Genomic DNA, 57671 nt, shown 5'->3' on the forward strand with positions numbered 1-57671 from the left:
GTTGATACCATTACCTTTGAAGCAGTGGCAGGCAAAGGTGCCAAGCAGATCAGCTTTGACAAAGTTGCCATTGATACTGCTGCCAACTATGCTTGTGAAGATGCTGATATTACATTTAGATTGTTTAGTATTTTTAATCAATATCTACAAGATGACACGACAGCCGCCAAATTACTGCACCAGCTTGAACTGCCCACCGCCAAGATTCTTACTCAGATGGAGCATGACGGCATCTTAATCGATCGTGATTTTTTGGGCAGATTGTCTGTGGAATTTGACAAGCAAATCATGGCTTTGGAGCATGATGCCGAGCGTATCGCAAAAGAGGCGTTTAACCTTGCCAGCCCCAAGCAGCTGGGCGAGATTTTATTTGAAAAACTGGGTATCAAAGGCGGCAAAAAAACCAAAACAGGGCAATATTCCACCTCTGAATCTGTGCTGGCAAATATTGACCACCCACTGGTTGATGTTGTGCTAAACCACCGCAGTTTGTCAAAGCTCAAAAGCACCTACACCGATGCTCTCGCCAAAGCCGCTGACAAAACAAACCGTGTGCATACCAGCTATCATCAGGCACTCACCAGCACAGGGCGACTGTCATCAAGCGACCCTAACCTGCAAAATATCCCGATTCGCACCGATACAGGGCGACTGATTCGCGAGGCGTTTATTGCTCCGCCTGACCGCCTCATCTTGGCGGCAGATTATTCACAAATCGAGCTGCGACTGATGGCACATTTTAGCGGTGATGACAGTCTGATTGATGCTTTTCGCCAAAATCTAGACATTCATACCGCAACCGCTGCCGAGATTATGGGCAAAGACATCAGCCAAGTAAGCAATCTGGAGCGGCGAGCTGCCAAGGCGGTGAATTTTGGGCTGTTATACGGCATGAGTGCTTTTGGGCTTGCCAAACAATTGGGTGTCGAAAGAGGCGTTGCCCAAGACTACATCAAGCGATATTTTGCCCGCTATCCTGCCATCAACGACTATATGCAAAACACCAAAGACATGGCAAAACAGCACGGCTATGTGCAGACAATTCTAGGACGCAAGCTATACTCGCCAGACATCAACAGCAGCAATCGCATGGTGCGTGATGCTGCCGAGCGTGCGGCGATTAATGCCCCTTTGCAAGGCTCAGCAGCCGAGATTATCAAACTTGCCATGATTGCTGTCGATAAAATCCTGCCAAAAGATGATGCCAAATTGCTCTTGCAAGTGCATGACGAGCTGGTGTTTGAGGTTGCCAAAGACAAAGCTGTCGTCATCGGTGAGATGATAAAGACCGCCATGCAAAATGTCCTGACCAGCACCGCCAAAGAGCTAGGCTGGCAGGTGGATTTTGCCGTGCCGTTATTGGTTGAGATTGGCATGGGCGATAATTGGGATCAGGCACATTAACCAAAGTCAGCTCATCTATAAGCCAAACAGCACTTTGGGCGATTTAGGCATCATGCCACTGATAATCAAACGCCTCGCCTGCCATGCGGTCAATATGGCTTGCCACCACGCTTTGTAATTTTGCCAAATCCATCGGCTCGCTGCCACCCTCAACAGGTCTAATTTCGACCTGCAAAGCATCAGCCGATGGCAGCAGAACCACTTCTGCACTGGGAAAATGCACCACAAACCCCGTATCGCCCAGCGATGATATCTGGAATTTATGTTGCCAATGATTTGTCAAACGCTTGGCGATTCTTAGCCCGTCAGTGGTAGTGATGATTGCTTGGCTCATGATTTGCTCCATAACTATTTTATCAAAAACCGTCAGCACTGCCAGTGAGAAACATCGCACGCATTGCTTGGGCGGTTTTGTTGCCTGTGTTATTTTAGCTTGTTATTATAAGAGCTGTATTGATTGATGGCAATCCAGAATTGATAAGATTGATGGTGAATAAACAGTTGATAAGTGTAAATAACAGGTGCAGATATCCAATCCCAAAAACAACAAAACCGCAAACTTAGTGCGGCTTTGTTGTTTTTACGACTGTAAAAATATCCATACTCTCTTCCTTGCTAGCATCTCATCCATGCTCCAATCCATTGGAGTTTTCCGTTGCTATGTGCATATTATGCACCAAAATCACAACGATAAACAGATGGCAAATGCGTCAATTGTTGTAAGAAATTGCTTACAATTGAATAAATGCTATTGCTTCACCCAAGCCCCCTGTCGCCATACCAGTGCAAAACGGGTGGCTTTGCCGTCTTTTTCAGAGCCGATATACTGCTCGGCATTTTTACGACTCCAACGCAAGATGGTCGGATTGCCTTCATCATCAACATCAGGAGCGTCAAACAAATAATGAAATTTTGGCTCAAGCTCATCTTTGATGGTACGCAATTCGCTCAATTTTGGCGGACGAGTTTCACGCACTTTGGGGAATTTTGATGCCGCCAAGAACAGACCTGCCGCCCCTTCACGCAGCACATAATGGTCATCAAACCGCCCAGAGCGTAAATGTGGCATGGCAATGGCTGTCATGCGTGGCGGTGCTGCTTGTCCATTTTTTAGCACTTTTCGCGTATTGTCGCATTTTTGGCAAGCAAAATACGCCCCAAAACGCCCAGTTTTTAGTTCCATTTGCCCATCGCATTTATCACAATCAATGGTTGGTGCGTCATTACTCGTGCCAGCAACCTCAAACACGCCCTGCTCTAACAAATGGCCTTCACAATCAGGATTGTTACCACAAATGTGCAATTTTAGCCCGCCATCGACGATATAGCCGTCCATTGCCGCATTGCACAGCTGGCAGCGTTTTTTCTCCAGCAAGGCATGAACCTCTGCCGACTCATCGTCCGCATCAAAGGCAAATGCCGATACTGGCATGAGATTTTTTGTGCCTTTACAGCGTTCTTTTGGTGGCAGATTGTAGCCTGTGCAGCCCAAAAATACGCCTGTCGAGCCTGTACGCACCTGCATGGGTCTGCCGCAGGCATCACAGCCAATCTCTGGCACATTGGTTGGGTTGTTTGGTCGCATACCATCTGATGATTTGGCGGTGTCTAATTTTTGTTTAAATTCATGATAAAAATTATTCAGCACCACTTTCCAATTCTCATCACCAACCGCCACTTCATCAAGTTTATCCTCAAGCCCTGCCGTGAACGCATAATCCATCAAATCAGGGAAACTCTCAATTAGGCGTTCGGTAACAATATCTCCCATTTTTTCGGCATACAGGCGTTTGTTCTCAAGTTTTACATAGCCACGCTCTTGAATGGTTGAGATAATTGAGGCATAGGTTGATGGGCGACCGATACCGCGACTTTCTAGCTCTTTGACCAGACTTGCCTCACTGTAGCGTGCTGGTGGTTTGGTAAAATGTTGGCTAGGCTCAATCGCCGTCAATGGCAATTTGTCGCCAACAGCAACCTTTGGCAGCAACACATCATCGCTTTTGGCTGGTGGCTGTATGCGAGTATAGCCATCAAAAATCAGCGTCCGTCCTTTGGCTTTTAGCTCAATGTCAGCCGCAGCCACCAACAAACTGACCGACTGATAGCGTGCTGGTGTCATTTGGCAAGCGACAAACTGCCGCCAAATCAGCTCATACAGACGCTGTGCATCTCGCTCCATCGCTGTCAATTGACTGGATTTTATGGCAACATTAGACGGACGAATCGCCTCGTGTGCCTCTTGAGCATTTTGTTTGTTGCCATAAAAATTGGGCTTTTCGGGCAGATAAGCACCGCCAAACTGCTCACCGATATAACCACGCACCGCCGTCAATGCGTCTTGGCTCAAGAAAGTTGAGTCAGTACGCATATAGGTGATATGACCAGCTTCGTACAATCGCTGTGCCAAAATCATGGTTTTTTTGACGCTAAAGCCCAAGCGAGTGCTGGCTGCCTGCTGCAGTGTCGAGGTGATAAATGGGGCAGAGGGACGAGACTGGGTGGGTTTTTCGTCAATGCTTGATACAACAAAATCAGCAGAACTTAGCACCGACACCACCGCATCTGCTGCCTGCTTATTATCCAGCTTTAGGCTCTTGCCGCCTTGCTTGACTGCCTCTAGGGTCAATATCTCACCTGCCGCGGTGTTTTTTGTGTGGATTTGCCAATATTCCACAGGCACAAAGGCACGGATTTCTCGCTCTCGCTCTACCACAAGGCGGGTTGCCACAGACTGGACACGCCCTGCCGACAGCCCACGAGCGATTTTTGCCCACAGCAGTGGTGAGACCATAAAACCCACCACACGATCTAAGAATCGGCGTGCTTGCTGGGCATTGACTCGGTCAATGTTGAGCTTATCAGGGCTTTTGAAGGCATTTTCGATGGCGGATTTGGTGATTTCGTTAAATACCACACGACTGTATTTGTCGTCATCGCCACCGATAACCTCTTTTAAGTGCCACGCAATCGCCTCTCCTTCTCTATCCAAGTCCGTTGCCAGATAGATTTTGTCGGCATCTTTTGCTAGAGCCTTTAATTCACGAATTACTTTGGTTTTGTTTGGCAAGATTTCATAAACAGCCGCCCAGTCATGCTCAGGGTCTACCCCCATGCGGCGAACCAATGCCCTCTGGGCTTTTTGCTCACGATTTAGCCCTGCCTCCTCGTCCTTGCTTGCTTTTGTGCCGCTGCCACCGACAGGCAAATCTCGCACATGGCCAATGCTTGAGCGGACGATATAGCCACTGCCCAGATATTTGTTGATGGTTTTGGCCTTGGCTGGCGACTCGACAATCACCAAAGCCTTACCCTTGGCATTTGCTGTGGTTTTGGTGGTGGTTTTTTTGCTGGTTGCCATATCTTGCCCTGTCATAAACAATTTAATAAATAGTAACTTTATATTTAAATATCTTAAAAAATACCCATCATCGCACAAATCATTTGGCGATTTATTGACGAATTATTGCATTTATAGGGTGAAAATTTGATTTTGTCAATCATTTTTCACAGTTTGTGGTGATTTTGCCCTGTTTTTTGTGCATTTATCCAGACAACCTTAGTGAATTTATCAGCCAATGTTGTCGCCTTCAGCGGGTTGTTGATTGACAACGCCCATGCTCAGCTTAACCACCGCCACCGTTTCTGCCCAGCCGATTAATGCCTTGTACATATCCACCAAATCTGCCGCTGCTTGATTTTTATCCAGCTTATACGCCTTATGGCTGTGCTGATATTTGTCATCAAGCCAATACAACGCCACCGCATTTGCCTTCATTGACAACCCCAAAGTGCGTGAGGCAATCGCATCAGGCAACAAAATCGGCACACCGTCCAATCGTGCCGCCTGCTGACGCATTTTGGCGGTATAAAAATCCTGTTCCACCAGTCGCCAGACACCTGCCACCGCTTTATACTGCACCATTGGCAGGGCAAGCTCATGAGCGGTCAGCGTATACTGGGCAATCTTGGCGGTAGCCTCGCTTGGATGACGATCGGCAGGCACAGGGCTGATGAGATTTTTTTGAGCCACAAGCCAATCAGGGCAAGCGATGAGCTTTGGGAAAATCTGATAAGATCTCGCCATCAGGCGAAAATCTGCCACCCGTACCGCTGCTGGACTTGGACGAGCCGCCATAAAATTGCCCAGCAAAAACCCTGCCACCACCAGCACCACGATAATGGCAATCGCTGTATTTGACAAATCCATCGGTACACCTATAACAACAACTGGCGTTTGCCACTATTATCCATCGCCGAAACCAAGCCTCTTTCTTGCATCTGATCAAGCAAGCGTGCTGCACGGTTGTAGCCAATGCTAAATTTGCGTTGCACTGACGAAATCGATGGCTTGCGTGTCTCTACCACATATGCCGCTGCCGCCTCGTATAATTGATCGCCATCGGCAACACTGCTGGTATCACCACTGCCCTCACCATCAAAAGTATAACTCTCTGACAGGTCGATATAGTCAGGACTGCCTCGCTCACGCCACGCATCACAGACACGGTTCACCTCATCATCATCAACATAAGCACCATGCACACGCTCGGCAGAGTTTTTGCCCGGAGCGATAAACATCATATCGCCATTACCCAGCATATCCTCGGCACCGCCCTCTTCGATGATGGTACGGCTATCCACTTTGGTATTAACCCTCAATGCCACACGAGATGGCACATTTGCCTTGATCAGTCCTGTAACCACATTGACTGTCGGTCGCTGGGTGGCAAGCAGCAAATGAATGCCAGCAGCACGAGCTTTTTGTGCCAGTCGTACGATTGGCTCTTCGGCAGTTTTGCCCAGCTGCATAATCATGTCAGCAAACTCATCTGCCACAATGACAATAATCGGCAGTGTCTTTAACTTTGGTGGTTTGGACTGACTGACGCTATCATTGGCTTGCCATAATGGATCATAAATTGACTCGCCACTTTGTTCAGCTTGGATAATTTTTTTGTTAAATTCGGCAATCTTGCGTACACGCAGCTTACTCATCAATCGATAGCGGCGTTCCATTTCATTCACGCACCAAGTCAATGCCGCCACCGCATCTTGCATATCAGTAATCACAGGGGTTAATAAGTGCGGTATGTCGTTATAATTCGCAAGCTCCAGTTGCTTGGGGTCAATCAGTACCAGCTTCAGCTCATCGGGGGTGTATTTTAGGAGCATGGATAACAAAAATGAGTTCACCAGCACCGATTTGCCCGAGCCTGTCGTACCTGCCACAAGCATATGCGGTGCTTTGGCAAGGTCGGCAATCACCACCTTACCGCTGATGTCCTTGCCGACAGCGATGGCGATTTGTTTGTCTGGGTCTTGGTAGTCGGCGGTGTCTAATAGCTCAATCAAGCGTACCATCTCTCGCTTGACATTTGGTACTTCTATGCCGATATAAGGCTTGCCAGCAATCACCTCAACCACACGCAATGATGCCTTGGACATTGAGCGTGCCAAATCCTGTGCCACGCGTGTAACACGGCTTGCCTTCACCCCTGCTGCCAAATCTACCTCAAAGCGTGTTACCACAGGGCCGACGGTCGCCGCCATCACCTGTGCTTGGATATTATACTCTTGCAGTTTAATCTCAAGCAATTCAGAGGCTTCTTTTATTTCGGCTTCACTAACCTTTGGCTTATTTTGATAATCTGGGGTGTCAAGCAGCGTAAGCTCAGGTATTGGCGATAAACTCATGCGATAGGCAAGCTTACCCATTGCGTATGACTTGGGCTGACCGCCAGCTTGACTTGGCTCATCCGCCCAAGCCGCTGTATCATTTGGCTCATCTGATAATCCATCAACCAGCTCTGGCATCGGCTCGTAAGGCTTGGCAGATACGGTTGTCTGTGGCTGATGATTGGCATCAACATCAGCAGAATCAATGCGTAATTTACCCAATTGATTATATCTATCCACTGTACTTGGTGCTGCCTCATCTGGCTGTATCTTTGGCTCATCAGTCAATGCCAGCGATACGCTCGCCTCATTGATGATATGCTCGTCTGCCACAGTACTGTATGGATTTGGCTCATCATCTGACTCATACTGCCAAGTCAGACTCTCATCATCGCTCGGCATCTGCTCGGACAAACTTATCGCTTGGGTCTGTAGGGCAATCTGCTCATCAAGCACCCTTTGGGCAGCGGCATCTTGCTCGGCTTGTCGCTTGGCAAGCAGCTCATCTCTTAGCCCAGAATGACACAAAAAACTCTCCAACGCCCCATGATGATTATGAGCCTGCACGACATCATCAATCGGCTCATCAACATCGTCAGCCACAGGCTGCTTTGGCACTTCTGCCACTGGCGTTTGTTCATTATCGGCTTTTGGGCGAGCCTGCCCCACCCAATCCATAATCATCGCCGCCACATTTGCCCAGCGAATCTCAAAACTTAGGGCAGCAATAATACCAATCAACGCAATCAGTGCCAATGCCGTAACGCTCGCCCCCAGATTGATGACTAGGTTTTTTTGTAGCTCAAAACCCATCGCACCGCCCAAGCTGGCTGCAAGCCCATTATCCCGAAAATCACCCATATAAGCCAGCAAAGCACTGATAAATGCCAACAACAAGGCATAAGCTGACACCCTTAGCACCCACAGCAATTTGGCGTGCGACCACCACAGTCGTGCCAACTCATACGCCAAAACCAGCACCAAAAACCATGCACCATAACCAAAAAAAGTATGCAAAATATCCGCCACCCACGCACCCATACGCCCAGCAACATTGGCAATCTCAGGATTGCTGCCGATATGCGACCATGCCGAATCCGTCTTGTCGTACGACAGTAATGCCAAGAACAAAAATACCAACAGCACCGTGCCAATGACAGTGAGTAGCAATTGCCCAAACAAGGACATTTTTTTTGGCGTGATGAATTGATTTAGCGATAAAGTTTTCATGGATACTCTAGCATAAGGGTTGGGTGGTTAAGGCTGTCGCACAAAGCCCAAAGCCAAGTGGCAACATAACCGCTTATTATAGCGAAATTTATGGCATTTTACCAAATATTCCACAACCATGCCGAATTCGGCGACCAAAGCCATCGCTTGATACAATTTGGCATGACTAATTTTGTCAAACGATGAAAAAATTAAGAAAATGTTTGCCTTTATTGGATTTTTCGGTAAAATTATAACAATTATTTTGGCTAATGACCGCTACCGATAACCAACGGTCTTTGCCATCTTGTTTTTTGTCATTACAATTTTAGGAATTTTCATGACTGATTTACGCCCAATTGCACTTGATTTGCAAGACATTCACAAAAGCTATGGCTCGCTTGAGGTGCTAAAAGGCGTTTCTTTGACTGCTCATGATGGCGATGTTATCAGCATTTTGGGTTCGTCAGGTTCTGGCAAATCCACGCTGTTGCGGTGCATTAATCTGCTCGAAAAACCAAGTCTTGGCAAGATTATTGTCGGTCAAGAGGAGCTAAAGCTCAAAGCCCACAAAGGCGAACTGGTTGCCGCTGACAAAAAACAACTGGAAAAACTGCGTTCAAAAATCGGCTTTGTTTTCCAAAATTTTAACCTCTGGCCGCACAAAACCATCTTACAAAACATCATCGAAGGCCCGACCCAAGTGCTGGGTCTATCAAAAGCAGAAGCCATCAGCGATGCCGAGCGACTGCTCACCAAAGTTGGTTTGCTGGACAAAAAAGATGCCTATCCTGACAATCTATCAGGCGGACAAAGACAGCGTGTGGCGATTGCCCGTTCGCTTGCCATGCGTCCACAGGTGCTGCTTTTTGACGAGCCGACATCTGCTCTTGACCCTGAATTGGTCAATGAGGTTTTGGCGGTGATGCGTGAGCTTGCTGCCGAAGGTCGCACCATGCTGATTGTAACCCACGAGATGCGTTTTGCTCGTGAAGTATCCAGCAAGGTGGTCTTTTTGCACCAAGGTCGTATCGAGGAAATCGGCACGCCTGAAGAAGTATTTGACAATCCAAAATCACCACGAGTGCGTGAATTTATGGCATCGCACCGCTGATTGGTATTGTGCCAGTTGGCTGAAGAATTTTTGTTTTATTAATGCAAGCTGGAATTTGTCTCTTTTACTGCCAAGAACCCAGCTTAAGGAAAAACCGTGATTAAACCATTTGCTACACTTGCCATCGCTTGCCTTGCACTGGTTGGCTGTTCACAATCAAAAGACGAAACCGCCACAAGCGAAAGCAAACAAACTGCCGAAACCACCGAACAACGCGAGCTGATTATCGCAACCGAAGCCGCCTACCCTCCATTTAATGACACCGACCCCAGTGGCAATATCGTTGGATTCGATGTTGATGTCATCAATGCCATCTGTGCCGAAATTCAGGCAAAATGCCAAATCGTTGCCCAAGATTGGGACGGCTTAATCCCAAGCCTATTGATGGGCAAATATGACGCAATCATCGCAGGTATGTCCATCACACCAGAGCGACAAGCTCAAGTGGATTTTAGCGAGCCATATTTTTCAAACACCATCGCATGGCTTGCCAAAAAAGACGGCAGCTTTGACCCCAATAACATCACCGACAAAGTGCTGGGCGGTCAGCGTTCCACCACAGGTGCTGCCTACATTAGCGAAAAATATGACGGCAAAGATGGCAACCGTGTGCAGTTGTATGACACCTACACCAACGCCTATCTTGACCTAAAAGCAGGTCGAAACCAAGCAGTCATGGCAGAAAAAGCCTCCGCATCAGATTGGCTAAAACAAGCAGGCAACGAAGAATTTGGTCTGGTTGGCGAAGAGATTAACAACAACGACAACCTAGGTATTGCCGTGCGTAAGGGCGATGCACTAAAAGCACAATTTGACGCAGCACTGGCAACCTTAAAACAAACAGGAAAATTGGCAGAAATTGAAAAAGCCCATTTTCAATAATACCTACCGCCACACGCCACGCCAATGACGGCAAGGCAACCTAAGCCCCAAGTGAATGCAGACTTGGTTGATGTTTAACAAGAGGAGTTTATCATGAAATTTATTATAAAATTAACAACCGCCGCCCTTGCCCTTGCCACACTTACCGCTTGCGGCACCAACAATGATAAGCCCGCTGATGCTACACGACAAATTCGCATCGCAACCGAGTCAAATTTTAAGCCCTTTAGCTATCTGGATACGCAGGGCAATGTGGTGGGTTTTGAGATTGACCTTGCCAATGCCCTGTGCGAGCAAATCAAAGCCCAGTGCAACATCATCAGCCAAGATTGGGACAGCTTAATTCCAAGCCTAAACGCCAATCAATCTGATGCGATTATGGCAGGTATGTCCATCACGCAAGAGCGTCAGCAAGTGGTGGATTTTAGCGAGCCGTATTTTGACAATGCGTTGGTACTGGTTGGTAAAAAAGGCGATGCCACTACCATCGATAGCATTGCTGGCAAAACGGTCGCCACACAGCAGGCGACACTGGCAGCTGATTACCTCAAACAAAACCATCCCGATGCCATCGTCAAGGCTTATGACAAACAAGACAATGCCTATCTTGATTTGTCAGCAGGGCGTGCTGATTTGATGCTGTCTGATGCTGTGCCAATCACCGACTGGCTAAGCACCGAGACAGGGGCAAATTTTGAGATCAAAGGTCAGCCCATTGACATCAATGACAAGGTTGCCATCGCTGTCCGCAAAGGCGACACTGCTCTAAAAGCGGATTTTGACAATGCACTTGCCGCCCTAAAGCAAAATGGCAAATATGACGAAATCGTCAGCAAGTATTTTGACAAACAAACTTTATTGCAAAAATAACACCGCCAAGATAGGCACCCATCAGTCAATCAAGGAGATGATGATGAAACTAAAAACCACCGCCCTATTTGCAACCATGCTTGGTGCATTGGCATTAACTGCCTGTGGCAACCAAAACAATACAGCCGACTCGGTGCTGCGTATCGCCACCGAAGGCTCTTATGCACCGTATAATTTTACCAATCCTGATGGCAGCTTGGCTGGGTTTGATATTGACATCGCCAATGCTCTGTGCGAAAAAATGCAAACACAATGCCAAATCACCGCTCAAGATTGGGACGGCATTATCCCTGCACTAAAAACAGGCAAATTTGATGCCATCGTTTCGGCAATGTCTGTAACCGCAGAGCGTAGCGAGCAGGTAGATTTTAGTAAGCCTTACTACATTAACTATTTGGTATTTTTGGCAAAAAACGATTCCAAATTTGACCCAAGTTCAAAAACCGACATCGAAAATGCCAAAATCACCGCCCAACGCTCAACCATCTCAAGCCAGTGGCTGACCCAGACTTACCCAAACAGCAAGCCACAGCTGTATGACACGCTGGACAATGCCTTTATTGATTTGGGCAATGGTCGTGCTGATGCCATGATTTCTGACAAATTACCTGCTTTGACTTGGCTGAAATCTGATTTGGGCAAAAATTTCACCATCAAAGGTTCTGATATTGACATCGATGACAAAGTCGCTGTCGCCGTTGATAAAGGCAACACAGAGTTGCTACAAAAAATCAACGATGCCCTAGATGCCATCAAGGCTGATGGCACTTATGAAAAAATCGTCATCAAGCATTTTGGTGCTGAAGGTATGCCAAAGGACTTGCAATAACACAAGCCTATCAGCACAGCTCCACCAAAGACGAGTTTATCAGGCTTGACCTAGGTCTCTAGGTCAGCGGTCTGTTTTGTGCTACAATAATCCATTGCACTCTTGGCTGGGCTAGACCTTGCCAGTGTGCGTTTATATTAACATCAAAAGTTGCTCAGGCAACGCACAAGGTATCAGCGTGTTTGACTTACAAGGCTACGGCCCAATTTTAATGCAAGGTACACTTTTGACCATCAAACTGGGTCTTGCCAGTTTGTTTTTTGGTTTGATTTTTGGGCTGTTGGGTGCGTGTGCCAAACTCTCAAACCTGTGGATTTTGCAAAAACTTGCCAATATCTACACAACTGTCGTGCGTGGCATTCCTGAACTGCTCATGGTGTTTTTTATCTTTTATGGCGGCAGTGTGATTTTTTTGGTCATCGCCAAACAGCTCGGCTATCAAGGTCGCATTAATATTTCTGAATTTTGGGCAGGGGTTGTGGCTCTGTCTGTCATGTTTGGAGCCTATGCCACCGAAGTTTTTCGCATGGCGATTCAAGACATTCCCAAGGGTCAGTTTGAGGCTGCCGAAAGTCTTGGCATGACACCTTTTCAGACTTGGACACGCATTATCCTACCCCAAATGTGGCTGGTTGCCCTGCCCGGACTTGGTAACTTGACACTGGTGCTGCTCAAAGACACCGCCCTAGTATCACTCATCGGGCTGAAGGATTTGATGTATTTTGCCCAGCGTGCTTCGCAAGCAACCCAAAAACCATTTACTTTTTATTTGGCAGCAGCACTGATTTATTTGGCTTTGACATCAATCATTACGCTGTTTGTTATGTGGTGCGAGGCTCGTGCCAACCCTGCTGCACGCTACGCTAAGATGTTACGCAAACAATCACGAGGTCAGGCATGAATTGGAATTGGCAAGCGATTATTAAGTATTTTCCTGACCTGTTGTCAGCGTCCATCACCACGCTTGAGCTGGTGATTGCCTCTTGTGCCTTGGGTCTTATCTTTGGTGTTTTGCTTGGCTTATGGCGGTTGTCGCCTGTGGTATGGCTGCGTGCAATCCCTGCAATGTATATTTTCTTTTTTCGTGGCACGCCGCTTTTGGTGCAGATTTTCTTAATCTATTATGGCTTGGGTCAATTTGATGCCATCAAGCAATCTGCCCTGTGGCAGCCTGTGCTAAGCCAAGCCTACTGGTGTGCCATCATTGCTTTTACACTCAATACCTCTGCCTACATTGCCGAGATTGTGCGTGGTGCCATACAAGCTGTGCCACAAGGCGAACTGGAAGCTGCCGATGCCATCGGTATGTCCAAGCTAAAAAAATTACGCCGCATCACCCTGCCTCGTGCCTTTGGTATCATGATTCCTGCCTATAGCAATGAGGTGATTTTTATGCTAAAAGGCAGTGCTTTGGCGGCATCAATCACTGTTGCTGAGCTGACCTATAAGGCTCGTGAAATCATGGCTGCAACCTACCTGAACCTTGAGATGTATTTTGCCGCTGGGGTGATTTATCTGCTCATCAGCTGGGTATTTTTGTTCGCATTTCGCCAGTTTGAGCATCGCATCAATCACCACAAATACTACACACCCACTCACCAATCCTAAGGAGCCATCATGACCCTGCATACCATCATCTTGGCCGCTGGCAAAGGCACACGCATGAAATCCACCAGACCAAAGGTGCTACAAACCTTGGCTGGCAAGCCTTTGGTGCGTCATGTGCTAGACACTTGTGCTGCCATCGGTGCAGACAGTACCGTGCTGATTTATGGCTTTGGTGGTCAGATGGTCAAACAAGCACTGGCAGGGTATGATATTATTTTTGCCGAACAAACCGAGCAACTTGGCACAGGCGACGCTGTCAAAGTCGCCCTGCCTCATCTACCCACCACAGGCAAAAGCCTGATTTTGTATGGTGATGTGCCACTTACCACCGAAAACACACTCAAGCAATTGGTCGCTGCCAACACAGCTGGCATTTCCATGCTGACCCTAGAGGTGGACAATCCATTTGGGCTGGGTCGCATTATTCGCAAAAACGAGCAAGTCATTGCCATCGTTGAACAAAAAGACGCCACCGATGCCCAAAAAGCCATCAAAGAAATCAACAGCGGCATTTATTGCGTGGACAACGCCCTATTGCACAAATACCTGCCTTGTCTCACCAATGATAACGCACAGGGTGAATATTACCTGACCGATATTGTCAAATTGGCGGTTGCTGATGGTGTGGAGATTGCGACCATTTCCCCAGAGTTTGATTTTGAAATCGAAGGGGTGAATGACCGCATTCAGTTGGCAAATCTAGAGCGCCACTATCAGGCTCATCAGATACGCACCTTACAACACGCTGGCGTGCAGTTTGCCGACCCTGATCGTGTAGATATTCGTGGGCGACTGCACTGTGGGCAAGATGTGTTTATTGATATCAACACCATATTTATCGGCGAGGTGTCGCTTGGTGATGGCGTGCAGATTGATGCAGGGACAATCATCACTGACAGCACCATTGGCAACGCCACTCATATCAAGCCTTATTGCGTCATCGATGGCAGCAATATCGGCTCTGATGCCAGCATTGGGCCTTTTGCTCATTTACGCCCCCAGACTCTGCTGGCTGACAATGTCAAAATCGGCAACTTTGTCGAAACCAAAAAAACCACGCTCGGACAAGGCAGCAAAATCAATCACCTAAGCTATGCTGGCGACAGCGAAATTGGTCGCGAGGTTAATATTGGTGCTGGCGTCATCACTTGCAACTATGATGGCGTGAACAAATCTCGCACAGTCATCGGCGATGGTGCTTTTGTGGGCAGTAATTCCAGCCTTGTCGCTCCTGTTAATATCGGCAACAACGCCACCATCGGGGCAGGATCAGTGATTACCAAAAATGCCGCCGATGACAAATTAACACTGGCACGCAGTCAGCAAGTTACCATTGACAACTGGCGTCGTCCCACGAAAAAAACCTAAAAATCACCGATCTTAACTCGGACAACTTCATCACTTGGTGCAGCCTTTTGCACCAAGCATTGCCCTGCCAAGCTTACACTTGTCTGTAGATTTGGCAATATCCCAAGTCTTGTCGCTATAGCCTTGTCGCCAATTTTTGGTTCAAACAAACGATGCTAACCGTGTTAATTTGCGACAAATCATCGTGGTTTTATCGCACTTTTGCCCCAAGCTGCAAGTTTATTCAACCGACAAACCCATCATTTTGCCACTTGGCTTTGCTGCCAAATAACCTTTGCAGCCTTAGGCATAAACATTTGCCAGCAGATAACTATCCGCCACCCACACAATTTTGCGATTGATTAAACATTGCCAACCGCCAAGCAGACACTTGCCAAGCCAAGTGTGTGCGTCCATATGGAACTGTACCCAAATTTTGATGGCATCGACTGCTATCTTAAAGCACTCAACCGTCAAGTTAAATCATCGCATTGGTGCATTTGCCAAAATATCAGTCAATAATCGCCAATAAGCCGCCACCGATTCGATATGCACCATCTCATCAGGCGAGTGAGCATTTTTGATGGTAGGCCCAATTGAGACAATATCAAGGTTGGGGTGGCTTTTTTTGATCAAACCGCATTCCAGCCCTGCATGAATGACCTTGATATCAGGCTTGCGGTTTAGGATTTTTTCGTACAAAGACACGGTCAGGGCTGTGATTGGAGAATTCTCATCAGGATTCCAGCCAACATAATCGCCGCTAAAACACACGCTTGCACCTGCTAGGCGTGCAATGCTTGACAAAACATCGCACACCGCCATCTTGCCAGATTCTACCAATGAGCGAATCAGCAACACGCACCGCAGACCTGACTCATCAAGTGCCAATTGCCCAAACGATAAAGAAGTCTCAACCGTATCTGCTGCCACATCGCTTTGGCGTACCACTCCATTTGGCAAAGCATGAATCAAATCCACCACTTGCATGCTGTCTTGTGGTGTCAAGCTGGTATCTGGCAGGGCAGTTTGTGCCACCGTACCAACAAAGTTCGGTTCCGCCTTGGCAATTTCGGCAGCTATCGTATCCAAAGTCAGCTCAATGCACTGCACAACTTGGGATTTGATGGTCTGTGGCAAACTGATGGTTGCGGTTGCCTCACGAGCGATGGCGTTTCGCAAAGTACCGCCATGCAGCCCAGAGATGGCAAATTGTCCAGAAAACTGTTGATTTAGCACCGCCAAAACTCGTGCCAATATCTTGATGGCACTGCTGCGGTTCTTATCAATATCCAGCCCAGAATGCCCACCACGCAAGCCCTTAATGTCGATGGTGATGGCGGTATCAAAGGCGGTTTTTTGCCACAGCACGGGCAATCTGACATCAGCATCAATGCCACCAGCACAGCCGATATACACCTCGCCGATTTCCTCGGTATCAGTATTAATCATCATCGTGGCGTTAAGCTCGCCTGATTGCAAACCAAACACCCCAACCATGCCAGTCTCCTCAGTCATGGTAAGCAGCACCTCAAGCTCTGGGTGAGCCAGCGTATCATCTGCCAATACCGCAAGGCAACTTGCCATGCCAATGCCATTATCCGCCCCCAAGGTCGTTCCTGTTGCCATCAGCCAAGCACCGTCATTGGGATTGATTCGCAGCCTGATGGGATCGGTGGCAAAATCATGCTCCACTTCAGCGTTGGCCTGTGGTACCATGTCCAAATGTGCCTGTAAAGCGATGGTGGCACGATTCTCATAGCCTGCCGAAGCGGGTTTTTTGATGATGACATTGCCCACCGCATCGCGGCGTACTGCCAGCCCTTGCGACTTTGCCCATGCGACAATATCAGTTGCCAGAGCCTCTTCATGATGGCTTGGGTGAGCAATTGCACTGATGCGTGCAAACCATTGCCATAACAGGCTCGGCTCAAATGCCTGAACCACCGCCAGATTTTTTTCATATGCCACAGCATGAAAACTCATACAACCTCCTAGTTATTTTTGCTATCTTGGTATCGCCTAAGTTTATTTCTTAATATGCCAATCATCACCCCAAGCAGTACAGCCACAGCAGGTCTGCAATGCCCCACATCGCCCTTTTGTCCGCCAATCTGTCAATATTAATCAGCAAAACGGCAAAATACTTGTCCAATTTATACGCCCATGCCGTTTATATTAGCGGCAAGCTATCCAAAATTATACCGCAAACACCTGATCTGCCGCCAATGCAAAGCGTGCCACCGTGCCATCAATATCGGTTAATTTATCAATGCCAAACAGTCCAATGCGAAAACTGCGATAATCTGCTGGCTCATCAAGTTGCAATGGCACGCCTGCAGCAATCTGCACGCCCACTTCGGCAAATGCCGCACCCTTATGCACCGCCTCGTTTGGTGCATGGCAAACAATCACCCCATACGCCTGCACCGCTCGATCGGCAACGCTGTTAATTCCTTTGGCATTTAATAAAGCCAAAATCCGCTCTCCAAGTGTGATTTGGGCATTTTTTAGCACATCATAGCCCTGTGCCTTTGCCTCAAGCAATGCCTGATACAACTGCACCAAGCCATCGGTTGGCATCGTGGCATGATAAGCATGACCGCCACTGTCGTATGCTGCCATCACATTGAGCCATGCTCGCAAATCAAGTGCAAAACTTGATGGCGTACTGCACGCCACTGCTTGCTTGGCGGCATCTGACAACATCACCAAACCAGCACAAGGTGTACTGGACAAGCCTTTTTGTGGTGCAGACAACAGCACATCTATGCCCAACTGTTTCATATCCAGCCACAAGCACCCCGAAGCAATACAATCAACCACCAACAGTCCACCAACTGCGTGTACCGCTTGTGCCAGAGCCTTGATATAATCATCAGGCAGCATAATGCCAGATGCTGTCTCAACATGGGGTGCGAACACCAACTGCGGACGCTGCTTGTGGATATAATCAACCACCTTGTCAATATCAGCTGGGACAAACTGTAATACGCCATCGTGCTGCTTGGCTTGTGCCTTGAACACCTGACAAGACTTCACCAAACCTGTTGCGTCCATAATCTGCGTCCAGCGATAACTGAACCAGCCATTACGAATCACCACACAGTCCTTGTCTTTTGCCAGCGTATGCACCACCGCCTCCATGCCAAATGTGCCAGAGCCAGGTACGATTGCCACCGCATCAGCCTGATATAGCTGCCGAAGCTCATAAGACAACCCTCGCATCACCGCCTGAAATTGCATGGACATATGATTAACCGCACGCTCGGTATATACCACCGAGTACTCAAGCAGTTGCTTAGAATCCAAATTTGTTGCCGACATAGACACTCCTTGTTGTTAATGGTAATTAAAAATAAATAATATATCAAATATCATTGCACAATATTGTGTGCCAATGCCACAGATACTACCACGCCCACCCGAAGGCTTGGCAAGCAAAAACACAAAAATAAACCCACAAACTACAGCCTGTGGGTTTTGGGATTATTGCTTGGCAGCATCACTTGCTTGCGACTGGCTGGCGGTGTCTGCTGACTCATCAGTTTTTTCAGCCGATTTGTCAGCTGCCGCCTCAACTGCCTTGTCCGCTGTGGCTGTGTCGGTTGTCGCAGCATCGGCTGGTTTTGCACCGCCCTTGGCAGCGGTTTCGGCGAAGGTTGGCTGACCATGGTCTTCAAAGATTATCTCTTCTGGCTTTGGTGCTTTTGCCACAGCTGCCTCTTGTGCCGCCTCAACACGATCAACAGCATAAACCTTCTCTTTCTTATCGCCGCAAGCACTGAGCATCATCGCCGCCGACAATGCCACAAAAATTGCCAAAGTTTTCATAATATTCTCCAAATAAAACGCCCAAATGCGTTACAAAACCCATTTTTCAAGCACAAATTCGATAACCAGCTTGGCAATAAAGCCAAAAAAGCCCATGCCCAAGGCAACAAAAATCCAAAAAGTTCCTGCCTTGCCTGCATCAGACTTTTTTGAAATATCCCACATGATAAAAATCAAAAACCCGATAAAAACTGGCAATAGGACATACAGCCCCAAAGTGGTTATTGTCTCGGCAGATACCATAAATTGTGTCGCCATCACAGACATCAAAAGCACCTTTGTGATAATTTATTACCACATTATAACAATAAAAATGGCAACTACCAACCTTCATACAAGAATTAAACACGATATTTTTGGAAAAATTTGCTAAAATATTGCCCAAAGCAACCTTTGGCAAATTTTTCGTTTATTTACACAGGATATATCATGACGCCAAAAAGCCACAACCAGCCTGCTGTTACCGCCATTTCTTCAGATGCAGAACCAAAGTTCAGCTGGAGTGGCATTACCATACTTGTCGGCTTGTTGCTGGCAGCAATTGCTGGCTGGCTGTTTTTTGGGTCATCATCAGCCCCAGCCCCACAGCCAGAGGCAGCGACCACTGCTGACGATAAGCAAGAACCGATGGTGTTTGAGTTTTATGAAGTTCTGCCCAATCAAAAGTTCCAAAGCATTCCTGAAGGTGTAAGCATTCAGCAGCATAAAGCAAGCTCTCTGCCTGCACCAACGACAGATTTGGTCATCGGCAGCACCGCCAAGTCCAGCGATGACACGGCCGCCAAATCAGACGATACGCCAGTCGGCACCACCCCAGACCAAGAGTCCGATCGTGGTATCGCACAAAACAAACCCTCGCAGGGCGATTATATCCTGCAAATCAAAAGCTACCGCAAAGCCGAAGAAGCCGATATCAAACGAGCCGAAGTGCTGATGGCTGGCGTAGATGCTGTGGTGATTCGCCGCACCGCCAAAGACGGTATAAGCATCTATCAGGTCATCTCCACGCCAATGAACGAAGCCGAAGCCAGTGCTGCCAGCGTTCGTCTACGCAATAACGGCATTGATTCACTGATTATCAAGCAATAAACACCAAAACCCATCACAATTGGCTTATTTATGAAATAAGCCACAACCTTCTTGCTTCTTGTGCCATGATGGGTAAAAATAACAGCCAAATAAAACCAAAATTCACCATTGGCGAAGTGGTTGCCATGCCATCTGACTGCATTGGTTGGTTATTTTTAAAATTACAGAAAACGCTACAGCACCACACAAAATCTTGGCATGGTTTTGTGCATGAGAGTGAATTGATAATACAAATCTACAAGTGAATACATGAGCATAAACGCCACAAACCGTCCGTGTCTGTCAGCGAATTTGTACAAATGGCACAACAGACAGCTGTGCCACGAAGGTTATTTTTTGATGAGTTTTTTGCCAAGTATAACACCTGCCAAAATCAACAAGCCTGCAATCAGCCCAACCACACCATTATACAGCGTCTCGGTCAAGCCACCGAACACGCCTGACAATGCCGACAGCGTCTGTGCTTGCTCGCTTAAGATTGCCACACCATGCACCAAAATACCGCCACCAACCAAAAACATCGCTACAGTTCCTGCGATTGACAAAAATCTCATCAGCTGTGGTGCAAAGGCAAGCAGCCCCCGACCCAGTGCTTGTGCGGCAGATGATGGCTTGTTCAGCAAATGCACGCCCATGTCATCAAGTTTGACAATCAGCCCAACCAAGCCATACACCCCCACCGTCATCAATATTGCAATCGCTGATAGTGCAGCTGCCTTGGTGGCAAGTGTCGCCGCCGTCATCACCCCAAGCGAGATAACGACAATCTCTGCCGATAGGATAAAATCGGTACGAATCGCACCACGGATTTTGTCTTTTTCGAGTGCAACCAAATCCACCTGCTCATCGGCATTGGCTTTTAGGCGTTGCTGATGGGCTGCATCGTCATCAGTATCATGTGGCAATAAACTTGGAGCGACTTTATGGACAACTTTTTCTGCCCCTTCATAGCACAAAAACGCCCCACCAATCATCAAAAGCGGCGTGATTAACCATGCTGCCACAGCACTGATAATCAAGGCTGCTGGCACCAAAATCAGCTTATTAACAAATGAGCCTTTTGCCACCGCCCAAACCACTGCCAATTCACGGTCGGCACGCACCCCTGTTACTTGCTGGGCATTGAGTGCCAAATCATCACCCAGCACCCCTGCGGTCTTTTTTGCCGCCAGCTTTGTCATTACCGAGACATCGTCCAAAATTGCTGCAATGTCATCAAGTAGCAGTAGTAAACTACCTCCTGCCATATTCTCACCTTTAGTTGTTGTTAAATTGCCAATTGGCACTGGCGGCTATTATAGCGATATTGTCTGACTTTTGTGTGGCAGATTTGTAGCCAATATCATCAAATCTCAAGGTCGCTTGCACACCATCACCGCACGCATGGGTCTGGGGTAGCCCTCTACGGTCTTGCTATTGTCATCACTGTCCAAAAAATCACCAAGCGAATGATAAGTCATCCAATCGGTTGCTCGCTGCTCATCGGTTGTGGTGATATTGACATCAACACAGCGAATATCCACAAATCCTGCTTTTTTGAGCCACACTGTCAGGGCTGCCACCGAAGGCAAAAAATACACATTGTTCATCATCGCATAGCGGTCTTGTGGTACCAGCACCGTATTTTCGTCCCCTGCCACCACCAAAGTCTCGAGCACCAGCTCGCCCCCATGTGCCAGCTGAGCTTTTAGCTGTGCCAAGCACTCAAACGGCGATGCCCGATGATACAACACCCCCATACAAAACACTGTATGAAACAACCCTGCCTGCCGTGTATCTTGGGGCAACTCCTCCAAACCCACAGGGATAAAGTGAATTGGCGATTGACCAAAACGATTGCCAAGCTCGCCCAAAAAATGCCGTATCGCCATAAATTGATGATAAAACAAACATGACGGATCAATCACCACCACCGTGCTGGCACCAGCACCAACCATACGAAAGCCATGATAACCAGAGCCGCCACCGACATCAAGCACTCGCCTGCCTGTCAAATCACTGATATGCGGCAGCACTCGCTCCCACTTTAGATCGCTACGCCACTCGGTGTCTATATGAATCGTCCTATCATCACGCCCAATGATAAAACCACCTTTTCGCCACGGCATCAGATTGGCAAGCAACGCCCTGCTGCGGCGATACTCACTGTCATCAAAAGCCACTTCGGCACGCACGCACGCCTCATCAAGATAGACAGCGGTTGGGGCAATTGGGGGCAGCTTATCGACCACCGACTGATAAAACGGTGCATGAGCATAGCGGTCTTTATTTTTGACGGCTGTCAGCCAATCAGGCAGTCGTTTTAGCCATTCATAGGCAATCGGATAATGCTGTGCCAGAGCAAACAATGTCTGATACAGTGCCTGCTCACTGCGTACAATACTTGTCATAATCTTAACTGTCAATCAACCAGCCGTTGGCTTGGCGTTATTTTAGGGTTTAAATGCCACAATTGAGGCAAAGTTTAGGAACATAAACCAAGTCAAGCACCGCTGAAAACCTGCTTGCTGTAGCCTGTCATAATGCGTCTGTAGCGTGTCGGTGATGAGGACATTTTCAAGGGCGTTGCGTTTGCCGCTGATTTCCATCTCGCTGTAGCCATTGGCTCTTTTAAAATCATAATACCGCTCAACACGCCAAGCATCATACTGCTCATCATCAAGATGGGTTTTTTCGGTCAAAATCAAAATACCCCCAGATGCCAACGCATGATAGCACTTGGTCAATAGCTCAAGTCGCCGATTCGGTGGCAAAAACTGCAAGGTCAAATTAATAATAATCAAATCGCACTCGGCAAATTCCACTTGACACACATCAGCACACTCAAAGCGGATATTGTGCTGCGGATAATGCTCGCTAAGCACTGTTTTTGCTTTATCAATCATCGGCTGCGAGATGTCAATGGCGACAATCTCAAGCTCATCTGCGGCAAATTTATCCGCCAAAGCAAAACTTGCCGCCCCAAGCGAAGTTCCCAAATCGTACACACGGCTAACCTTGTTGCCCTGTGCTGTCGTCTGGCGAAACAGACAATGCCTGCGTGCCAAAATCGGCAACATCGCCAGCATCTGCCCATAGCCTGGCACACTGCGGCGAATCATATCAGGAAAGCACGCCACCACTTCTTCATCAAAACTAAAGCGTGCGGATTTGTCCAAAGGCGTGGTAAATAAGGTATCGTGTTTGGCGTTTGGCATGGTTTGTGCTACACTAAAATGCGTCTATTATAGCATTGATTGGCACAAAAATTGCGATAAATAAACAAAATCCTTGGAGTGGTTATGAATAATACAACAACAATACTGCTGGGCGGTGGCTGTTTTTGGTGTACCGAATCGGTTTTTTGTTCTTTGTCAGGCGTGGTGTCGGTCGTCAGTGGCTATGCTGGCGGCACCGCCGAAACCGCCAATTATCCCGCCGTCTGCACAGGCAATACTGACCATGTTGAGGTGGTAGAGGTCAGCTATGACGAAACCATCATCAGCACGCATGATATTTTGTCGGTGTTTTTTGCCACACACGACCCCACCACCCTAAACCGCCAAGGCAACGACATTGGCACACAATATGCGTCAGTGATTTATTATTATAACGAAGCACAAGCCAAAACTGCCGAGCAGCTCATCACCGAGCTAAGCGATGATGGCATGAATATCGTTACCCGAGTGCAACCAGCTGTGAGCTTTTATCCAGCAGAAGCCTACCACCAAAACTACTATGCCAACAACCCCACGCAGGCTTATTGTGCGATGGTTATTCCGCCAAAACTTGCCAAATTGCGTGCCAGTTACGCACATTTGCTTCGCTCATAAACCACCCAAGCCAAATTATTTTGCGTGGTAATCTTACCGCTTTGTTGCTGATTTGGTTGATTTTGGCGAAATTGCCCAATTATTCACCGCCAAGATGATTTTTGTTTTGAATTTTTTGCCAAAATTGGCTAAGCTAGGCGTATTTGCCACAACTTAAGGATTCTTATGAAAATCTCCGCCTATCTAGCCCTTGTCTTGGCAGGCTTGGGTGCAGTTAGCACCGCATCTGCCAATGGCAATGACCTGCCCAATCTTAGCAACAGCGAGTTTCAGCAGTGCTTAAATACCCTAAAAAACACCGCTGCTTTTCGTGGCGTTTCTTCGGCAACCTTTGAGGCTTATCGCCCTGCACAGCCAGATCCGAGCGTGATTCGCTCACTGAATTATCAGCCCGAGTTTAAAAAAGATGTCTGGGATTATTTGGCATCGCTGGTTGATAGCGAACGCGTCGAAGATGGTATCCGTGCCAAGCGTGAGCAAGCCGATGTGCTACGGCGTATCGAAAGTCGCTATGGCGTCAAGCCTGAGCATGTGCTTGGCGTATGGGGCGTGGAGAGTAATTTTGGGCAAACGCTTGGCAAGAAAAATCTCTTTGACAGCCTTGCAACCCTCTCATGCTTTGATCGTCGCCAGTCATATTTTCGTGGTGAGTTTGCCAATGCCCTAAAAATCGTACAAAATGGCGACATCAGACCGCAGGATATGACAGGCTCATGGGCGGGTGCTTTTGGACAAACGCAATTCATGCCCAGCACATTCTTAGAGCTTGCGGTGGATTTTGATGGTGATGGTCGCAAAGACTTGGTAAACTCAAAAGCCGATGCACTGGCAAGCACCGCCAATTTTTTGGTAAAACGAGGCTATCGCAGTGGCGAGCCGTGGGGTTATGAAGTCAAGCTAAATGGCTATGATGGCTCAAGTGGCCGCCGCAATAAGCAGTCCATCAGCCATTGGCGATCACAGGGCATCACCCTGCCAAATGGTAAACCACTGCCTGACAATATGGCTTCGGCAGGTCTATTGTTGCCTGCTGGCAAAAACGGCCCTGCATTTTTGGTGGGCAAAAATTTTGACACCTTTTACAGCTACAATGCCTCAGAAAGCTACGCTTTGGCAATCGCCCATTTGTCCGATTTGATCACAAGCGAAAATACCAACACCGATTTTGCCACCGCTTGGCCAACTGATGACCCAGGCATCGGCCGCCGTGAAGCCAAAGAAATCCAGCAAGGGCTGATTGATGCAGGTTATGACATTGGGGCGGTTGATGGCATCATTGGCGACAACACCCGCCGTGCCATCATGGATTATCAACGCAAAGCTGGGGTCAATCCTGACGGCCGTGCAGGGCAAAAATTCCATCGGCTCATCACCAGTCAAGGCAAGCAAAACAGCACGCCTGCAAATAACTTGGGCAGCACAGCCACCAAGCCTAGCACCATCACGCCATCTGTCAGCAGCCCAACTGGCACGACCTATCGGCGTGTCATCAACGCTGACGGCTCGGCATCGCTTGTACCTGTCAAATAATCCCATCAAAAAATCCCAAGCCTACACTTGGGATTTTTAATCATGTTCAATCAATCGTCCTGCTTGTCATCGTCCCATTCGGCATAGGTTTTTGCTGGGTCAATGCCTTGGCTTTTTAGGTAAGCAACCTGCTCGGCAAGCGTGCGTTTTTTCTCGGCATCGTGCATGGTTTCGGTCAATTCATCAAATTTTTCAATTTCATCACGCAAGGTTGATTTGTCAGTTGTCATCACATACTCCTTTTAATGATTCAATGGTACGCAATCGCAGGTGCGTATGGCGACTGCCACCGCAGCGATTTATGTTATTACAACAAATTTTTATCAAAAATGCAAACCGTCATCGCTGGGGATAATGGTATTTTGTTGCAAGTTGCCCATCGCTGTCAGGTTAAATTTCTGCTGGATTGTTGATTTGTATATACCACAATGAAATTTTAGAGCGTTGTTTTGGTAGAAATACGAGTGGAATACAAAAGAGCCAAAATCTCCGATGTAAAAATATCGGAATATCGCAAAACAATGTAACTGCCATTCAAGAAAACCACCCAATGAAAAAAGTTATTTTGACTGTCTCAACCATTGCTTGTGGACTGCTGATTTTTTATCTGAATCATTTTCAAGCAAACAAGCACCCTGATGACAATCTGGTGGCTTTTTTGGTTATATTGCTGGTTATTTTAACTTTTTTACATATTGAAGTTTATAAAAAATAAACAAAAGCCACTTATTGGGCAATTTTACCACCCAAATCCATAATATTGCTATGGATATAAGGGGGCGAATTCACTGTCCACAAACGCCATCGGCACACCTGCCAATCGCTGTGCGGTATTTGCCACATCGCCTGCCATGCTTGATGCATAAAAAGTCAAAACAACATCGGCTGGCTGATGGTGGCTACTCTTTATCCCAAAAAAATCCAACAAAGATTTGACGCGTTCGGCAATCGCTGCCCCCGAATCAAGCAAAGCCATATTTACCGCACGGCTGTCAATCCATTCCTGCAAAAACTGGCGAAAAAATGGATAATGCGTACAGCCCAGCACCACCACATCAACCCCCTGACTGTGCCAAACCTGCATTTGTTCGATAAGCAAATCCGCCACCTGATGATCGATAGGCATACCCAGCTCCACCCATGGCACGAGCATCGGCTCAAAATGCTTATGCACGATTATCGCATTGGGCGTTGCCACTTCATCAATCACCTGTGCCAACAGTCTGCCTTGGAGCGTCGCCTGAGTGGCAAGCACGGCGATTTGCTTGTTTTGGCTGATTTGGCAAGCTGGCTTGACCGCAGGCACCAAGCCTACTATCGGCACGCTACAATGTGAACGCACCGCCGTCAATGCGTGTGCCGAAGCACTGTTGCAGGCTATGACAATCAGCTTGCAGCCTTGTTGGCAGAGCCAATCCACCGCTTGCAATGTCAAAAACAAAATCTCATCGCCAGACTTGCTGCCATAGGGAATGTTTTGCGTATCGGCATAATACACATAACGCTCATTGGGCATCAGTTGTTGCAGATGCCGAAACACCGACAAACCACCCACGCCCGAATCAAAAATACCAATCGGTGCATCGCTTGTCTTGGTCGTCAATTCTGTCTTGGTATCAATCATCAAGCACCATCACCCACACTATGACGGCAACCACCGTCCAACATGACACAATAATACGCCACAAAGGCTTTCTTATTATAACAAAACCTGCACAAAAACAATATCCGCTACCGCTCAGATGGCTCATTTGGCTGGCTGACAATATGCACCTTACCACCGCTTGTGATGTGCAAATGTGTGTGCGTATCAGTCTGATAAACCTCGCCAAGCTCCACCAAATGATACATGGCATTATTCATCAGCCGTGCCGTCAGATTAAAACGAGTATCAATATACAGCCGAGATACGCCCTCATACTCTGCAAAATACAAATCATGCTCATCATCAAGCCGTATCACATCGCCATTGGTTGTCTCAAACTCAACCCACAACAGCCCCAAATCCACAACCTGCCTTACTTGGTTGATAAACAATGGCGTATCTGCAACATCAATCCGATATTTGTCTGTTGGCGTTTTTAGATAATACACCTTTTGCCCATCAACATATTCCGCCCATAATACACTGGCAAATAAATCCACAAGTGACTGGCGGGTCATTTTTGTGCCTTCATGCCACCATTCGCCATTACTACAAATCTTAATATCCAGTGGCGAGGTGCTGTTCGGTTGCCATTTCTGCAAAGGCGGTATCTTGCGTGTGCGTTCTGCCGTGCCAGTTGCCGCATTCAAATCTTGGTTTAACTTATTGATTATATTTAAATTTTGTTTCATTTATCAATGCTCCATCAGCAGGCTTAAGAATTTGTTGCCATCGGCTTGTCCAAATCATCATAAGAAAATGACATAAATGCAGACCATGATAATACCGCCCAAGATTGGTATGCTTATCCACAGCAGCAACAAAAAAACTTGCCTAATTTGACAGGATTGCTACAATAAGCAGTAATATTTTATCACGAACCAAATTATTTGCCAGCCGAGCCTGATGGCGAGCACGCTTTTTTATAAATATTACATAATTATTTGAGGGTATTTTCATGCAAATTCAACGCGAATCTATGGAATTTGATGTGGTGATTGTTGGCGGTGGACCTGCTGGATTGTCAGCTGCCATTCGTCTGCGTCAATTGGCCATCGCCGATGGTCGAGATGATTTTAGCGTCTGTGTTATCGAAAAAGGCTCAGAGTTTGGTGCCCATACACTATCAGGTGCGGTGATGGAGACTCGGGCGTTGGACGAGCTGATTCCTGATTGGCAACAAAAAAATGCCCCACTGACCGTGGCAGCCACCGAAGATCGTGTCTATATGCTAACTGGTGCCACCAAAAGCGTCAAACTGCCAAGCTCAATCATACCAAGCAGTATGCACAACGAGGGCAATTATATTGTCTCATTGGGCAATGTCGTACGCTGGCTGGCAGAACAAGCCGAGAGCCTAGAGGTGATGATGTTCCCAGGCTTTGCCGCCAGCGATATCTTATACCATGAAGATGGCTCGGTGCGAGGAGTGGTAACAGGCGATATGGGGCTAAATGCCAAAGGCGAGCCTAAGCCAAGTTTTGAGGCAGGTTATGAGCTGGTTGCCAAATACACGATTTTTGCCGAAGGATGTCGTGGACATCTGGGCAAGCGACTCATCAGCCGCTTCCATCTGGACAAGGACAAAGACCCGCAGCACTACGGCATCGGACTAAAAGAATTGTGGGAGATTGATGCCGACAAGCACGAAACAGGTGTCATCATGCACGGCTCTGGCTGGCCATTGTCAGAGACAGGCACGACAGGAGGCTGGTTTTTGTATTTTGCCGAAAACAATCAAGTCAGTTTCGGTCTTGTGGTTGATTTATCATACCACAATCCTCATGTTTCGCCATTTGATGAACTACAAAGGCTCAAGCTACACCCTGTCATTCGCCCAATTTTGGAAGGTGGCAAACGCCTATCCTATGGGGCAAGAGCCTTGACCAAAGGCGGTCTGAACAGCTTACCAAAACTTAGCTTTGCTGGCGGGGTGCTAATCGGCGATGATGCAGGATTTTTAAACCCTGCCAAAATCAAAGGCACGCACACAGCGATGAAATCAGGCATGCTTGCTGCCGAGAGCATCTTTAACGCCATCAAAGCAGGTCGTAGCGGCGATGAAGTGCATGAATATCAGACCGCCTTTGAGAATTCATGGCTATTTGACGATGCTTATCAGGCACGCAATTTCTCACCTGCACAGCATCGCATGGGTGCTTGGTTGGGCGGAGCATTTTCTTTTGTAGAACAAAATCTACTCAACGGCAAAATGCCTCTGACCATCAACGATACCACGCCTGACTTTAGCACGCTGGACAAGGCAAGCCACGCCTACAAGCCAGACTATCCTCGTGCCGATGGCAAGCTGACCTTTGATAAGCTCTCCAGCGTCTTTATCTCAAACACCAACCACGCCGAAGATCAGCCCTGCCACTTACGCCTGACCGATCCGACCGTGCCGATTGCCAGCAACCTACCGCTGTACGCCGAGCCTGCTCAGCGTTACTGCCCTGCTGGCGTCTATGAAGTGGTGCAAAAAGAAGGCGAAGAGCCACAATTTGTCATCAATAGCCAAAACTGCGTCCACTGCAAAACCTGCGACATCAAAGACCCTGCCCAAAACATCACTTGGGTTGCTCCCGAAGGTGGCGGTGGCCCAAACTACCCAAATATGTAACACAACAACACGCCTACAAATGGCGTGTTTTTTATTTTTATAAATTTATTAGTTAATAAAACTTAACGCACGGAAAAATTGAAAAATTGAAAAATTGAAAAATTGAAAAATTGAAAAATTGAAAAATTGAAAAATTGAAAAATTGAAAAATTGAAAAATTGAAAAATTGAAAAATTGAAAAATTGAAAAATTGAAAAATTGAAAAATTGAAAAATTGAAAAATTGAAAAATTGAAAAATTGAAAAATTGAAAAATTGAAAAATTGAAAAATTGAAAAATTGAAAAATTGAAAAATTGAAAAATTGAAAAATTGAAAAATTGAAAAATTGAAAAATTGAAAAATTGAAAAATTGAAAAATTGAAAAATTGAAAAATTGAAAAATTGAAAAATTGAAAAATTGAAAAATTGAAAAATTGAAAAATTGAAAAATTGAAAAATTGCAATTAGCAAATTAACACGCTTAATCTACTTTAATAAAAGATTTTGGCGTATCTGGCAGGATAATTTGCCAAGCCGATGATGGCAATTGATTACACCGCCAGCCCTTGGTTTGCTGGCTAAAATTATTGCGAAGATTTGGATTGGCGATGGCTATGCAGCAGCTCATGCGACACCATCTCTAGCACCTTGTTATCGCCATATTGGGCACTGCGGCGGATAAGTCGTGAAGGACTGTGCATCAATGTGCGGCTGACACGATGGGCAAATTGCTCCAAGACAGCTTTGGCATCTTGACCTTGTTCAAGCTGTGCCATCGCCTCTGACAACAACGAATCTGTATAATCCTGTGCCATCTGCCGATAATTGTGGATATGACTGCGTGCCAGCTGAACCTGCATTTGTGCCTCTATCTCAGCAACCAGCTGACCAACCAACAATTCCGCCTCAACAGCCGCCTGCTGACGCTCTGCCATATTGCCTGCAATCACATGTTGCAAATCATCAACCGAATACAAATACACATCGTCCAGCTCGCCAACTGCCGACTCAATGTCTCGCGGCACCGCCAAATCCACCAACAACATCGGCTGATGGCGGCGAATCTTGAGTGCTTGCTTAACCATCGCCACATCAATGAGCGTTTGCATACTGCCACTGCAACTGCTGACAATATCCGCCTGTGGCAAAATCTCTGGCAATTGCTCAAGCGTGGCAAGCTGCAATTGCAACTGCCGACCTGCCGCTGTTGCCATTGCTTGCAGTTCATCGGCCAATGCTTCGGCTCGTGCAGGACTGCGGTTGGCGATGATGATTTTTTTTACGCCCAATGCGGCAACATTATGAGCCACCAAGCGGTTCATCTCCCCTGCTGCCACCAACAAAAAACTAAGCTCGCTTGGATTGTCAAAAATCTGCGTGGCAAGTTTGGCAGTGGCAAAGCCCAAAGTTACCGCCTGTTCGCCAAGCTTGGTATCACGGCGGACAGTGCGAGCAGCGGCAAATACTTGCTGAGTCAGCCAGCCAAACTCTCTATCAACACCGCCATGCTCGCGACTGATGGCAACCGCTTGGCGAATCTGCCCCAAAATCTGCGGCTCACCCAATATCATCGAATCAAGCCCCGCTGCCACACGCAACCAGTGGTTCAACGCACGAGAATCTTGATAAGTGTACAGATAAGGTGCAATCTCATCAAACGCTACGCCTTTAAATTGAGCAAGCCACTGGGCAACGGCATGCAGGTTTGCTGGCATTGTCTGCACGACATCATCATCTGCCATCATCTCATCAGCGGCAGAGTCATCAGTAATGCCTACATACAGCTCGCTGCGATTGCAAGTTGAAACAATGGCACAACCTGCAACCTGTGATGATAATTGCGTGATTGCCTGTGGCATATCCGAGCCAAACGACAGCCGCTCCCTTAACGCAACAGGGGCAGTCTTATGATTGACTCCGATAACCGCTAATCTCATAACAAACCGTCAAAAATGGCACAAATAATTAAACTGCCTATTATAACAGCTAACGGCGTTTTTGTGGCAAATTCGCCAAGAAATTACGCATGGTTTTGCTAAATTTTTCTACCGACAATCATTTTTGACAAAAACTTGGTAACAAATCAGCCCAAGTGGGATATTTTTGCAATTTTCTTGTCATTTTTTGTTGGTTTTATTTGCACTTATCAAAAACAGCCTTATAATATAGTTTTGGGATTTGGCGTGGTTTATACTCATCATGAAGCAATTTTGGTGCAATCGGCGAATTTGGCGAAAAGGCAACACCAAGCGTGTGGCTTATCAGCCTGCACCTACAATTTGCCCGCCAAAATGTTCACACAGCAAATCTGCCCATCGCCCATCAACGCTCACCCTGTGCCTAAGTGCCACCCTGTTGATTGGCACTTCGCTGATGGCAACCAATGCTCAAGCGAACATCTTCGATCCTTTGCTTAGGATATTATTGCCTTTTTATAAGCCTGCACCCCAAGCAGAAAATAACCCTGCCACCGAGCAAGCAGACACCGCCGATGCAGATGACGCACCACCGTCATTGCCTGATGATGGCAATGATGACCCCTTGCCATCTTTGCTGATGACAGATGATACGCTGGCAACTGGCGAGCCTGATTTGCAGGCAGATATTGCCGCCATGCTCTCTGATGACACGCTGATTGCCGATGATATCGAGCCTGTGCTTGATACGCCCGATTTGTACGCACTGCTCAAGGCTGAATTTGCCGCCGATCGAGGCGAGATTGCCAAAGCGTTAAGCATTTATAAGATGGAATCTTTTAAAAAAAATGCCACCAGCGTGTTTGAGCGTGCCTTATCTTTGTCCATTGAATACGAAACGCCCAACAAATCACTTGCCTTCGCCAGTGCATGGCAAGCCACCAACCCTGAGCATATGCCTGCTTGGTTTTATGTAACGCATTTGGCACTCAAGGCAGGTGAGTACAAACAAGCCGCCGCCATGCTTTCAACCATTTTGCACTACGATCCTCGTGCTGATTTGGGGCAAATTTTGACAGGTATTATTCCACCAAAAGCCGAAGACAAGCGTGCTTTGTTATACGCCCTGCAAGGACTGGGCGAGACCAACGCCTCTATTGCTGTGTTGCGTGCTGGTATCTTGATGGGGCTAAACGACCCTGAAGCGGCACGATTGCACATCAACCAAGCCCTTGCCAGTGAGCCTACCAACCTAGCATTCATCACGCTAAAGCTCAATGTACTGCGTGCTGCTGGTCGCATGGACGAGCTGTGGCAATTTTTATCGCAAGCACGCAAACAACAACCAACCGAAAAAGAGCTATACCTGTACGAAGCTCGCTATCTTATCGAAACAGGCGATTTGACCAAAGCATGGCAACTGCTCAATGAAGCGGTAAAAAACACCAAAGACAAAGACATTACGCTATTGGCTGGATTGGTCGGGCTAGACAGTGCCCGTTTTGCCGATGCCATTGCTTTGCTTGAGCCACTCACAAAACTGCCAGACATCGCCAACCAAGCCAATTATTACATCGGTATCGGCTATGAACGGCTGGGCGATACAACCAATGCACGACTGCATTATGAAAAGGTCAATCACTACGAATATGTGCTTGATGCCACCAAAAAAACCGTCGGGTTTTATTTGGCAGAAAACAACAGCGATGCTGCCATCAAGGCACTGGTGCGATTGCGTGATGAATTTAGCTCTTATGCCACCGACAGTTATATCTTGCAGGCGGAGATTTATTTGCGGCAAGGCAACAAACAACAAGCCAAAGACCTGCTCACCATCGCCAATCGTGAGCTGACCAATGACGATCGTCTGCTGTATGCCAGTTTTCAATTGTTAGAAGATGAATTGGAGCCAGAAGATAAGCGACAAGCCATCAATCGCCTGCTTGAGATTGATAGCTTTAACCCCTACTATCAACTGGCAGATGCCAAATTTCGCCTAAGCCAAAACCCCAATGACGCACAGGCATTGGACACTGCTTTGGCAATCAGCAATATCAACTTTGATGACCCAAGCTACGACAGTCAATTGCAGCTTGATGCCCTATTGGTGCTTGCCAATCATGCCCTAGCTCAGAACAATTACGATGCGGTCATTGACTATCTACAAGCCCCTTATGAAGTCATGCCAACACTGCCTGCTGGCATTACTTTGTTGCGTGCTTATCAAGGATTGGGCGATACCGAAGCAGTCAATACACTGCTTGCCGACCTCCAAACTCGTTTCTTAAACAACCAAGATGCACAGCTTGACAGTCAGATTTATTAAAACGGTAATCCACTTATGAATAACACTACAGCACATGATTTGCCAGTCCAACGCCCAGTGGCAATCACCATCAAAAAAGCCGTCCTGTCTTGCGGGCTGACCGCCTTATTGCTTGGCGGCTGTGCAACCACACAAGGCATTACGCCATCAAGCACCCCCCAAACTGCTGACGCACCGATTCAATTTGCCATCACAGGCAAGATTGGCATCATCACCCTGACACAAGATGGTAGGCAATCAGGCAGTGCATTCTACGCTTGGTCGCAACAAGGTGAGCGATTTGCAATGGATTTGACAGGGGCGTTGGGCATTGGAGCGACTGAAATCCGCTATGATGGCACAACTGCCACGCTCTCAAGCGAACGCACAGGCACAATCACAGCGGACAGTCCAGAGGCTTTGTTGTACAATGCAACAGGCTGGCAAGCTCCCATTTCCCAGTTGCCCTATTGGATTGTTGGTCGCATATCGCCCAGCGACTCTGACAGCACTCAAGATGCCACAGGTCGCCTAGTGCGTGCTGTTAATGGTGCATGGGTTGCAGAATTTTCTTATAACCAAACCAATCTACCAACACGGTTACAAATCACGCACGCTGACGGTCATCGTGTTACCCTGACCATTGCTCATCAATAGGCTACCTATGTCTTTGACAGTATTTTCTCCTGCCAAAATCAACTTATTTTTGCACATTACTGCCAAGCGAGATGACGGCTATCACAATATCCAAAGTGTCTTTCGTGCTTTGGATTTTGGTGATTGGCTGACATTTATGCCAGCTGCTGCTGATGCACCATTATTAACCTTGACAGGTGCTGATACCTTGACCGCCAACCTGCACGACAACCTAATCAGCCGTGCCACGACTGCTTTGGCAACACGCTACCCAGATGCTGCCACGCCCATCGCCATTCATCTGGACAAAAAAATCCCCACAGGTGCAGGATTGGGCGGTGGCTCAAGCAATTGTGCCACCACGCTTATCACCCTAAACCAACTGTGGCAACTAAACCTATCCACCGATGAGTTGCTCGCCATTGGCAGAACCTTGGGGGCAGATGTGCCATTTTTTATTTTCAGCCACGCCCAGCAAGCAGACGCACACGCTTTGGGCATTGGTGATGAGCTATCAGCACTATCACTGCCCGCTGCTCGCTACTTGCTGCTTTTTCCGCAGGCTCATTTGGCAACCAAAACATTATTTGCCCACCCAGAGCTGAACAAAAATCACGCCCTCTTGGACAATATTGACGCACGCTATTTGGAATACGGCGAACGCTTGGAGGCTGGCTTTTACAACGCCTTTGAAGCCATCGCCAGCAAAATCAACACCCAAGTCGCCACCGCCTTAGATTATTTGCAACGCTTGGCTGCCATCACCAACACCCACCCAAGGCTAACTGGTACAGGCAGCACAGTTTTTTTGCCAATTCCTGCCCACATTGATTTGTCCGAATTAACCGCATGGCAACTGTCCGCCCCTTGTCCCTGCGTGGTTGCTGACAGTCTCTATCCTGCATCAGAAAATTTATAAAATTATTATTTTTCAATAACTTATATAAATTTTCAATAAATTTTTGGAAAAATTCTTGCAATTTGACAAAAATTTGGTATAATTTTTTGCCTATACAGGGGTATCGCCAAGTTGGTAAGGCATCAGGTTTTGATCCTGACATTCGTTGGTTCGAGTCCAGCTACCTCTGCCAATTTTCTTGTGATAATGCACTGCATTTTACAAGTCAAAGTTCGCAATCTTTAAAATTGCACCTTAGGGGTATCGCCAAGTTGGTAAGGCATCAGGTTTTGATCCTGACATTCGTTGGTTCGAGTCCAGCTACCTCTGCCAAATCCAAATCAAGCCAGCCAATCGGTTGGCTTGATTTTTTTGTATCAGTACCGCCTTATTGCACGGTGGCAAAAATTATCACAAAAACCGCCAAAAAACAGCAAAGATTGTGTAATTTTTTGCTCAAAAATGCTAAAATATACCCAAATTTGATGGCTCTTTAGCCCCAATTCGCTTTTATAGGATTTTTACCATGTCATATATGGCTGTCTTTTCAGGTAGTGCCAACCCACAACTTGCCCAAACCGTTGCCGACAACTTGCACATTCCATTGGGCAAAGCGGATATTACTCGCTTTTCTGATGGTGAAATCGCCATTGAGGTCAAAGAAAATGTGCGTGGCAAAGATGTATTTATCTTGCAGCCAACCTGTGTACCAACCAACGACAATCTGATGGAGATTGTCCTGCTGGCTGATGCGTTGCGTCGCTCAAGTGCAGGTCGTATCACTGCTGTGATTCCTTATTTTGGCTATGCTCGCCAAGATCGCCGCCCTCGCTCTGCTCGTGTGCCTATTTCAGCGAAAGTTGTTGCTGATATGCTATCAATTGCAGGCATTGATCGTGTGATGATGGTTGATTTGCATTCAGATCAGATTCAGGGCTTTTTTGATGTGCCTGTGGACAATCTGTACGGCACGCCTGTGTTGTTACGCGACCTTAAGCAACAAAACTACGAAAACCTGATGGTGGTTTCGCCAGATGTTGGTGGCGTTGTGCGGGCTCGTGCCATGGCAAAACTGCTTGGCGATGCCGACCTTGCCATCATTGACAAACGCCGTGCCCGTGCCAATGAATCGCAAGTCATGCATATCATCGGCGATGTTTCTGGTCGTGATTGCGTCATCGTTGATGATATTGTTGATACCGCAGGCACGCTATGCAAGGCCGCCCAAGCCCTAAAAGACAACGGTGCCAACCGTGTGGTTGGTTACATCACCCACCCTGTATTATCAGGCAAGGCAATCGAGACCATTGCCAATTCTGCACTTGACGAGCTGGTTGTTACCGATACCATTCCATTGTCAGAGGCTGCCGCTGCCTGTGCCAATATCCGCCAAGTCAGTATTGCTGCGATGATTGCCGAGGCATTGCGTCGTATCAATAACGAAGAATCCATCAGCGCCATGTTTGAGTACGATGTCTGATTTGCACTCTGACCGCCGAGAATATCGGCGGTTTTTTTAATCTAGGTGGATTCATTGACCAATCCACCTTTCAAACATCATCTTGTGCTTTGGTAGCACAGCTTACTTTGGAATAAATGCCTTATTTATTAATCAACAAATCAAGCCGCCACAAACCCACTACAACCATCACCCAAAAATATAAAAAGGTCAAGCAAAACTTGACCCAGTCTGATAGCTATACCGCTCATTGTACACGAGCATTTATAGCATACGAGATAGTAGCTTGTCCTTCATGACAAACTGATGATACAGTGCTGCCAAAATATGAGCCGCCACCAATGCAAGCAAGGCTGGCCAGATCAAATTCTTGTGCAGGTTCATCATCATACTGCCCAGCTCGTCATTGGGCGTTGCAAATCCTGCAATTGGCAGCACGCCAAAAACATTCACCCCATAGCCAAACGCCATCGAAGCAAGTAAGCCTGTCAGCGGCATGGCGAGCATCGCCACATACAACAAGCCATGTACCGCAACTGACAATCCGTGCTGCAACTTCGACATCGCCACAGGGCTTGGTGCTGCACTGACAAAGCGATTAATCAAACGCAAAACCGTCCAAATCAAAAAGCTAAACCCCACTGATTTATGCAGGCTGATAAACTCCTCACCTTGATTGATGATTACCACCGCCGCAACAATCAATGCTGCACCCACCCAGTGAAAAATGCGTGCTGCTATATTGTATTTTGACACATAAGATGCCGCCGTCTGACTCATAAATTCTCCTTTTGGTTGAACTTGATATTTGCTGGCGACCACCATGCTGCCAAATCAAGCATCGCAGCATTGTTATACTTGGGTCTTAACTATACTGGCTAAATATCAAGCAATTGATTATTTTGAATAAATTCCAACAATTTTATCAAGATTTATTCAGTTTTTTATTGCTTAAATGTTGGAATTTTGTACCAATATACTTGGCAATTAGTGAAACACTGCCACCAATACCGCACAAAGCCAAAAGCCGATATTTTCCTACAAACAAAACCATGTTAAGATAATCTGATAATCCATTTTAACACGCCAAAGCCATGCCAACAAAAATACCAGCAGCTCATCAATGCAGCCATCATTTACAACGCCGTGCCTTGGCGGTGATTTTGTCCGCCCTGCTATTATCCGCCTGCACCGAACCTACAAACAGCCAGCCAGCCACTGGCGATACCATCACACTGCCCAAGCAAGCAGTGATGACCGTAAAAATGGTCAAGTATCAGCCCAGCTTCGCCTTTGTTGGGGTCATCACGCCCATCAAAAAAACCACACTCACAGCATTAACCCCTGCCAGCATTAGCAGCATCAGCGTACAAGCTGGCGACAGTGTCAAAAAAGGCGATGTTTTGCTGACTTATCTGCCCGATACATTGGCACAAAGCAACCAATCTGCCACGCCGTTTGAGCTGACTGCACCATTTGACGGAACGATTGACAAAATTTTTGCCCAAACAAACCAAAGCTATGACAAGGCGGACGCTTGGCTTGAGATTAGCGACACTTCACAATTAAAATTCATCAGCCAGCTCTCTGCCAGTTTGCTTGAGCATATCCAAGTTGGCGATGCGGTGAATTTTGGGGTTGATGGCGTCAGTCATACAGGGCAAATCAGCCAAGTAGACATTGATAAAGACAATCCCAACCTCATCAATGTCCATGTGATTATTGACACCACCAATGACGAGACGGCAGATTTGCTGGGGCGTGGCGTGGTTGGTCATATCAACTACGGTCAGATTCAGGTTGGGGTCGTCATGCCTGCCGATGCGGTTTATGATGCAGCATTACAGCCTGCTGATTTGAGCTTATTTTTGCAGCCACCGCACAAGCCTGCCACGCCTGTTGATGGTTTTGTTTGGGTTATTAAACAAGATCACAGCTTGTCCTTGTCGGCGGTCAAACTGGTTGAATATTATCCAAAAACGCAGCAATTCTTGGTGCAGGGCATCACAGAGGATAGCTTGGTCAGCACCGCCAAACTTGATAAGCAAGCACATGGTAAACAAGTCATGCTGCAATAATGCACAAACTACGGATATCTTACAAATGTTACGCTTATCTATAATCTGTTGCGTATTTTGGAAAATTGGGCAAAGTTTATGCAATTTGCTACAAATTTACTCTTGCCAAGCCAGCAAAAACTTGGCAAGATATACTTATTGCAATTAATTTATATTCAATAAGTGATTAGATTGCTTATTATTACTACAGACAGGTATTAAAATGAATAAACAAATCCTACTCATCGAAGACGATCCAGATTTGGCAGAATTAATCAGCGATTATCTGTCAATGAATTATTATGAAGTGCATCATGCTGCCACAGGACAGGCGGGGCTTGATATTTTGGAAGCCAAAGAGCGTGAAATTAGCTTGATTGTGCTGGATTTAATGCTGCCTGACATGGACGGCATGCAAGTCTGCCAAAAAGTGCGTGGCTCAAAAAATAACGCCATCAACAAAGTTCCCATCGTCATGCTAACCGCCAAAGGCGACACCACCGACCGTGTGCTGGGTCTTGAGATGGGTGCTGATGACTACATCGCCAAGCCCTTTGAACCTCGAGAATTGCTTGCCCGCATCCGTGCAGTATTGCGTCGCCACGAGACACCAAACCAAGCAGACACCAGCTCAGGCAGTCTAAGTTTTGGTCGCTTGACGGTATATCCAGACAGCCACGAAGTTACCATTGACGAAAAAACCGTCCGTCTGACCACGCACCAATTCCAGTTGCTGCATTATTTTGCCACGCACGCAGGCAAGGTACTAAACCGTGAGCAGCTGTGGCAAGCCATGCCAAATGATGACAGCTCGGAAAATATTGACCGTGCCATTGATGTGCATATTTCACGCTTGCGAGCCTTGATTGAAGACAATCCACGCCAGCCCAAACGCATCATCACCGTACGCGGAGTTGGCTATCAGTTTGCAACCGACCAAGTCTAATGACCAAGCCATCAAGCAGTCGCCTGATGGCTTAAAATAATACTGGCTGGCTACCCAACGCAAGGATTTTGTCAATGGCAAAACTGGCACATTATGGCAAGTTTGGCTTTCGTTCAATTTCAGCACGCTTATTTATCAGCGTGTTTTTGGCATTATTGACTTTTACCATCGCCTTTGTGATACTTTCACAATTTGCCCACAATAACTCTGATGATGCCAAAAATCGTGCCATCGCCAGCCAAATCATGACGCAGATTGAGCCGTTTTTGACCGAGGCTCGCACACTCACCGCCGAGAATAATTTGCTACAAGCTCGTTTTTCGCTGGCGGTTATCAAAAAAAGTTTTGATATTTTTGATGAAAGTCTCAATGCCAAAATCGGACTGTATAATGCTCAAGGGCGACTGATGCTACAGACCGAAAATACAGAACTGCCACCAATTTTGCATCCTGAACCCCCTTGGATTAGCCAAATTTTCTCCCCCTCGCCTTCTCATACCGTTGTCAGCAGTCCGCTGGGTTTTTCGCTGTGGTACGAAAACCGCACACCCTCGCCAGAGCGGCCGCTGATGGCGTGGTTTAACCTGTTTTCGGGTACGATTTTATTATTTATCATCATGTCAGCGGTGCTGTGGTGGATTGCTCACAGCATTACTTGGCGAATCAATCAGCTAAGTCAGCAGATGAGCCGCTTGGGCGAAGGGGATTTTAGCGTGCGAGTGCCTGAAGAAGGCAATGACGAAATCGCCATCTTGGCACACGGCTTTAACCAATCTGCCGAAAAAATAGAACAGCTTATCAATGCCAATAATCTGCTTTTGGCACACGCCTCTCACGAGTTTCGCACGCCAATTACTCGCATTCGCCTACAGATTGAGATGATGCAAATGCTGCTTGATAAGCTCGATGACGAAACCAAAGAAAAATTCAACAAGCGTGCAGCAGCGGTCAATCGTGATTTGACAGGATTAAATGAGCTGGTTGAGAGTATTTTGCTTGTTTCACGCCTTGATGCTGGTCATGCTCTACAAGCAAGCGAGCAGGTTGATTTGTACGAGCTGGTTCGCCAAGAATGCCAGCACTACCCCGAAGCAGAACTGATTGGCGAGCCAATTTGGCTCATCGCCCAGCCCAAGCTGCTTACGCATTTGGTACGCAACCTGTTAAATAACGCCATGATTCATGGCATACCGCCCGTGTCCGTCTATCTGTATCAAGTGGCACGGATTGATGATGCTGCTACCATTCCGCAAGCACTGCTTGACAATAATTCAGCCACAGACCCTGACACGCTTGTGATTAACAATGATGATACCGAAAGCAAAACACCAAGCGATTTTTTAAAACGCCTAACACGCAGCAAAGAAAAAGACAAAACCAAGTCCGACAAGGCAAACTATGCCGTGCTTGCATTTGTCGATCAAGGCACAGGCATTCCTGTGGACAAACGCGAGGATATTTTTAGCCCCTTTGTTCGCCTAAAGCAGGAGAAAAAAGGTTCAGGGCTTGGCTTGTCATTGGTGGCACAAATCACCGAAGCCCACAGCGGTATCATCACGACAGACACTTGGCAAGGCCATACTCGCTTCTTGGTTGTGCTACCGCTAAACGCCAAACCAAACCGCCAAGCCTTAGAACAACCACCCAAATCAGCACCATAAAATCGCCCAAAACACTGCCGGTTGCCATCACCAAGCCAAACGCAGGCAATTTGGCATGGGTAAATCCATCAAACTGTGCTATACTATCGTTATTTATTAGCATAATTTAGCAATCCAATGTCCACACACAGCCCAATGATTGCCCTATCTGGGGTTAGCAAGACTTTTATCATCGAAAAAGACGGCAAGCAAGATTCTTTCACTGCGGTGCAGCCGACCGATTTGTCCGTCCAAGCAGGCGAAATATATGGCATCATCGGTGCATCAGGTGCGGGCAAATCAACCTTGATTCGCTGCATTAATCTGCTTGAAGTGCCAACCACAGGGTCTGTGGTGGTTGATGGTACTGATTTAACCACGCTTAGCGAAAACCAACTGATACAAAAGCGGCGAAAAATCGGCATGATTTTTCAGCATTTTAATCTGCTGCATTCACGCACCGTTTTTGAAAACATCGCCCTGCCGCTGGAGCTGGCTGATACGCCGTCATTGGTTATTGAGCAAAAAGTGAACAAATTGCTTGATTTGGTTGGCTTGGCAGACAAAAAACACGCTTACCCTGCCAACTTATCAGGCGGACAAAAGCAGCGAGTGGCGATTGCTCGTGCCTTGGCTTCAGACCCCAAGGTGCTGCTGTGTGATGAGGCGACTTCGGCACTTGACCCTGCCACCACACAATCAATCCTAAAACTGCTCAAGCAAATCAACCAAAAACTTGGCATTACCATCTTGCTCATCACACACGAGATGAATGTCGTCAAGCAAATCTGCGACAAAGTAGCGGTCATTGACAAGGGTAGACTCATCGAACAAGGCACGGTCGGCGAGATTTTTGCCAACCCCCAAACTGAGCTTGCCAAAGCATTCATTCGTTCAACATTTCACATCGGCTTGCCTGATTATTTTTTAAATAAACTAACAAATAAGCCTACTACCAACCGCTCGCCAGTCATCAAATGCGAATTTACAGGCAACTCGGTGGATATGCCCCTGTTTTCTCAAGCCTCCAAGCAATTTGGTGCAGAGTTTAATATTCTCACCTCACAAATGGACTATGCTGGCGGTGTGAAATTTGGCTTTACCATCTGTCAGGTGATTGGCGAACAAACAGCCGTCATGCAAGCGATCGAGTTTTTGCACGCTCATCGAGTAGACATTGAGGTATTGGGTTATTTGGACAATCCAAACTATTAAAATCAACATCAAGATTTCATCATTATTTAGATATTTTTAAGTATGGAGTATGCTTGTGTGGGACACTCTGATTGCTAATTTTACCAGCGAAATGCACCCAAAAATGTGGATGATGGTTGCCCAATCAACTTGGGAGACGCTCTATATGGGGCTGGTTGCCACGCTCATTGCCGTACTGGTTGGTCTGCCGCTGGGATTTTTGGCATTTTTGACTGACAAAGGTCGTATTTTCCAAAATCGCACTGCCTTTGTTTTGTTGGACGCTGTTATCAATGTTGGTCGTTCCGTGCCGTTTATTATTTTGCTGATTATCCTGATGCCTGTTACGCGTTTTTTGGTCGGCACAACGCTTGGTACAACCGCAGCAATCGTGCCGCTTAGTGTCGCTGCCATTCCATTTTTTGCTCGCCTGACCGCCAATGCTTTGCTTGAAATCCCCACAGGGCTGACCGAAGCCGCCAAATCCATGGGGGCAACGCATTGGCAGATGATTAGCAAATACTACTTTGCCGAAAGTCTACCAAGCCTAATCAATGCCACAACGCTAACCTTAGTATCACTCATTGGCTACTCGGCGATGGCTGGCGTAGTCGGCGGCGGTGGCTTGGGCAGTCTTGCCATCAACTATGGCGAGCATCGCAATATGATTTATGTCAAATGGATTTCTACCATCATCATCGTTGCCATCGTGATGATTTTCCAAAAAATCGGCGATTTTATCGCAACAAAAGTCGATCATCGCTGATGGTGAATTTGGCTCATCTCTTTGTGAAAAAATTTCATAAGTTTAGGCATAATTTGCCGATGAAAACACTTGCCCTTGGCTGATATTTTGTGGTTTAATAATCAATAATTATCGTCCAAGTTTTATAAACTGTGTGGCATATTCAGACATTTTTAAGGATTTCACCATGAATTTTGGTAAGTTATTTGGTATCTGTGCTTTGGCATCAGGCATTGCTTTGGCTGGTTGTGGCAACAAACCTACACAAACCACCGAAGCCCCTGCAGCAACAGACCCAACGGCACAAACCATCAAAGTTGGCGTAATGGCAGGCCCAGAACAAGCTGTCGCCGAAGTTGCTGGTAAGGTTGCCAAAGAAAAATACAACCTGACTGTTGAATTGGTTGAGTTTAATGATTATGCTCTGCCAAACACCGCTGTCTCAAATGGTGATTTGGACGCCAACGCCATGCAGCACAAGCCTTATCTTGACGAAGATACCGCCAAAAAAGGTCTGGATAACCTTGCCATTGTTGGCAATACATTCGTCTATCCTTTGGCTGGTTACTCAAAAACCATCAAAAACCTAAGCGAACTAAAAGATGGTGCTACCGTTGCTGTGCCAAATGACCCATCAAACTTGGCTCGTGCGTTGATTTTGCTTGAAAAACAAGGACTAATCAAACTAAAAGACAACAACAACCTGCTGTCCACCACGCTTGATATTGTCGAAAATCCAAAAAATCTAAAAATCAAAGAAGTGGACACTGCTGTGGCTGCTCGTGCGATTGACGATGTGGATTTGGCAGTAGTTAATAACAACTATGCAGGTCAAGCAGGTCTAAACGCCAGCGAACATGGCGTATTTGTCGAAGACAAACAGTCTCCTTATGTTAATATCATCGTGGCTCGTACGGACAATAAAGACTCTGAAGCGATTCAGAATTTTGTCAAAGCCTACCAAACTGACGAAGTAGAAGCCGAAGCCAAAAAGCAGTTTAAAGATGGTGTCGTAAAAGGCTGGTAAATTTTTCAACTTCCCCTCCCCCGCAAATTGGTGAAGTATGAAAGCACCCCAAAGTTACTTTTCGTTGCTTTGGGGTGTATTTTTATTGATAAGCCATGCAATCATATTGTAAGTTTTCTAGTCATGCACAATTCACCGCCAGCAAGGCATGGGCAGCCAAATCACCTACAGACGCATCAATAGCCATCGCTTACTACAGCACATAGCCCTTGCCAGTAGGATGAATGAACGGATAGTCCATGGGCTTTATTTACCCCACTTGCAGGCTTAGCTGCCATTTTACAAATCACACTCAAGCTGCCAATATCAACCAAAACAAAAAGCACAGAAATATCTGTGCTTGACTGCCAATATAAGCCTACCCCATTTGGTTTTTGGGTATTGTGCTTATATTTATTTATCGTTCGTTGTTGGGGTGTTTTGCTTGTTTCGCTGATCAATTTCGCTCATCGTTGTTGCTGGAATAAACTGCTCTTTGCTTACATCAACCCCTTGTGCAGCGTGTTCGGTTTTTAGCGATTTGGCAACCTCAGGCGGCATATAATTCTCATCATGCTTAGCCAGCACTTCGCTGGCGACAAAAACCCCTTCTTGCATTTGCCCTGTAGCAACAATGCCAGAGTTTTCGGCAAACAAGTCAGGCAAAACACCGCGATACACCACAGGCACTGTCGCCTTATAATCCGTGATGGAGAATTGGATATTCAGCGGATCGGCGGCATCTCGCTTGACACTGCCTGCAACCACCATGCCCCCTGCACGAATTCGCTTGGCCTCAGGTGCCTGACCTGCAGCGATTGCTGTTGGGTCAAAATAATAATCGGTTTGATTACCAATGGCGTACAAAATCAACGCCACTGCCACCGCTGCACCGAGCAGCACAGCAAATACCCACATCAGTTTTTTTTGTCTTACGGTGTTCATTTTTGCCCCTTTTTCGCCTAGTTGGCACGACGCTGTTTGTTGGTTAATCGCTTATTTGGCTGGCGTTTTTTTAGTTTTTTTAGCACCATATTGCGTTCCGCTTTGGCATAAACAATCATACCAACTACCGCCAAAAATACAAAACCATAGCACAGCCAAACATAAAAGGCATGCCCACCCATCGCAATAAAGTCAGCAAAGTTTGCAAAATATGGTGTCATTATCACTCTCCATCGGCTCGCAAAAGCAGCCGCTGCACCCATGCCTTATTTGCCTCACGCAACAAAATCAGCGAATTGGTACGATAAATTGCCAATGCCGCCACCAAAAAATAAGCACCAAGCAGCATAATCAGCAGCGGCACCCACATTGATGCGTCCATTTTGGGTGCATTGGTGATGGAAAAAGTCGCCCCTTGGTGCAGCGTATTCCACCACTCGACCGAGTATTTAATGATGGGCAAATTCACCGCCCCGACAATGGACAAAATTGCCGCCGCCTTGCCTCGGTTGTTGCTGTGCTCAAATGCGACAAATAAAGCAATCACCCCAGCATACAAAAATGCCAAAATCAACATCGAAGTCAAGCGTGCGTCCCATACCCAATAAGTTCCCCAAGTTGGCTTGCCCCAGATTGAGCCTGTCAAAAGACTTAGCACGCAACACACAAAGCCAATCGGAGCAATGGCTTGGGCAACCAAATTGGCGGTTTTGATTTTCCATACCAAAAAAATCACCCCAAGCACGCTCATGGCAAAATAAATACTCATGGCAAGGCTGGCTGCTGGCACATGGATAAAAATAATACGGTATGAATTGCCCTGTAGATAATCAGCAGGAGCAAATCCCAATCCCCATATCAGCCCAGCAGCAAGCAGCACTGTAGCAATGCTGGCAAGATACTTCACCCAAGGTGAGAAAATCTGAAAAAACCGCTCCGTTCCCACGGTGGTCAAAAATGCTTGCCACAGGCGATTAAAAAAACCGCCACGCTGATTATTTGTATTATTGTTGTGCAAAGCTGGGGTGTCTTTTGGCATAAATCACCTAGCTGGTTGTGCTGTTTTAGCGTTAATAAATGCCTTATTATAGCACATCACAACCATGCTTGCCATTATCCTACAAGCACAACAGTCTGAATAATCCATCTGACTGCCAAAGGCTTGCAAAATTTATCATTTAACTGCATAATGCACTTAGTTTATACATCACGCCATCATCTGCCAAAGCTGCGGTGATTGGCTTGGATTTTGTTCCGTGTATTTTGGATAATTTGCTTTTGGATAATCGTATGAGACAATCAACCCTTGCCAAAAAATCTTATAAATCATCAAACATCTCTTTGGTGCTGCTTGGTACGGCTGGCCTGTTGAGTGCCTGTTCGCCAACCGACACGCCACAAACCACACAACAAGTCCAGCAACCACAACAACCCAGCTACACCAGTGCCGAAGCCCAAGCTCTACAAGAGCAAGCTGCCGCCTTGCAAGCTCAGGCTGCCGAACTTGAGGCTCAAGCTCAAGCCGCTGCCGCTGGTGAGCAGCAAGGTGAAGCCACTGCAACCGATGGTAGCGGTGCGGGCAGTATGCTTGCCGCTGCTGCCGCTGGTGCTGCTGCAGGATATATTGCCAGCAAAGCCACTGGCAACAAGGCAGCCACCGCCACCGCCTCACAAACCGCCCAAACGCCCACAACCACCCAGCAACCAGCCCAAAATCCGCAGCAACAAGCAGCAAACAACAATCGCCAAACACTGGCTCAAGCCACCCAAGACAACAAAACGGGAACAACTCGTCAAGGTTTTGGGCAGACAGGCAATGCAACTGGCAGCACAGCTTCATGAAACGCATTGCTGTTACTGCTCGCCCTGACTGGCAAGAGCAGATGGCTCGTATTGGTTTTGATTACCACAGCATTGATGGCAACTATTGGCAAGAAGATGCTTGTTATCTGTTTAACGAAAAACAAATAACCATCATCGAAGATGCCACCAATGAGCTGCACCAAATGTACCTGCAGGCTATCGCCCATGTCATCAAAACAGGCGACTATGCCATGCTTGGTATTAATGATGATGCAGCGGCGTTGATTGAGTCAAGTTTTCGCAATCAGCAATTTAGCCTGTATGGTCGTTTTGATTTGTGCTTTGATGGTATCAATCCACCCAAATTGTACGAATACAATGCCGATACCCCAACCTCGTTGTTTGAGGCAAGTGTTGCCCAATGGTATTGGTTACAGGCACAAACAGGTATGCTTGCTGATGCCGACCAGTTTAACAGTATTCATGAACGGTTGTTGCTAGAATTTGGGCAATTGGCACACACCATTGGCAATCACACGCTGCATTTTGCGGCAGTCTCTGCCAGTGTGGAGGATTTGACAACCACTCGCTACCTGCAAGATGTCGCCATACAGGCAGGGCTTGGCACGGATTATTTGGACATTGGTGCAATCGGCTATCGTAGCCACGATGGCAAATTTACCGACACCAAAGACACAATCATCACGCATTTATTTAAGCTGTATCCATGGGAGTGGTTGCTTGACGAACCTTTTGGTCAATACATCACTCATGCAGGCACGCAATTTATCGAACCTGCCTATAAGCTATTACTAAGCAATAAAGCCATGCTTGCTGTGCTGTGGCAGCTGTTTGGCAATCACCCAAATCTACTGCCAGCAAGCCTCGATGCCAAGCAATTAACTGGCAATGTCGTCAAAAAACCCTTTTTCTCGCGCGAGGGGGCAAATGTCAGCTTGCAGCACAACGGTTCACTGCTTGCTACCGATGGGCAATATGGCAAAGAAGGTTATGTTTATCAAGCCATGCAGCCTTTGCCAAAATTTCATAACAATCAGGGCAAAGAAGTCTATGCGGTTGTTGGCAGCTGGGTGGTGGGCCATGGTGCAGCTGGCATGGGCATTCGCGAGGACAGTACGCTGATTACCAAAGATACCAGCCTGTTTGTGCCACACGCATTTATCTAAAATCGCCCATCGGTCAGTGTTGCAGCCTGACCGATGGACAGCATTGGGAAATTATCAAACTTATCAATTTTGCAAAATAAATTTGACCGCCCCATTGCCAGACTGCACTTGTTAAGCCACCCAAAATCTCCTTAATGCCATCAAAAACCACACCAAGACAGCCAAGTGTTTCAAATCAGCTGACAAGATTTTTTGTCATAACCTGTCATGGGTTGAATGTTATCAAATCAACAAAAAAAAGACCTTGTCGCCCAAGGTCTTTTTGTGTTTTTTAATGATCCCATCAGACAATTAGAATGGAATATCATCATCAGCAACGCCCGCTGCTGGCGAGATGACAGGCTTATCAGCTGGCGGCGTGGCTGGTTTTTGAAAAGAGTTATGCTGTGCCATATTATTGCCCTGTGCTGACATATCAGCACGGCTATTCATCGGAGCGGCTTGAGCATTATCCGAGGATGCAAACTGATTATTGTACGGCATATTATTTGGCTGATGGCCATAGTTGTTTTGGGCTGGTCGGTTGTTGTAGCCCTGATTTTGGTTTGTGGCATAACCTTGATTGTAGCCACCTTGACCCTGTCCTGCATAGTGATTTGGCTGATTTTGATAGCCGCCATAGCCGCCATTTTGATTAAAATCGCCACCGCCATTGCCACCACGAGTGCCAAGCATCTGCATGGTATCAGCACGCACTTCGGTGCTGTAGCGTTCTTGCCCTGTTTGTGTGTCAGTCCATTTGCGTGTACGCAAACTGCCCTCAACATAAATCTGCGAACCCTTACGCAGGTATTGTTGTACGATTTCGGCAAGTTTGTTATTAAACACCACACGATGCCACTCGGTATGCTCCTTGCGTTCGCCAGTATTGCGGTCTGTCCAGCGTTCGCTGGTGGCAATAGAGACAGTGGCAAGCATACCACCATTATCAAATTGTCTAACTTCTGGGTCGTTACCTAGATTACCCACAAGAATTACCTTATTGACACTCATACGATTTCCTTTTTTGTTAATCAGTGGTGAATATCAGCATTCACAAGATTGATTATAACCAAACTTTGCCAAATTTTCCAAAACAATTTGCCAAATTTTGTAATTTTATGGATTTTGTCGCTCAAGCATCGGTCTTAAAAATCTGCCCGTATGCGATTTATCGTCCGCCGCGACTGTCTCTGGCGTGCCAGTGGCAACGATTTGTCCACCGCCACTGCCACCTTCGTAGCCCAAATCAACAATCCAATCGGCTGTTTTGATGACATCCAAATTATGCTCAATGACCACCACCGTATTGCCCCGATCTCGCAGTGTGTGCAAAATGTGCAAAAGTTTGGCAATGTCATGAAAATGCAGTCCCGTGGTCGGCTCGTCCAAAATATACAAAGTCTGCCCTGTGTCTCTTTTGGCAAGCTCTTTGGCAAGTTTGACACGCTGTGCTTCACCACCTGACAGAGTCGTTGCCGATTGTCCCAAGCGAATATAATCCAGCCCCACTTCATGCAACGCCTGCAGACGGCGGAAAATGGCAGGAATCGGCTCAAAAAACGCCAACGCCTCCTCAACGGTCATGTCCAGCACATCAGCGATGGATTTGCCTTTGTATTGCACCTCAAGCGTTTCACGATTATACCGCTTGCCATGGCAGGCATCGCACGGCACATACATATCGGGCAAAAAGTGCATCTCTACCTTAATCAACCCATCGCCTTGGCACACTTCACAGCGACCGCCTTTGACATTAAAGCTAAATCGCCCTGCCTTATAGCCCCTTGCTCGTGCCTCAACTGTCTGGGTAAACAAATCACGAATCAGCGTAAACACCCCTGTATAAGTTGCAGGATTACTGCGTGGCGTGCGTCCAATTGGGCTTTGGTCAATATCTACCATCTTGTCCAAATGCTCAAGCCCCGTGATTTTGTCATACTTTTCTGGCACAAGCGTGCTGGCATGGTTCAATGCCGTGGCAGCCAGTGGCATCAAGGTGCGGTTGATCAATGTAGACTTGCCAGAGCCAGAAACGCCTGTAATGCAGGTCATCACACCGATGGGAATTTGCAGATTGACATTTTTTAGATTATTGCCAGACGCTCCCACAAGCTCAATAAACAACGGCTCGCGGTGGGTTTTTTTGCCTTTTTTTATCTCAAGTGTTTTTGGCTGATGGCGAACTTCTGGTACGGCTATGAACCGCTTGCCAGACAGATACTCGCCTGTTAATGAACCAGCGGTTGCTGCCACTTGCTCAGCGGTGCCAGCTGCCACCACACGCCCACCATGCACCCCAGCACCGACACCGATATCGATGATATGGTCGGCTTGGCGTATGGCATCTTCATCATGCTCAACCACCACCACCGTATTGCCCAAATCTCGCAAGTGCGTCAAGGTGGATAGCAGGCGGTCATTATCTCGCTGGTGCAGTCCAATGGACGGCTCATCAAGCACATACATCACCCCCATCAAGCCTGCACCAATCTGACTTGCCAAGCGAATCCGCTGTGCCTCACCGCCAGAGAGTGTCTCTGCCGAACGAGCAAGGGTCAAATAATCCAAACCAACTTTGGTCAAAAAGCCCAATCGCTCACGGATTTCTTTAAAAATTTTGTCGGCAACCTCACCCTTAGCACCCTCTATTGTTAAGTTTTGGTAATAATTCCATGCTTCTGAAATCGGCAAATGAATAATCTCGCCAATGACGCGATTGTCCACACGCACATGGCGGGCAATGTCATTTAGACGCACGCCATCACAAGCATTACAAGTGGTATCGGACAGATATTGTGCCAATTCATCACGCACCAAATTGCTGGTTGTGCTGGCATAACGGCGTTCCAAATAGGGCAAAATCCCCTCAAATGGCACGGTCTTGGTGGTTTTTCGTCCTCGCTCATCGGTGAAGTTAAATTCAATTTTCTCTTTGCCAGAGCCTTGCAAAATCACGCTTTGCTCTTTGGTAGAAAGCTGTTGCCAAGGCTTATCCATATCGATGCCAAAATGGCGGCACACGGTAGACAACAAACCAAAATAATAAGCATGGCGTTTGTCCCAACCATGGATTGCCCCTTGGTTGAGCGACTTGTCAGGGTGGGTTACGATGCGTTCGGCAGCAAAATACTGACGCTTGCCCAAGCCATCACACGCAGAACAAGCACCAGCAGGATTATTAAAACTAAACAATCTTGGCTCAAGCTCGCTGACCGCCTTATCGCACACAGGGCAGGAATGCTTGGCGGACAAAATTTGCTCATCATCACCACAAGGATTGCCGTCCATGTGCGACAAAATGGCAATATCGCCGCCCAATTTTAATGCCACCTCAAGGCTTTCGGCAACACGATTGCCCAAATCCTCACGCACCTTAAAACGGTCTACCACCACCTCGATGCTGTGTTTTTTATTTTTCTCCAACGCTGGCAATTCATCAGTATCATAAACCACGCCATCGATACGCACTTTATTAAATCCCTGTGCCTGCAATCCTTCCAAAAGGGCGATATGCTCCCCTTTGCGTTCACGCACCACAGGTGCCAAAATCATCAATTTGCTATCCATGGGCAAAGCCATGACGCCATCAACCATCTGACTGATGGTCTGTGCCACCATCGGCTCATTATGCTCTGGGCAATATGGCACACCCACGCGTGCAAACAGCAGTCGCAAATAATCATACACTTCGGTAATCGTGCCAACCGTTGATCGAGGGTTGTGGTTGGTGGATTTTTGCTCGATGGCGATGGCAGGCGACAAGCCTTCGATGCTATCAACATCTGGCTTTTCCATTTGCGACAAAAACTGGCGTGCATAAGCCGATAAACTCTCGACATAGCGGCGTTGTCCTTCGGCATAGAGCGTATCAAACGCCAATGACGACTTGCCTGAGCCTGACAAACCTGTGATGACCACAAATTTATCACGAGGAATATCGACATCAATGTTTTTAAGATTGTGCGTGCGTGCACCACGGATACTGATTTTGTCGTGTGCCATAAAGTGCCTTTTTGGATAAAATAAAGCCTGAGCAGCCATGCGATTTATTCGCCATCAATCCATCAACAGACAGCAAGCATGAGCATAACTGGGCTGCAAAAATAGTTATTATAAGACAAAATGGCACAAAATGGGCAAAATTAAACTTAAGAAATTGTAAGCAGCTCACCAAAATCTCAAATGACTTGGTCGTCTTGGGTTAAAATATTTTGGGCAAAATTGCCCACCATCACCAATCTGTAATTTTAAATGCCACAAGGCAAACACAGCCATCTTATACCAAGAAATTAATGCAATAAACCGCCAAAACCATCACCAAAAACACAAAACCAGTATAACAAAACACCAAATGACTATTATCAATGGCGGACAAATTTGCTACACTGATGCCAATCCACTGCCTTATTAGGATTAATAATGACCTATCGCATCTATCTTGGTGGCTCCTTTGACCCCATTCATCATGCTCATCTACAAATGGCGATGGCGGCATTTCGGCGATTAAGCCTGCTTGGCTTGCCAGCAACAATATCCCTGCTGCCCACCGCAGGTAATCCGTTTAAACCACCGCCAACACCTGCCATACACCGCATGAATATGATTGAGCACGCCATCACACCACTGATTGCAAGCGGTATCATGATTGATATTGATGATTCTGAGCTGGCACGCACACCGCCGATTTATACCATTGACACGGTGCAATTATTACAAAAAAAATACCCCAACGATGTGCTGATTTTTGTCATCGGTGGCGACAGCTTGCACACTTTGCCAACATGGCACAGCCACGAGAAACTCATCAATGCAGTCAAATTATGGGCGTTTGGGCGGGTTGGCACAACAGACAAGATTGACGCATCGCTGATGACACGCTGTACGACAGATTTGTCGCAGTTCTTGGCAGAAAATGGTCGAATTTTTTTGGACAGCTCGCCGATTGCTGCCATGTCATCAAGCCAAATTCGCACCTTAATCGCCAAGCAAAACTGGCAACAAGCCACCGACTTGGTCAATGATGAAGTGCTGGCGTATATCTTGGCAAATAAACTATACCAAACTGGCTAACTGTGCTATAATTTTTGATTGCAATAAATTTATCAAAACGACAATTATGACAACTTTAACTTTAGAGCAGACTTTAGCACTGATTATAGAAACTCTGGACGATTTGAAGGCCAAAAACATCACCACGCTTGAGATTGAGCATTTGACCGAAGTTGCCGAACGCATCATCATCTGCGATGCGACAAGCAAACGCCATGTCAAGGCATTGGCGGATAAACTTGGGGCAGCAACCAAGGCGGCAGGACTGGCACCGCTTGGTCGTGAGGGCGACAAGGACAGCGATTGGACGCTTGTGGACTTGGGCTCGGTGGTGGTGCATATCATGACACCGCAAGCCCGTGAATTTTATGACCTAGAAGGCTTGTGGTTATCGCCAGAAGCCCTAAAAGACTTGGCAGTTCAGGCTCGCGCCTAATTTGCAAGAGACTTTCACACAATCAACCTGTGCTTGAGTGGCGTTTGAGCATCATCGTGGTAATAAAACTCTGATTTGTTTGTGATGCTTGCATATCTACAAACAAATCATGCCCTAGCTTGGTTGCCATCAATCATGACTGCTGGATAACGATTTGTCATCCAATCGCCAACCATCTCACCTATCATAGTACCTAAAGCACCTGCCTTGCAAGCCTCACCTTTAGCTTTGGCTGCCACACAGCCTGTTAAGCCAGCAGAGATTTTATGTATGCTGTTATTGATGATACCAGTATCATTGACAGTTACCGCGATTCATTGTAGAGCCTCTGTCAAAGTCTTCTTGGGTGGGTTTTCAGCTTCCATAATAGCTACCATCATCATGGAGCCATAATATGGCTGGGGCATTAATAAGGAAGTATAAATTTACATTGGCATCAAGCTCATCAGTAGCTTCTTTCGGAAAACTATCCTTAAGATACTGTATGATTTCTTCTGTTGGTGCTTCCCAAACCCTTCTCTCAAATGGAACACCCTCAATATAAGGTACATCAAACTTAATTAAGCCGTTGTTTAGCCATTCTTCCGACAGTGCAAAAAATACCTCTTTATGTTCTTCAAAACTGATGTTTGGAAGATAACCAGAAATGGCACTAAAAAAACCTGATATCCATGATCCTTTGGAGATTTCAAAGATTTCTTGTTTGAGCTCTTCGGATATATCAACCATCATTATCTCCTTAAGAATTTAATTTCTGGATTTTTTCTGCTTTTAGTTAGCTTTTTAGGAATATCAATCGTCCAAACAGGGCCCGATCTATCAGAGCTTGAAGCAAAAACTCTGAGATTAAAATTACCATACGGTGTTTTAGCAACATAAACAATTCCTTTATTTGGGATGTTTCTTGGTGGAGGTAATGGCTGACCAGTAAGATCCATAAAATATCGTTTTACTTCTTCGTCGCTCGCTCCTTTGAATATGCGAGTTAACCCTGAACTATTTGCTTCTTGATGTAGTGTTTTATTGCCAATTTTGATACTTTTGCTTGCGTTGTTTTCATCAAATAGTTTACGAAGCTCATTTACTTTCTCTGTCTGAATGCCTTTAGCAGTAATCTTTTCATGCCGATCACGGCGATAATTTGCATTATTTTTGCCAATATTGTTTGCAGGTTTGTTTACAACCGCTTCAGAAACCACTCTACCACTTTTTTTAACAACCGCTTTTGCAGATGTACCGCCAGGGATTGGGATAATATCAAGTATGAAGTTTCTATAACCTTCACTGATTTCATTTTGTGTTGCGTATCTTTGACCTTGTTTTGGTAGGCAAGATTGTGTTGTAGTCCGTATACAAATAATAAAATCATTATTGCTGTTTTTTAAATAGGTGATGTTTTCTGATAATTCAGCAAGATTGTCTGGAATATCTTTAATCGCCTGTAGCTGCTCCTTAGCATAAGTACCATCTATATCACTGGTAATTTGATTCCACTCATGCCCCAGTGCAATTTCAGCGGTAGAATTCCACCTAACCGCCTCAGAAGCCATATTTGCTGCGGTGTTGATGTCTTTATCAAAGATAAAGGCAGCAAAGCTTGCAGCTAGGCGAGATTCGTTGATGATTTGTTGTCTTTGTTTGTCGGTTAATGTGTTTGGATTATCTATTTTTCTATCCGCCCACATCTCACCTATCATAGCACCTAGGGCAGCTGATTCACAGTCATTTTTGGCAATTTCAGCAGAAATACAGCCTGTAAGAGCAGCGGCAAGTTTGTATCAAAAGCCAATCAATGATTGTTTGCCTAAGTAATTTCATAAGTGCCTATGGTGGGAAATAACGGTTTTTTCTCATTCCATGCCAGCCCATGTTCAATAAAAATATCTTCAAGTTTTTCAATAAAAGCTGTATTTATTGTATCATACCATCTGTCAAAATCCTGAAAGTATTGATTTATGAGGTTTTGACCAAATGGTGTTAGTATCATCTTGGTATCTTGCCAAATATCAGATCTTAAATCATCAGGGTGTGTAATAGATAAATGATAGCAAAAATCATCAATGTCATCATAAGTTACATTCAGATTTTTTTCATTCTTTGCTAAAACATCAAACTCAAATTCTGCCAAGCCACATTGATATATTCGATAAATTAAATCCACAGACAGCATCCAAGTATCATCACCTGAAAATACATACGCTAATGATAGGGGTTCAGTAGCCAAGTTGTGTAAAAAACATTGTGCCTTTAAGGCAGTATCATCACTCATTTTTGAAAACTTGGTTTCTTTAGGAACTGAAATTTTAGACTTTGGCTGACATTCATCAATTTTATGCACATTGATATTTTCAAACACAAAAACTTCGCCCAAAGGTTTAATCAGTGGATCAAAATCAGCAGTGAAACTGTCTAGTTGGTATAAATAACCATGCTGGTCAATGCACAGTTGCAACATAACCCTTCTTCCATCAACATCAAAAGTATCTGCCTCTATTAAAGCTCTGCCAAATTTTCGCCTATAGTTGCAAGCACGAAAGAACTCAACCGAACCCATACCACAATCATGGGTTAGATCAATGATTGGCGTTTCGGCAATGGGTAGGTCGTGCTTATAGGGCATATGACACAGACTTAGCAAATACTCAACCAATCGCAATTCACTTTGGGTTAAAAAACGCAAATCATCATCTGTCAGCATGAATTCTTCCTATATTAAAACTGGTGGCGTTGATACGATAAACAAAATATGTTACTCTTTGTTGACCAATCATGATTGTAAACCCTTGGGTTTGACCGATGGGTATGCTGTTTAAATTTCTTTGATGCAAATCGTTTCTGATAATTGGTTCTGCTTCCAGTCGAGAAATTCTTAAGTTTTGCAAATGCCTCCAAGTGTGGTAGGATTGATTTGGATTGTTGCCAAAGGTGATGGAGCTGTATCGACCATTAGGCATGATAGGGTTGTTGGCAGAATAACCACCGTAATATACACGCCGAAACTGCTCATAAGGATTGGTATAAGTCTGATTGGATGCTCTAACAAATCTAGCAAATGCTTGATACTCCAAAACTTCTGCTTCGCTAATCTGCTGTCCAGCAGGACGAAAGGATGGTATTCCCTGAAACTCTGGGTAAATTCTGCGAATTGCTTGAATTTCTAGTTCAATAATATCGCGTCTTTGTTGTTGTATGCGATTTCTTGTCAGTGTTCTACGACCAAGCTGATTCCACCTAACCGCCTCTTCAGCACTTGCTGAAGCTGTATTTACATCAAACTCGTATAATAAGGCAGCTGATGCTGACAGCAGTTTGGCGGTGTTGATGATTTTTTGTTTGTCTTGATCTGATAAGATGTAGACAGTTTTACCATCAATCATGACTGCTGGATAACGATTTGTCATCCAATCACCAACCATCTCACCTATCATAGCACCTAGGGCAGTTGCCTCACAAGAATTTTCTAAAGTTCCCCAATGACCTTATTTAAGCTCTTTTGCATTTGGGCTGTCTTAATTGCCATGAAAGATCAATATACTGATATACTGTGTTATTATTTGTAACGCCTTCACCTAATGTTAATAAAATACCGTCTTTGCAGTACAGTATCTCTGATTTGCCAACCTCAATCATTTGCCATTGCTCTTGGCTGATGTTGTTTTTTATTGTTTGTATCAGAGCAGGACTTGGGTTATCATAGTAATAAGTTAATACAACACTGCCAGCCTGTCTGTCAATCTGAAATACACGACTTGGTGCAGATATATTGTGAGCAATCCTGCCCATCAACAAAGGAAATTCTTGCTCAAGCAATTGCTTTCTATTGCGGTAATTGTTATAAGGTTTTGATTGATAAAAATCTTTAATTTCAACAGCGACATATAAAATAAAGGCTGCAGCAATAACTATATGAATGATATTATTGGGTTTCATCATCGACCTTTTAAAATAAGTTGTTTAAGTTCAGGCGATGAAAGCGTTAAGCCAGTATATTTTAACGATCCGCCAGACATGCCTA

54 protein-coding genes and 2 tRNA genes (2 of these 56 only partly in view) are annotated in these 57671 nt (G+C 46.3%); 28 read left to right on the top strand and 28 right to left on the bottom strand.

The features are described 5' to 3' along the window. A protein-coding gene (polA, locus tag EL162_RS01415; RefSeq protein WP_126329576.1) for a DNA polymerase I crosses the window boundary here: on the top strand, nucleotides 1-1404 show its 3' portion. The gene continues 1494 nt to the left of window position 1, outside the view; 1404 of the gene's 2898 nt are visible here — the last part of the coding sequence; its start codon lies beyond the left edge, outside the window; the stop codon is at nucleotides 1402-1404. 43 nt (nucleotides 1405-1447) lie between these two features. Here polA and EL162_RS01420 read toward each other — a convergent pair whose 3' ends face one another. From EL162_RS01420 to EL162_RS01435, 4 genes are all read right to left on the bottom strand, one after another. Continuing rightward, nucleotides 1448-1738 (bottom strand): DUF2218 domain-containing protein, encoded by a 291-nt coding sequence (locus EL162_RS01420; protein ID WP_126329578.1) that lies wholly within the window; start codon nucleotides 1736-1738, stop codon nucleotides 1448-1450. A gap of 414 nt (nucleotides 1739-2152) precedes the next feature. Next, complete coding sequence (gene topA, locus EL162_RS01425) at nucleotides 2153-4765, bottom strand: type I DNA topoisomerase (RefSeq protein WP_126329580.1); 2613 nt, start codon at nucleotides 4763-4765, stop codon at nucleotides 2153-2155. A 210-nt stretch (nucleotides 4766-4975) separates the two neighbouring features. Continuing rightward, nucleotides 4976-5614 carry a hypothetical protein gene (locus EL162_RS01430; protein ID WP_227543416.1) on the bottom strand — a complete coding sequence of 213 codons (639 nt, stop codon included), beginning with the start codon at nucleotides 5612-5614 and terminating at the stop codon, nucleotides 4976-4978. Nucleotides 5615-5622: 8 nt separating this feature from the next. Then, nucleotides 5623-8271, bottom strand: coding sequence for a DNA translocase FtsK (locus EL162_RS01435; RefSeq protein ID WP_375537708.1), 2649 nt, complete (start codon nucleotides 8269-8271; stop codon nucleotides 5623-5625). Between the two features lie 361 nt (nucleotides 8272-8632). On the opposite strand from EL162_RS01435, the gene EL162_RS01440 reads away from it, so the two are divergent. The 7 genes from EL162_RS01440 to glmU all read left to right on the top strand — a co-directional run bounded on the left by EL162_RS01440 (nucleotide 8633) and on the right by glmU (nucleotide 14963). Next, nucleotides 8633-9406, top strand: coding sequence for an ABC transporter ATP-binding protein (locus EL162_RS01440; RefSeq protein ID WP_076554908.1), 774 nt, complete (start codon nucleotides 8633-8635; stop codon nucleotides 9404-9406). 96 nt (nucleotides 9407-9502) lie between these two features. Beyond that, entirely contained in the window at nucleotides 9503-10288 is a 786-nt protein-coding gene (locus EL162_RS01445) for a transporter substrate-binding domain-containing protein (protein ID WP_076554907.1), read from the top strand. 93 nt (nucleotides 10289-10381) lie between these two features. Further along, nucleotides 10382-11158 carry a transporter substrate-binding domain-containing protein gene (locus tag EL162_RS01450; protein WP_126329584.1) on the top strand — a complete coding sequence of 259 codons (777 nt, stop codon included), beginning with the start codon at nucleotides 10382-10384 and terminating at the stop codon, nucleotides 11156-11158. 76 nt (nucleotides 11159-11234) lie between these two features. Further along, nucleotides 11235-11987, top strand: a complete 753-nt coding sequence (locus tag EL162_RS01455; RefSeq protein WP_227543443.1) for a transporter substrate-binding domain-containing protein — start codon at nucleotides 11235-11237, stop codon at nucleotides 11985-11987. Nucleotides 11988-12165: 178 nt separating this feature from the next. Then, nucleotides 12166-12888: an ABC transporter permease gene (locus EL162_RS01460; protein ID WP_126329586.1), complete on the top strand. Its 723-nt coding sequence runs from the start codon at nucleotides 12166-12168 to the stop codon at nucleotides 12886-12888. Beyond that, the gene (locus EL162_RS01465; protein ID WP_126329588.1) at nucleotides 12885-13595 is read left to right on the top strand and encodes an ABC transporter permease; all 711 of its coding nucleotides are present in this window, start codon (nucleotides 12885-12887) and stop codon (nucleotides 13593-13595) included. Before EL162_RS01460 ends, EL162_RS01465 begins: the two co-directional genes overlap by 4 nt. A 9-nt stretch (nucleotides 13596-13604) precedes the next feature. After that, nucleotides 13605-14963 carry a bifunctional UDP-N-acetylglucosamine diphosphorylase/glucosamine-1-phosphate N-acetyltransferase GlmU gene (gene glmU / locus EL162_RS01470; protein WP_126329590.1) on the top strand — a complete coding sequence of 453 codons (1359 nt, stop codon included), beginning with the start codon at nucleotides 13605-13607 and terminating at the stop codon, nucleotides 14961-14963. Between the two features lie 462 nt (nucleotides 14964-15425). Here glmU and EL162_RS01475 read toward each other — a convergent pair whose 3' ends face one another. The 4 genes from EL162_RS01475 to EL162_RS01490 form a co-directional block, all read right to left on the bottom strand. Then, nucleotides 15426-16928, bottom strand: coding sequence for an aminoacyl-histidine dipeptidase (locus tag EL162_RS01475; RefSeq protein WP_126329592.1), 1503 nt, complete (start codon nucleotides 16926-16928; stop codon nucleotides 15426-15428). 213 nt (nucleotides 16929-17141) lie between these two features. Then, nucleotides 17142-18269: an aminotransferase class V-fold PLP-dependent enzyme gene (locus EL162_RS01480; RefSeq protein ID WP_126329594.1), complete on the bottom strand. Its 1128-nt coding sequence runs from the start codon at nucleotides 18267-18269 to the stop codon at nucleotides 17142-17144. A gap of 162 nt (nucleotides 18270-18431) precedes the next feature. Then, on the bottom strand, nucleotides 18432-18776 hold the full coding sequence (locus EL162_RS01485) for a hypothetical protein (RefSeq protein WP_126329596.1): 345 nt from the start codon (nucleotides 18774-18776) through the stop codon (nucleotides 18432-18434). A 30-nt stretch (nucleotides 18777-18806) separates the two neighbouring features. Further along, entirely contained in the window at nucleotides 18807-19043 is a 237-nt protein-coding gene (locus EL162_RS01490; protein WP_076554899.1) for a DUF2788 domain-containing protein, read from the bottom strand. A gap of 162 nt (nucleotides 19044-19205) precedes the next feature. On the opposite strand from EL162_RS01490, the gene EL162_RS01495 reads away from it, so the two are divergent. Beyond that, a complete protein-coding gene (locus EL162_RS01495; protein ID WP_126329598.1) occupies nucleotides 19206-19865 on the top strand; it encodes an SPOR domain-containing protein in 660 nt (219 codons plus the stop codon). A 329-nt stretch (nucleotides 19866-20194) separates the two neighbouring features. On the opposite strand, the gene EL162_RS01500 is transcribed toward EL162_RS01495, so the two are convergent. The 3 genes from EL162_RS01500 to cmoA form a co-directional block, all read right to left on the bottom strand. Further along, complete coding sequence (locus EL162_RS01500) at nucleotides 20195-21112, bottom strand: DUF808 domain-containing protein (protein ID WP_076554896.1); 918 nt, start codon at nucleotides 21110-21112, stop codon at nucleotides 20195-20197. A 105-nt stretch (nucleotides 21113-21217) separates the two neighbouring features. Beyond that, nucleotides 21218-22255: a tRNA 5-methoxyuridine(34)/uridine 5-oxyacetic acid(34) synthase CmoB gene (gene cmoB, locus EL162_RS01505; RefSeq protein ID WP_076554895.1), complete on the bottom strand. Its 1038-nt coding sequence runs from the start codon at nucleotides 22253-22255 to the stop codon at nucleotides 21218-21220. Between the two features lie 42 nt (nucleotides 22256-22297). Continuing rightward, a complete protein-coding gene (gene cmoA, locus EL162_RS01510; RefSeq protein ID WP_126329600.1) occupies nucleotides 22298-23062 on the bottom strand; it encodes a carboxy-S-adenosyl-L-methionine synthase CmoA in 765 nt (254 codons plus the stop codon). Nucleotides 23063-23146: 84 nt separating this feature from the next. Here cmoA and msrA point away from each other — a divergent pair, with 84 nt between their 5' ends. Together msrA and EL162_RS01520 are read left to right on the top strand one after the other, a co-directional pair. Then, nucleotides 23147-23677, top strand: coding sequence for a peptide-methionine (S)-S-oxide reductase MsrA (gene msrA / locus EL162_RS01515; protein ID WP_076554893.1), 531 nt, complete (start codon nucleotides 23147-23149; stop codon nucleotides 23675-23677). Between the two features lie 165 nt (nucleotides 23678-23842). Continuing rightward, complete coding sequence (locus EL162_RS01520; protein ID WP_126329602.1) at nucleotides 23843-25207, top strand: lytic murein transglycosylase; 1365 nt, start codon at nucleotides 23843-23845, stop codon at nucleotides 25205-25207. Nucleotides 25208-25257: 50 nt separating this feature from the next. Here EL162_RS01520 and EL162_RS01525 read toward each other — a convergent pair whose 3' ends face one another. The 3 genes from EL162_RS01525 to EL162_RS01535 form a co-directional block, all read right to left on the bottom strand. Next, a complete protein-coding gene (locus EL162_RS01525; RefSeq protein WP_076554891.1) occupies nucleotides 25258-25437 on the bottom strand; it encodes a hypothetical protein in 180 nt (59 codons plus the stop codon). A 533-nt stretch (nucleotides 25438-25970) separates the two neighbouring features. Further along, the gene (gene murI, locus EL162_RS01530; protein WP_126329604.1) at nucleotides 25971-26831 is read right to left on the bottom strand and encodes a glutamate racemase; all 861 of its coding nucleotides are present in this window, start codon (nucleotides 26829-26831) and stop codon (nucleotides 25971-25973) included. Between the two features lie 107 nt (nucleotides 26832-26938). Continuing rightward, a complete protein-coding gene (locus EL162_RS01535) occupies nucleotides 26939-27544 on the bottom strand; it encodes a DUF1285 domain-containing protein (RefSeq protein ID WP_126329606.1) in 606 nt (201 codons plus the stop codon). 266 nt (nucleotides 27545-27810) lie between these two features. Here EL162_RS01535 and EL162_RS01540 point away from each other — a divergent pair, with 266 nt between their 5' ends. After that, on the top strand, nucleotides 27811-29472 hold the full coding sequence (locus tag EL162_RS01540; RefSeq protein WP_126329608.1) for an electron transfer flavoprotein-ubiquinone oxidoreductase: 1662 nt from the start codon (nucleotides 27811-27813) through the stop codon (nucleotides 29470-29472). Nucleotides 29473-30036: 564 nt separating this feature from the next. Here EL162_RS01540 and hemA read toward each other — a convergent pair. Next, nucleotides 30037-31389: a glutamyl-tRNA reductase gene (hemA, locus tag EL162_RS01545; RefSeq protein WP_126329610.1), complete on the bottom strand. Its 1353-nt coding sequence runs from the start codon at nucleotides 31387-31389 to the stop codon at nucleotides 30037-30039. Nucleotides 31390-31651: 262 nt separating this feature from the next. Here hemA and EL162_RS01550 point away from each other — a divergent pair, with 262 nt between their 5' ends. From EL162_RS01550 to EL162_RS01575, 6 genes are all read left to right on the top strand, one after another. Continuing rightward, complete coding sequence (locus tag EL162_RS01550) at nucleotides 31652-33694, top strand: tetratricopeptide repeat protein (RefSeq protein WP_227543417.1); 2043 nt, start codon at nucleotides 31652-31654, stop codon at nucleotides 33692-33694. Nucleotides 33695-33763: 69 nt separating this feature from the next. Then, nucleotides 33764-34330, top strand: a complete 567-nt coding sequence (lolB, locus tag EL162_RS01555; protein WP_126331631.1) for a lipoprotein insertase outer membrane protein LolB — start codon at nucleotides 33764-33766, stop codon at nucleotides 34328-34330. Between the two features lie 7 nt (nucleotides 34331-34337). Further along, nucleotides 34338-35228, top strand: coding sequence for a 4-(cytidine 5'-diphospho)-2-C-methyl-D-erythritol kinase (ispE, locus tag EL162_RS01560; RefSeq protein WP_126329612.1), 891 nt, complete (start codon nucleotides 34338-34340; stop codon nucleotides 35226-35228). A gap of 96 nt (nucleotides 35229-35324) precedes the next feature. Beyond that, nucleotides 35325-35400, top strand: a tRNA-Gln gene (locus EL162_RS01565). Between the two features lie 64 nt (nucleotides 35401-35464). After that, nucleotides 35465-35540, top strand: a tRNA-Gln gene (locus EL162_RS01570). A 193-nt stretch (nucleotides 35541-35733) separates the two neighbouring features. Beyond that, nucleotides 35734-36687, top strand: a complete 954-nt coding sequence (locus tag EL162_RS01575) for a ribose-phosphate pyrophosphokinase (RefSeq protein WP_076554883.1) — start codon at nucleotides 35734-35736, stop codon at nucleotides 36685-36687. Nucleotides 36688-36930: 243 nt separating this feature from the next. Here EL162_RS01575 and EL162_RS01580 read toward each other — a convergent pair whose 3' ends face one another. Beyond that, a complete protein-coding gene (locus tag EL162_RS01580; protein WP_076554882.1) occupies nucleotides 36931-37446 on the bottom strand; it encodes a cytochrome b in 516 nt (171 codons plus the stop codon). A 314-nt stretch (nucleotides 37447-37760) separates the two neighbouring features. On the opposite strand from EL162_RS01580, the gene EL162_RS01585 reads away from it, so the two are divergent. The 6 genes from EL162_RS01585 (at nucleotide 37761) to EL162_RS01610 (ending at nucleotide 44275) form a co-directional block, all read left to right on the top strand. Next, nucleotides 37761-38744 carry an efflux RND transporter periplasmic adaptor subunit gene (locus EL162_RS01585; protein ID WP_126329614.1) on the top strand — a complete coding sequence of 328 codons (984 nt, stop codon included), beginning with the start codon at nucleotides 37761-37763 and terminating at the stop codon, nucleotides 38742-38744. 202 nt (nucleotides 38745-38946) lie between these two features. Continuing rightward, nucleotides 38947-39669, top strand: coding sequence for a response regulator transcription factor (locus EL162_RS01590; protein WP_076554881.1), 723 nt, complete (start codon nucleotides 38947-38949; stop codon nucleotides 39667-39669). Between the two features lie 74 nt (nucleotides 39670-39743). Further along, on the top strand, nucleotides 39744-41330 hold the full coding sequence (locus EL162_RS01595) for an ATP-binding protein (RefSeq protein WP_126329616.1): 1587 nt from the start codon (nucleotides 39744-39746) through the stop codon (nucleotides 41328-41330). A gap of 117 nt (nucleotides 41331-41447) precedes the next feature. After that, on the top strand, nucleotides 41448-42524 hold the full coding sequence (gene metN, locus EL162_RS01600; protein WP_311195367.1) for a methionine ABC transporter ATP-binding protein MetN: 1077 nt from the start codon (nucleotides 41448-41450) through the stop codon (nucleotides 42522-42524). A gap of 49 nt (nucleotides 42525-42573) precedes the next feature. Next, nucleotides 42574-43269 carry a methionine ABC transporter permease gene (locus EL162_RS01605; protein WP_126329618.1) on the top strand — a complete coding sequence of 232 codons (696 nt, stop codon included), beginning with the start codon at nucleotides 42574-42576 and terminating at the stop codon, nucleotides 43267-43269. Nucleotides 43270-43435: 166 nt separating this feature from the next. After that, the gene (locus EL162_RS01610) at nucleotides 43436-44275 is read left to right on the top strand and encodes a MetQ/NlpA family lipoprotein (protein WP_126329620.1); all 840 of its coding nucleotides are present in this window, start codon (nucleotides 43436-43438) and stop codon (nucleotides 44273-44275) included. 393 nt (nucleotides 44276-44668) lie between these two features. Here the strand turns inward: EL162_RS01610 and ccmE are convergent, their stop codons facing one another. From ccmE to EL162_RS01625, 3 genes are read right to left on the bottom strand one after another with little or no spacing between them, the layout of a single operon-like run. Next, on the bottom strand, nucleotides 44669-45199 hold the full coding sequence (ccmE, locus tag EL162_RS01615; RefSeq protein ID WP_126329622.1) for a cytochrome c maturation protein CcmE: 531 nt from the start codon (nucleotides 45197-45199) through the stop codon (nucleotides 44669-44671). A gap of 17 nt (nucleotides 45200-45216) precedes the next feature. After that, on the bottom strand, nucleotides 45217-45420 hold the full coding sequence (gene ccmD, locus EL162_RS01620; RefSeq protein WP_126329624.1) for a heme exporter protein CcmD: 204 nt from the start codon (nucleotides 45418-45420) through the stop codon (nucleotides 45217-45219). Between the two features lie 2 nt (nucleotides 45421-45422). Continuing rightward, a complete protein-coding gene (locus tag EL162_RS01625) occupies nucleotides 45423-46238 on the bottom strand; it encodes a heme ABC transporter permease (RefSeq protein ID WP_126329626.1) in 816 nt (271 codons plus the stop codon). Between the two features lie 251 nt (nucleotides 46239-46489). On the opposite strand from EL162_RS01625, the gene EL162_RS01630 reads away from it, so the two are divergent. Both EL162_RS01630 and EL162_RS01635 read left to right on the top strand, forming a co-directional pair. Then, a complete protein-coding gene (locus tag EL162_RS01630; protein ID WP_126329628.1) occupies nucleotides 46490-47041 on the top strand; it encodes a hypothetical protein in 552 nt (183 codons plus the stop codon). After that, nucleotides 47038-48189 carry a glutathionylspermidine synthase family protein gene (locus EL162_RS01635; protein WP_126329630.1) on the top strand — a complete coding sequence of 384 codons (1152 nt, stop codon included), beginning with the start codon at nucleotides 47038-47040 and terminating at the stop codon, nucleotides 48187-48189. Before EL162_RS01630 ends, EL162_RS01635 begins: the two co-directional genes overlap by 4 nt. Nucleotides 48190-48480: 291 nt before the next feature. Here the strand turns inward: EL162_RS01635 and ssb are convergent, their stop codons facing one another. Together ssb and uvrA are read right to left on the bottom strand one after the other, a co-directional pair. Further along, nucleotides 48481-49182 (bottom strand): single-stranded DNA-binding protein, encoded by a 702-nt coding sequence (ssb, locus tag EL162_RS01640; protein ID WP_126329632.1) that lies wholly within the window; start codon nucleotides 49180-49182, stop codon nucleotides 48481-48483. A gap of 105 nt (nucleotides 49183-49287) precedes the next feature. Next, the gene (gene uvrA, locus EL162_RS01645; protein ID WP_126329634.1) at nucleotides 49288-52173 is read right to left on the bottom strand and encodes an excinuclease ABC subunit UvrA; all 2886 of its coding nucleotides are present in this window, start codon (nucleotides 52171-52173) and stop codon (nucleotides 49288-49290) included. Nucleotides 52174-52590: 417 nt separating this feature from the next. Here uvrA and nadD point away from each other — a divergent pair, with 417 nt between their 5' ends. Together nadD and rsfS are read left to right on the top strand one after the other, a co-directional pair. Continuing rightward, complete coding sequence (gene nadD / locus EL162_RS01650) at nucleotides 52591-53241, top strand: nicotinate (nicotinamide) nucleotide adenylyltransferase (protein ID WP_126329636.1); 651 nt, start codon at nucleotides 52591-52593, stop codon at nucleotides 53239-53241. Nucleotides 53242-53287: 46 nt separating this feature from the next. Continuing rightward, nucleotides 53288-53656 carry a ribosome silencing factor gene (rsfS, locus tag EL162_RS01655; protein WP_126329638.1) on the top strand — a complete coding sequence of 123 codons (369 nt, stop codon included), beginning with the start codon at nucleotides 53288-53290 and terminating at the stop codon, nucleotides 53654-53656. 107 nt (nucleotides 53657-53763) lie between these two features. Here the strand turns inward: rsfS and EL162_RS10235 are convergent, their stop codons facing one another. From EL162_RS10235 to EL162_RS01685, 7 genes are all read right to left on the bottom strand, one after another. Next, a complete protein-coding gene (locus tag EL162_RS10235) occupies nucleotides 53764-53895 on the bottom strand; it encodes a hypothetical protein (RefSeq protein ID WP_259772333.1) in 132 nt (43 codons plus the stop codon). A 115-nt stretch (nucleotides 53896-54010) separates the two neighbouring features. Further along, a complete protein-coding gene (locus EL162_RS01660) occupies nucleotides 54011-54385 on the bottom strand; it encodes a DUF596 domain-containing protein (protein ID WP_126329420.1) in 375 nt (124 codons plus the stop codon). Between the two features lie 2 nt (nucleotides 54386-54387). After that, nucleotides 54388-55353, bottom strand: a complete 966-nt coding sequence (locus EL162_RS01665) for a VENN motif pre-toxin domain-containing protein (protein WP_227543419.1) — start codon at nucleotides 55351-55353, stop codon at nucleotides 54388-54390. A 107-nt stretch (nucleotides 55354-55460) separates the two neighbouring features. Next, a complete protein-coding gene (locus EL162_RS01670; protein WP_375537701.1) occupies nucleotides 55461-56354 on the bottom strand; it encodes a DUF6984 family protein in 894 nt (297 codons plus the stop codon). After that, nucleotides 56341-57057: a VENN motif pre-toxin domain-containing protein gene (locus EL162_RS01675; RefSeq protein WP_170161391.1), complete on the bottom strand. Its 717-nt coding sequence runs from the start codon at nucleotides 57055-57057 to the stop codon at nucleotides 56341-56343. The genes EL162_RS01670 and EL162_RS01675 overlap by 14 nt, the downstream gene beginning before the upstream one ends. Nucleotides 57058-57139: 82 nt before the next feature. Continuing rightward, nucleotides 57140-57589: a hypothetical protein gene (locus tag EL162_RS01680; RefSeq protein WP_126329644.1), complete on the bottom strand. Its 450-nt coding sequence runs from the start codon at nucleotides 57587-57589 to the stop codon at nucleotides 57140-57142. Continuing rightward, nucleotides 57586-57671, bottom strand: the 3' end of a protein-coding gene (locus EL162_RS01685; RefSeq protein ID WP_311195371.1) for a DUF637 domain-containing protein. Its footprint extends 925 nt past the window's final position; 86 of the gene's 1011 nt are visible here — the last part of the coding sequence; the start codon falls outside the window, past its right edge — the gene reads right to left on this strand; its stop codon occupies nucleotides 57586-57588. The genes EL162_RS01680 and EL162_RS01685 overlap by 4 nt, the downstream gene beginning before the upstream one ends.

This window comes from Moraxella cuniculi (assembly GCF_900637105.1).
Lineage (GTDB): Bacteria > Pseudomonadota > Gammaproteobacteria > Pseudomonadales > Moraxellaceae > Moraxella > Moraxella cuniculi.

Coding starts and splice junctions, on each gene's coding strand:
- EL162_RS01580 (WP_076554882.1), bottom strand. CDS start 37,446: ATGAGTCAGACGGCGGCATCTTATGTGTCAAAATACAATATAGCAGCA.
- EL162_RS01590 (WP_076554881.1), top strand. CDS start 38,947: ATGAATAAACAAATCCTACTCATCGAAGACGATCCAGATTTGGCAGAA.
- topA (WP_126329580.1), bottom strand. CDS start 4,765: ATGGCAACCAGCAAAAAAACCACCACCAAAACCACAGCAAATGCCAAG.
- EL162_RS01675 (WP_170161391.1), bottom strand. CDS start 57,057: ATGACAAATCGTTATCCAGCAGTCATGATTGATGGTAAAACTGTCTAC.
- EL162_RS01485 (WP_126329596.1), bottom strand. CDS start 18,776: ATGAAAACTTTGGCAATTTTTGTGGCATTGTCGGCGGCGATGATGCTC.
- EL162_RS01550 (WP_227543417.1), top strand. CDS start 31,652: ATGAAGCAATTTTGGTGCAATCGGCGAATTTGGCGAAAAGGCAACACC.
- ccmE (WP_126329622.1), bottom strand. CDS start 45,199: ATGAACACCGTAAGACAAAAAAAACTGATGTGGGTATTTGCTGTGCTG.
- EL162_RS01575 (WP_076554883.1), top strand. CDS start 35,734: ATGTCATATATGGCTGTCTTTTCAGGTAGTGCCAACCCACAACTTGCC.
- EL162_RS01625 (WP_126329626.1), bottom strand. CDS start 46,238: ATGCCAAAAGACACCCCAGCTTTGCACAACAATAATACAAATAATCAG.
- EL162_RS01520 (WP_126329602.1), top strand. CDS start 23,843: ATGAAAATCTCCGCCTATCTAGCCCTTGTCTTGGCAGGCTTGGGTGCA.
- cmoB (WP_076554895.1), bottom strand. CDS start 22,255: ATGACAAGTATTGTACGCAGTGAGCAGGCACTGTATCAGACATTGTTT.
- ssb (WP_126329632.1), bottom strand. CDS start 49,182: ATGAGTGTCAATAAGGTAATTCTTGTGGGTAATCTAGGTAACGACCCA.
- metN (WP_311195367.1), top strand. CDS start 41,448: ATGTCCACACACAGCCCAATGATTGCCCTATCTGGGGTTAGCAAGACT.
- EL162_RS01480 (WP_126329594.1), bottom strand. CDS start 18,269: ATGTCGGCAACAAATTTGGATTCTAAGCAACTGCTTGAGTACTCGGTG.
- EL162_RS01490 (WP_076554899.1), bottom strand. CDS start 19,043: ATGTCTGTGATGGCGACACAATTTATGGTATCTGCCGAGACAATAACC.
- uvrA (WP_126329634.1), bottom strand. CDS start 52,173: ATGGCACACGACAAAATCAGTATCCGTGGTGCACGCACGCACAATCTT.
- EL162_RS01605 (WP_126329618.1), top strand. CDS start 42,574: ATGCTTGTGTGGGACACTCTGATTGCTAATTTTACCAGCGAAATGCAC.
- EL162_RS01500 (WP_076554896.1), bottom strand. CDS start 21,112: ATGGCAGGAGGTAGTTTACTACTGCTACTTGATGACATTGCAGCAATT.
- ccmD (WP_126329624.1), bottom strand. CDS start 45,420: ATGACACCATATTTTGCAAACTTTGCTGACTTTATTGCGATGGGTGGG.
- nadD (WP_126329636.1), top strand. CDS start 52,591: ATGACCTATCGCATCTATCTTGGTGGCTCCTTTGACCCCATTCATCAT.
- EL162_RS01525 (WP_076554891.1), bottom strand. CDS start 25,437: ATGACAACTGACAAATCAACCTTGCGTGATGAAATTGAAAAATTTGAT.
- EL162_RS01680 (WP_126329644.1), bottom strand. CDS start 57,589: ATGATGAAACCCAATAATATCATTCATATAGTTATTGCTGCAGCCTTT.
- EL162_RS01535 (WP_126329606.1), bottom strand. CDS start 27,544: ATGAAACAAAATTTAAATATAATCAATAAGTTAAACCAAGATTTGAAT.
- glmU (WP_126329590.1), top strand. CDS start 13,605: ATGACCCTGCATACCATCATCTTGGCCGCTGGCAAAGGCACACGCATG.
- EL162_RS01630 (WP_126329628.1), top strand. CDS start 46,490: ATGAGACAATCAACCCTTGCCAAAAAATCTTATAAATCATCAAACATC.
- EL162_RS01475 (WP_126329592.1), bottom strand. CDS start 16,928: ATGAGTTTTCATGCTGTGGCATATGAAAAAAATCTGGCGGTGGTTCAG.
- hemA (WP_126329610.1), bottom strand. CDS start 31,389: ATGAGATTAGCGGTTATCGGAGTCAATCATAAGACTGCCCCTGTTGCG.
- EL162_RS01585 (WP_126329614.1), top strand. CDS start 37,761: ATGCCAACAAAAATACCAGCAGCTCATCAATGCAGCCATCATTTACAA.
- EL162_RS01670 (WP_375537701.1), bottom strand. CDS start 56,354: ATGCTGACAGATGATGATTTGCGTTTTTTAACCCAAAGTGAATTGCGA.
- EL162_RS01665 (WP_227543419.1), bottom strand. CDS start 55,353: ATGATAGGTGAGATGTGGGCGGATAGAAAAATAGATAATCCAAACACA.
- EL162_RS01540 (WP_126329608.1), top strand. CDS start 27,811: ATGCAAATTCAACGCGAATCTATGGAATTTGATGTGGTGATTGTTGGC.
- msrA (WP_076554893.1), top strand. CDS start 23,147: ATGAATAATACAACAACAATACTGCTGGGCGGTGGCTGTTTTTGGTGT.
- cmoA (WP_126329600.1), bottom strand. CDS start 23,062: ATGCCAAACGCCAAACACGATACCTTATTTACCACGCCTTTGGACAAA.
- ispE (WP_126329612.1), top strand. CDS start 34,338: ATGTCTTTGACAGTATTTTCTCCTGCCAAAATCAACTTATTTTTGCAC.
- EL162_RS01420 (WP_126329578.1), bottom strand. CDS start 1,738: ATGAGCCAAGCAATCATCACTACCACTGACGGGCTAAGAATCGCCAAG.
- EL162_RS01440 (WP_076554908.1), top strand. CDS start 8,633: ATGACTGATTTACGCCCAATTGCACTTGATTTGCAAGACATTCACAAA.
- EL162_RS01465 (WP_126329588.1), top strand. CDS start 12,885: ATGAATTGGAATTGGCAAGCGATTATTAAGTATTTTCCTGACCTGTTG.
- EL162_RS01455 (WP_227543443.1), top strand. CDS start 11,235: ATGCTTGGTGCATTGGCATTAACTGCCTGTGGCAACCAAAACAATACA.
- EL162_RS01495 (WP_126329598.1), top strand. CDS start 19,206: ATGACGCCAAAAAGCCACAACCAGCCTGCTGTTACCGCCATTTCTTCA.
- EL162_RS01430 (WP_227543416.1), bottom strand. CDS start 5,614: ATGGATTTGTCAAATACAGCGATTGCCATTATCGTGGTGCTGGTGGTG.
- EL162_RS01635 (WP_126329630.1), top strand. CDS start 47,038: ATGAAACGCATTGCTGTTACTGCTCGCCCTGACTGGCAAGAGCAGATG.
- EL162_RS01435 (WP_375537708.1), bottom strand. CDS start 8,271: ATGTCCTTGTTTGGGCAATTGCTACTCACTGTCATTGGCACGGTGCTG.
- EL162_RS01660 (WP_126329420.1), bottom strand. CDS start 54,385: ATGGTTGATATATCCGAAGAGCTCAAACAAGAAATCTTTGAAATCTCC.
- EL162_RS01450 (WP_126329584.1), top strand. CDS start 10,382: ATGAAATTTATTATAAAATTAACAACCGCCGCCCTTGCCCTTGCCACA.
- rsfS (WP_126329638.1), top strand. CDS start 53,288: ATGACAACTTTAACTTTAGAGCAGACTTTAGCACTGATTATAGAAACT.
- EL162_RS01610 (WP_126329620.1), top strand. CDS start 43,436: ATGAATTTTGGTAAGTTATTTGGTATCTGTGCTTTGGCATCAGGCATT.
- EL162_RS01595 (WP_126329616.1), top strand. CDS start 39,744: ATGGCAAAACTGGCACATTATGGCAAGTTTGGCTTTCGTTCAATTTCA.
- murI (WP_126329604.1), bottom strand. CDS start 26,831: ATGATTGATACCAAGACAGAATTGACGACCAAGACAAGCGATGCACCG.